53 protein-coding genes and 1 pseudogene (1 of these 54 only partly in view) are annotated in these 55,494 nt (G+C 67.7%); 17 read left to right on the top strand and 37 right to left on the bottom strand.

The genetic code is table 11. The annotated features are described in order from the left end of the window. The 5 genes from AGI3411_RS22995 to AGI3411_RS22975 all read left to right on the top strand — a co-directional run. Positions 1-837: the 3' portion of a TonB family protein gene (locus tag AGI3411_RS22995; protein ID WP_129529649.1), read on the top strand. 63 nt of this gene lie to the left of the window's left edge; the window shows 837 of its 900 coding nt (coding positions 64-900); the start codon falls outside the window, past its left edge; its stop codon occupies positions 835-837. Continuing rightward, on the top strand, positions 834-1,697 hold the full coding sequence (aroE, locus tag AGI3411_RS22990) for a shikimate dehydrogenase (protein WP_129529648.1): 864 nt from the start codon (positions 834-836) through the stop codon (positions 1,695-1,697). Before AGI3411_RS22995 ends, aroE begins: the two co-directional genes overlap by 4 nt. Positions 1,698-1,702: 5 nt before the next feature. Then, a complete protein-coding gene (gene mtgA, locus AGI3411_RS22985) occupies positions 1,703-2,425 on the top strand; it encodes a monofunctional biosynthetic peptidoglycan transglycosylase (protein WP_129529647.1) in 723 nt (240 codons plus the stop codon). Between the two features lie 67 nt (positions 2,426-2,492). Beyond that, positions 2,493-3,671, top strand: coding sequence for an LPS export ABC transporter permease LptG (gene lptG / locus AGI3411_RS22980; protein WP_129529646.1), 1,179 nt, complete (start codon positions 2,493-2,495; stop codon positions 3,669-3,671). After that, positions 3,668-4,501 (top strand): symmetrical bis(5'-nucleosyl)-tetraphosphatase, encoded by an 834-nt coding sequence (locus tag AGI3411_RS22975; protein WP_129529645.1) that lies wholly within the window; start codon positions 3,668-3,670, stop codon positions 4,499-4,501. Before lptG ends, AGI3411_RS22975 begins: the two co-directional genes overlap by 4 nt. A 496-nt stretch (positions 4,502-4,997) precedes the next feature. Here the strand turns inward: AGI3411_RS22975 and AGI3411_RS22970 are convergent, their stop codons facing one another. From AGI3411_RS22970 to AGI3411_RS22945, 6 genes are all read right to left on the bottom strand, one after another. Beyond that, complete coding sequence (locus tag AGI3411_RS22970; protein ID WP_129529644.1) at positions 4,998-5,723, bottom strand: amino acid ABC transporter ATP-binding protein; 726 nt, start codon at positions 5,721-5,723, stop codon at positions 4,998-5,000. Continuing rightward, positions 5,720-6,436, bottom strand: coding sequence for an amino acid ABC transporter permease (locus AGI3411_RS22965; protein ID WP_129529643.1), 717 nt, complete (start codon positions 6,434-6,436; stop codon positions 5,720-5,722). The genes AGI3411_RS22970 and AGI3411_RS22965 overlap by 4 nt, the downstream gene beginning before the upstream one ends. A 2-nt stretch (positions 6,437-6,438) precedes the next feature. Further along, entirely contained in the window at positions 6,439-7,140 is a 702-nt protein-coding gene (locus tag AGI3411_RS22960) for an amino acid ABC transporter permease (RefSeq protein ID WP_129529642.1), read from the bottom strand. 28 nt (positions 7,141-7,168) lie between these two features. Further along, a complete protein-coding gene (locus AGI3411_RS22955) occupies positions 7,169-7,996 on the bottom strand; it encodes an ABC transporter substrate-binding protein (protein ID WP_129529641.1) in 828 nt (275 codons plus the stop codon). 64 nt (positions 7,997-8,060) lie between these two features. Continuing rightward, positions 8,061-9,305: an aminotransferase class I/II-fold pyridoxal phosphate-dependent enzyme gene (locus tag AGI3411_RS22950; protein ID WP_165359247.1), complete on the bottom strand. Its 1,245-nt coding sequence runs from the start codon at positions 9,303-9,305 to the stop codon at positions 8,061-8,063. Continuing rightward, a complete protein-coding gene (locus AGI3411_RS22945; protein WP_129529640.1) occupies positions 9,302-9,976 on the bottom strand; it encodes an RraA family protein in 675 nt (224 codons plus the stop codon). The genes AGI3411_RS22950 and AGI3411_RS22945 overlap by 4 nt, the downstream gene beginning before the upstream one ends. 173 nt (positions 9,977-10,149) lie before the next feature. Between AGI3411_RS22945 and AGI3411_RS22940 the strand changes: the two genes are divergently transcribed. Next, a complete protein-coding gene (locus AGI3411_RS22940) occupies positions 10,150-11,043 on the top strand; it encodes a LysR family transcriptional regulator (protein ID WP_129529639.1) in 894 nt (297 codons plus the stop codon). 216 nt (positions 11,044-11,259) lie between these two features. Here the strand turns inward: AGI3411_RS22940 and AGI3411_RS22935 are convergent, their stop codons facing one another. The 6 genes from AGI3411_RS22935 to AGI3411_RS22910 form a co-directional block, all read right to left on the bottom strand. After that, positions 11,260-12,000 (bottom strand): lysophospholipid acyltransferase family protein, encoded by a 741-nt coding sequence (locus AGI3411_RS22935; RefSeq protein WP_129529638.1) that lies wholly within the window; start codon positions 11,998-12,000, stop codon positions 11,260-11,262. After that, on the bottom strand, positions 11,997-13,286 hold the full coding sequence (locus tag AGI3411_RS22930; RefSeq protein WP_129529637.1) for a dihydroorotase: 1,290 nt from the start codon (positions 13,284-13,286) through the stop codon (positions 11,997-11,999). The genes AGI3411_RS22935 and AGI3411_RS22930 overlap by 4 nt, the downstream gene beginning before the upstream one ends. Continuing rightward, positions 13,283-14,200, bottom strand: coding sequence for an aspartate carbamoyltransferase (locus tag AGI3411_RS22925; RefSeq protein ID WP_129529636.1), 918 nt, complete (start codon positions 14,198-14,200; stop codon positions 13,283-13,285). The genes AGI3411_RS22930 and AGI3411_RS22925 overlap by 4 nt, the downstream gene beginning before the upstream one ends. A 21-nt stretch (positions 14,201-14,221) precedes the next feature. After that, positions 14,222-14,623, bottom strand: a complete 402-nt coding sequence (ruvX, locus tag AGI3411_RS22920) for a Holliday junction resolvase RuvX (protein WP_129529635.1) — start codon at positions 14,621-14,623, stop codon at positions 14,222-14,224. After that, the gene (locus AGI3411_RS22915; protein ID WP_129529634.1) at positions 14,616-15,203 is read right to left on the bottom strand and encodes a YqgE/AlgH family protein; all 588 of its coding nucleotides are present in this window, start codon (positions 15,201-15,203) and stop codon (positions 14,616-14,618) included. Before AGI3411_RS22915 ends, ruvX begins: the two co-directional genes overlap by 8 nt. A gap of 151 nt (positions 15,204-15,354) precedes the next feature. Beyond that, positions 15,355-15,519: a rubredoxin gene (locus AGI3411_RS22910; RefSeq protein WP_003814980.1), complete on the bottom strand. Its 165-nt coding sequence runs from the start codon at positions 15,517-15,519 to the stop codon at positions 15,355-15,357. A gap of 155 nt (positions 15,520-15,674) precedes the next feature. On the opposite strand from AGI3411_RS22910, the gene AGI3411_RS22905 reads away from it, so the two are divergent. The 3 genes from AGI3411_RS22905 to hemL are packed head-to-tail and all read left to right on the top strand — an operon-like array spanning position 15,675 to position 18,429. Continuing rightward, positions 15,675-16,484: a hydroxymethylpyrimidine/phosphomethylpyrimidine kinase gene (locus tag AGI3411_RS22905; RefSeq protein WP_129529633.1), complete on the top strand. Its 810-nt coding sequence runs from the start codon at positions 15,675-15,677 to the stop codon at positions 16,482-16,484. Beyond that, entirely contained in the window at positions 16,481-17,146 is a 666-nt protein-coding gene (gene thiE, locus AGI3411_RS22900) for a thiamine phosphate synthase (RefSeq protein ID WP_129529632.1), read from the top strand. Before AGI3411_RS22905 ends, thiE begins: the two co-directional genes overlap by 4 nt. Before the next feature lie 5 nt (positions 17,147-17,151). After that, complete coding sequence (hemL, locus tag AGI3411_RS22895) at positions 17,152-18,429, top strand: glutamate-1-semialdehyde 2,1-aminomutase (RefSeq protein WP_129529631.1); 1,278 nt, start codon at positions 17,152-17,154, stop codon at positions 18,427-18,429. Between the two features lie 36 nt (positions 18,430-18,465). Here the strand turns inward: hemL and AGI3411_RS22890 are convergent, their stop codons facing one another. Next, positions 18,466-19,218 (bottom strand): lytic transglycosylase domain-containing protein, encoded by a 753-nt coding sequence (locus tag AGI3411_RS22890; protein WP_129529630.1) that lies wholly within the window; start codon positions 19,216-19,218, stop codon positions 18,466-18,468. A 265-nt stretch (positions 19,219-19,483) separates the two neighbouring features. Here AGI3411_RS22890 and AGI3411_RS22885 point away from each other — a divergent pair, with 265 nt between their 5' ends. Further along, positions 19,484-21,220: a DUF342 domain-containing protein gene (locus AGI3411_RS22885; protein WP_129529629.1), complete on the top strand. Its 1,737-nt coding sequence runs from the start codon at positions 19,484-19,486 to the stop codon at positions 21,218-21,220. Between the two features lie 25 nt (positions 21,221-21,245). Here the strand turns inward: AGI3411_RS22885 and AGI3411_RS22880 are convergent, their stop codons facing one another. The 6 genes from AGI3411_RS22880 to AGI3411_RS22855 are packed head-to-tail and all read right to left on the bottom strand — an operon-like array spanning position 21,246 to position 27,007. After that, positions 21,246-22,052: an SDR family oxidoreductase gene (locus tag AGI3411_RS22880; RefSeq protein WP_129529628.1), complete on the bottom strand. Its 807-nt coding sequence runs from the start codon at positions 22,050-22,052 to the stop codon at positions 21,246-21,248. 9 nt (positions 22,053-22,061) lie between these two features. Next, positions 22,062-22,679, bottom strand: coding sequence for a cysteine hydrolase family protein (locus AGI3411_RS22875; RefSeq protein ID WP_129529627.1), 618 nt, complete (start codon positions 22,677-22,679; stop codon positions 22,062-22,064). Continuing rightward, a complete protein-coding gene (locus AGI3411_RS22870) occupies positions 22,676-23,209 on the bottom strand; it encodes an aromatic-ring-hydroxylating dioxygenase subunit beta (protein ID WP_129529626.1) in 534 nt (177 codons plus the stop codon). The genes AGI3411_RS22875 and AGI3411_RS22870 overlap by 4 nt, the downstream gene beginning before the upstream one ends. Then, positions 23,200-24,546 carry an aromatic ring-hydroxylating dioxygenase subunit alpha gene (locus AGI3411_RS22865; RefSeq protein WP_129529625.1) on the bottom strand — a complete coding sequence of 449 codons (1,347 nt, stop codon included), beginning with the start codon at positions 24,544-24,546 and terminating at the stop codon, positions 23,200-23,202. Before AGI3411_RS22865 ends, AGI3411_RS22870 begins: the two co-directional genes overlap by 10 nt. Positions 24,547-24,555: 9 nt before the next feature. Then, entirely contained in the window at positions 24,556-25,800 is a 1,245-nt protein-coding gene (locus AGI3411_RS22860) for a dienelactone hydrolase family protein (protein ID WP_129529624.1), read from the bottom strand. A gap of 28 nt (positions 25,801-25,828) precedes the next feature. After that, entirely contained in the window at positions 25,829-27,007 is a 1,179-nt protein-coding gene (locus tag AGI3411_RS22855) for an ABC transporter substrate-binding protein (RefSeq protein ID WP_129529623.1), read from the bottom strand. Positions 27,008-27,295: 288 nt separating this feature from the next. Here AGI3411_RS22855 and AGI3411_RS22850 point away from each other — a divergent pair, with 288 nt between their 5' ends. Further along, positions 27,296-28,282: an AraC family transcriptional regulator gene (locus AGI3411_RS22850; RefSeq protein ID WP_129529622.1), complete on the top strand. Its 987-nt coding sequence runs from the start codon at positions 27,296-27,298 to the stop codon at positions 28,280-28,282. 532 nt (positions 28,283-28,814) lie between these two features. Here the strand turns inward: AGI3411_RS22850 and AGI3411_RS22845 are convergent. The 17 genes from AGI3411_RS22845 to AGI3411_RS22765 form a co-directional block, all read right to left on the bottom strand. Beyond that, positions 28,815-29,219, bottom strand: a complete 405-nt coding sequence (locus AGI3411_RS22845; RefSeq protein WP_129529621.1) for a RidA family protein — start codon at positions 29,217-29,219, stop codon at positions 28,815-28,817. Positions 29,220-29,269: 50 nt separating this feature from the next. Then, on the bottom strand, positions 29,270-29,695 hold the full coding sequence (locus AGI3411_RS22840) for an acyl-CoA thioesterase (protein WP_129529620.1): 426 nt from the start codon (positions 29,693-29,695) through the stop codon (positions 29,270-29,272). 20 nt (positions 29,696-29,715) lie between these two features. Then, positions 29,716-31,356, bottom strand: a complete 1,641-nt coding sequence (locus AGI3411_RS22835) for an AMP-binding protein (protein ID WP_129529619.1) — start codon at positions 31,354-31,356, stop codon at positions 29,716-29,718. 62 nt (positions 31,357-31,418) lie between these two features. Then, positions 31,419-32,588 carry an acyl-CoA dehydrogenase family protein gene (locus tag AGI3411_RS22830; protein WP_129529618.1) on the bottom strand — a complete coding sequence of 390 codons (1,170 nt, stop codon included), beginning with the start codon at positions 32,586-32,588 and terminating at the stop codon, positions 31,419-31,421. Positions 32,589-32,725: 137 nt separating this feature from the next. Beyond that, entirely contained in the window at positions 32,726-33,583 is an 858-nt protein-coding gene (locus AGI3411_RS22825) for an enoyl-CoA hydratase family protein (protein WP_129529617.1), read from the bottom strand. A gap of 44 nt (positions 33,584-33,627) precedes the next feature. Beyond that, positions 33,628-34,419 carry an SDR family NAD(P)-dependent oxidoreductase gene (locus AGI3411_RS22820; RefSeq protein WP_129529616.1) on the bottom strand — a complete coding sequence of 264 codons (792 nt, stop codon included), beginning with the start codon at positions 34,417-34,419 and terminating at the stop codon, positions 33,628-33,630. Beyond that, complete coding sequence (locus AGI3411_RS22815; RefSeq protein ID WP_129529615.1) at positions 34,416-36,767, bottom strand: bifunctional salicylyl-CoA 5-hydroxylase/oxidoreductase; 2,352 nt, start codon at positions 36,765-36,767, stop codon at positions 34,416-34,418. The genes AGI3411_RS22820 and AGI3411_RS22815 overlap by 4 nt, the downstream gene beginning before the upstream one ends. 835 nt (positions 36,768-37,602) lie before the next feature. Beyond that, on the bottom strand, positions 37,603-40,179 hold the full coding sequence (locus AGI3411_RS22810) for a sensor domain-containing protein (RefSeq protein ID WP_244240433.1): 2,577 nt from the start codon (positions 40,177-40,179) through the stop codon (positions 37,603-37,605). Positions 40,180-40,218: 39 nt separating this feature from the next. Beyond that, positions 40,219-41,016 (bottom strand): biofilm regulation diguanylate cyclase SiaD, encoded by a 798-nt coding sequence (siaD, locus tag AGI3411_RS22805; RefSeq protein WP_129529613.1) that lies wholly within the window; start codon positions 41,014-41,016, stop codon positions 40,219-40,221. After that, positions 41,013-41,390 carry a biofilm regulation phosphoprotein SiaC gene (gene siaC, locus AGI3411_RS22800; RefSeq protein WP_129529612.1) on the bottom strand — a complete coding sequence of 126 codons (378 nt, stop codon included), beginning with the start codon at positions 41,388-41,390 and terminating at the stop codon, positions 41,013-41,015. Before siaC ends, siaD begins: the two co-directional genes overlap by 4 nt. A 37-nt stretch (positions 41,391-41,427) precedes the next feature. Continuing rightward, positions 41,428-41,967: a biofilm regulation protein kinase SiaB gene (gene siaB / locus AGI3411_RS22795; RefSeq protein ID WP_129529611.1), complete on the bottom strand. Its 540-nt coding sequence runs from the start codon at positions 41,965-41,967 to the stop codon at positions 41,428-41,430. Between the two features lie 22 nt (positions 41,968-41,989). Beyond that, the gene (gene siaA, locus AGI3411_RS22790) at positions 41,990-43,978 is read right to left on the bottom strand and encodes a biofilm regulation protein phosphatase SiaA (RefSeq protein ID WP_208748162.1); all 1,989 of its coding nucleotides are present in this window, start codon (positions 43,976-43,978) and stop codon (positions 41,990-41,992) included. Positions 43,979-44,289: 311 nt separating this feature from the next. Continuing rightward, on the bottom strand, positions 44,290-44,994 hold the full coding sequence (locus AGI3411_RS22785; RefSeq protein ID WP_129529609.1) for an ABC transporter ATP-binding protein: 705 nt from the start codon (positions 44,992-44,994) through the stop codon (positions 44,290-44,292). Further along, positions 44,994-45,761, bottom strand: a complete 768-nt coding sequence (locus tag AGI3411_RS22780; RefSeq protein ID WP_129529608.1) for an ABC transporter ATP-binding protein — start codon at positions 45,759-45,761, stop codon at positions 44,994-44,996. The genes AGI3411_RS22785 and AGI3411_RS22780 overlap by 1 nt, the downstream gene beginning before the upstream one ends. After that, positions 45,758-46,720: a branched-chain amino acid ABC transporter permease gene (locus tag AGI3411_RS22775; protein ID WP_129529607.1), complete on the bottom strand. Its 963-nt coding sequence runs from the start codon at positions 46,718-46,720 to the stop codon at positions 45,758-45,760. The genes AGI3411_RS22780 and AGI3411_RS22775 overlap by 4 nt, the downstream gene beginning before the upstream one ends. 123 nt (positions 46,721-46,843) lie before the next feature. Further along, positions 46,844-47,764 carry a branched-chain amino acid ABC transporter permease gene (locus AGI3411_RS22770; protein ID WP_129529606.1) on the bottom strand — a complete coding sequence of 307 codons (921 nt, stop codon included), beginning with the start codon at positions 47,762-47,764 and terminating at the stop codon, positions 46,844-46,846. A 205-nt stretch (positions 47,765-47,969) separates the two neighbouring features. After that, the gene (locus AGI3411_RS22765; RefSeq protein ID WP_129529605.1) at positions 47,970-49,133 is read right to left on the bottom strand and encodes an ABC transporter substrate-binding protein; all 1,164 of its coding nucleotides are present in this window, start codon (positions 49,131-49,133) and stop codon (positions 47,970-47,972) included. A 226-nt stretch (positions 49,134-49,359) separates the two neighbouring features. On the opposite strand from AGI3411_RS22765, the gene AGI3411_RS22760 reads away from it, so the two are divergent. The 6 genes from AGI3411_RS22760 (at position 49,360) to AGI3411_RS22735 (ending at position 55,032) form a co-directional block, all read left to right on the top strand. Beyond that, entirely contained in the window at positions 49,360-50,247 is an 888-nt protein-coding gene (locus tag AGI3411_RS22760; RefSeq protein ID WP_129529604.1) for an alpha/beta hydrolase, read from the top strand. 6 nt (positions 50,248-50,253) lie between these two features. Beyond that, a complete protein-coding gene (locus AGI3411_RS22755) occupies positions 50,254-50,745 on the top strand; it encodes a MarR family winged helix-turn-helix transcriptional regulator (protein ID WP_129529603.1) in 492 nt (163 codons plus the stop codon). A gap of 66 nt (positions 50,746-50,811) precedes the next feature. Continuing rightward, the gene (locus AGI3411_RS22750; protein WP_129529602.1) at positions 50,812-51,846 is read left to right on the top strand and encodes a hypothetical protein; all 1,035 of its coding nucleotides are present in this window, start codon (positions 50,812-50,814) and stop codon (positions 51,844-51,846) included. 109 nt (positions 51,847-51,955) lie between these two features. After that, positions 51,956-53,182: a bifunctional glutamate N-acetyltransferase/amino-acid acetyltransferase ArgJ gene (gene argJ, locus AGI3411_RS22745; protein ID WP_129529601.1), complete on the top strand. Its 1,227-nt coding sequence runs from the start codon at positions 51,956-51,958 to the stop codon at positions 53,180-53,182. A gap of 28 nt (positions 53,183-53,210) precedes the next feature. Beyond that, positions 53,211-54,077 (top strand): ATP-binding protein, encoded by an 867-nt coding sequence (locus tag AGI3411_RS22740; protein WP_043544713.1) that lies wholly within the window; start codon positions 53,211-53,213, stop codon positions 54,075-54,077. Further along, positions 54,070-55,032, top strand: a complete 963-nt coding sequence (locus tag AGI3411_RS22735; protein WP_129529600.1) for a Nudix family hydrolase — start codon at positions 54,070-54,072, stop codon at positions 55,030-55,032. The genes AGI3411_RS22740 and AGI3411_RS22735 overlap by 8 nt, the downstream gene beginning before the upstream one ends. Before the next feature lie 282 nt (positions 55,033-55,314). On the opposite strand, the pseudogene AGI3411_RS22730 reads toward AGI3411_RS22735, so the two are convergent. Continuing rightward, positions 55,315-55,494, bottom strand: a pseudogene (locus AGI3411_RS22730) (ABC transporter ATP-binding protein); the annotation flags it as partial.

Here is a 55,494-nt window from a genome sequence, read left to right as displayed (position 1 = left end):
GCCCAGCACTACCTGCGCATCGGCATCGCGATTTCGCTGTTGGTGCACGCCGGCGCCCTGGCGTGGCGCTTCGGCGCGCCCACGCCCGGCCGCGCGCCGGCCACCAGCCTGGAGATCGTGCTGCTTAATGCGCGCAGCGAAACGCCGCCGGACAATCCGCGCGCGCAGGCGCAGAATCAGATGAGCGGCGGCGGCAACGCCGAGCAGGGCCGCTCCACCACCCCGCTGCCCCGCACCGGCGAATCGGCCGAAACCATCGTGCTGGAGGCCATGCGCCGCCGCCAGGTGCAGCTCGAGGCCGAGCAGACCCGCTTGATGACCCAGCTGCGCTCGGCAGACAAGGCCGGCGCGGAACGGCAGGCCGTCAATCCCTGGCCGGACGGCGCCGACCTCGGCCGGGACGCCGAGGACCAGGCCAGCGTCATCCAGAGCGCCCAGATAGCCGCCCTCGCGGCCCGGGTACAGCAGTACAGCGCCGAGCCCCGCAAGCAATTCGTGGCCCCGTCCGCCGAAGCCTCGCGCTACGCCGCCTACCTGGACGCCTGGCGCACCCGCATCGAAACCGTCGGTACCCAGCACTACCCGGACGAAGCGCGCGGCCGTATCTACGGCTCGCTGCGCATCACGGTGTCCGTGCGCGCGGATGGCAGCATCGCCAACGTCGAAATCGACCAGCCCTCGCCGCATGCCGTGCTGAACCAGGCCGCGCGCCGCATCGTGCAGCTGGCCGCGCCCTTCCCGCCCTTTCCGCCCGACATCGCGCGCGATACCGACGTGCTGGTCATCACCCGCACCTGGCATTTCGTCAACGACACCCTGGAAACCCAAGCCCCATGACCGAGGCGTCCCCTCTTGCCCGATATGCCGTCATCGGCAACCCCATTGCGCATAGCCGCTCGCCTCAAATCCACGCCATGTTCTCCCGGCAGACCGGCAAGCCGCTGCGCTATGACCGGCTGCTCGCGCCGGTGGACGGCTTCGCCGAGGCCGTGGCGGCGTTCGCGGCCGACGGCGGGGTGGGCCTGAACGTCACGGTGCCCTTCAAGCTGGATGCCTACGCCCTGGCGGGCGGCCGCCTGTCCACCCGCGCGCGGCTGGCCGGCGCGGTCAACACCCTATCGTGGCGCGGCGGCGCCTGGCACGGCTGCAACACCGACGGCGTGGGCCTGGTCTCCGACCTGCTGCGCCTGGGCGTGCGCCTGGGCGGCGCGTCCGTGCTCCTCGTGGGCGCGGGCGGCGCGGCGCGCGGCGTGCTGCAGCCGCTGGCCGAGGCCGGCTGCGCCCGCATCCACATCGTCAACCGCACCGCCGCCCGCGCGCAGGCGCTGGCCGAAGCCTGGCACCAGAGCGGCGTGTCGCCGCAGACCCAGGTCACGGCCGGGGGCCTGGCGGACGCCGGCACGCCCGGCGGGTGGAACCTGGTCATCAACGCCACCGCCAGCGGGCTGCAGGACGCCGCGCCCGACCTGCCTCCGGGTCTGTACGCGCCCGGCGCGGCCGGCTACGACATGATGTACGGCGCCCGCCCCACCGCCTTCATGAAACAGGCGGACGCCGACGGCGCCTCGGTCACGGCCGACGGCCTCGGCATGCTGGTGGGCCAGGCGGCCGAGAGCTTCTTCATCTGGCACGGCTTGCGGCCCGACCCCGCGCCCGTCCTCGCGGCATTGCGCGAAGACCTCGCGGCCGGCCACTGAGCGGCATGGCGACGCGCAAGGGCCGCTCCTGGTTCCGGATCATCACCGGCGCACTGATGGCGCTGGTGTGTGCGGTCCTGCTCTATCAATTCTGGCTGTTCGCCCAGGTCGTCTGGTACAACTACCGGGATCCGGGCAGCAGCGCCATCATGCGCGAGGAGTTGTCCCGCCTGCGCGAGGGCAACCCCGCCCTGGAACTGAAGTACGAATGGATCCCCTACGACAAGATCAACCGCACGCTCAAGCGCGCGGTGGTGGCATCCGAGGACTCCAATTTCACCGAACACGACGGCGTCGAATGGGACGCCATCCGCAAGGCCTGGGAATACAACCAGAAACAGCACGAGGCGGGCCGCAGCAAGATGCGCGGCGGCTCCACCATTACCCAGCAGCTCGCCAAGAACCTGTTCCTGTCCAGCTCCCGCAGCTACATCCGCAAGGGGCAGGAACTCGTCCTGACGTACATGATCGAACACGTCATGAGCAAGGAACGGATCCTGGAACTGTATCTGAACGTGGCGGAATGGGGCGTGGGCGTGTTCGGCGCAGAGGCCGCCGCTCAGCACTATTTCAATACCTCCGCCGCCAGCCTGGGCGCCAGCCAATCGGCCCGGCTGGCGGCAATGCTGCCCAATCCGCGCTTCTATGACGGCCACCGCAAATCCCGCTACCTGAACTCCCGGGTCGGCGTCCTGACGCGCCGGATGCAGATGGTCGACATCCCCTGATACGGGGGCCGGACCTGAACGGCAGGATTTGTTAAGCTTTCACGTTTACGCGCACCCTCTTTCCTACATGCGTACCGCACGTCGCTACCTGGCCCGCGAGATTTATCGCTCTTGCGCAGTGGTCCTTATGGCCCTGCTAGGCCTTTTCACGTTCTTCGCGCTGGTCGACGACCTGGACAACGTGGGTGACAAGTTCTCCATGATGGCCCTGCTCTACATGCAGGCGCTGGCGATCCCCACCCGTCTGTACGACCTCCTGCCCATCGGCCTGCTGATCGGCGCCATCCTGGCGCTGGCCGGGCTCGCTCAGCGCAACGAGCTGGTCATCCTGCGCGTGTCCGGCGTCAGCGGCATGAAGCTGCTGCGCATGCTCTGGATCGTGACGATCCCGCTGATGATCGGCGCGGGGCTCCTGTCCGAATACGTCACGCCCTGGGCCGAAATGAAGTCCGGCGAAGCCAATCTGCTGTTCCGCGGCAAGGCCGGCGGCGACCGCCTCAATAGCGGATATTGGTTCAAGGAACCCACCGCCAACGGCGGCACCCGCATCATCAATATCGGCGAGCTCAAGGGCGACGGCCAGGTCAATGCCGTGACCCTCTATGAATTCAAGAAGGACCTGACGCTGTCGGTCCTGTCGACCGCCCCCACCGGCCTGTTCACGCACGGAGACCTGGTGCTGAAGGACGTTTCCGAGACGCGGCTGGACGACAACGCGGCCGAGGCGCTGGCCGACGCGCGCCCCCCGAAGAGCCCGCCCGCCACGGTGGTGAAAGTGCCCGAGCGCACGGTAGACACCACGCTCAGCGCCGAACGCCTGCTCGCCCGCGTGCTGACGCCGGAACGCATGTCGATCGTCACGCTGCTGGACTATGTGGATTATTTGCGCAACAACCAGCTGCAATATGGTCGACAGGTCGTCGCCTTGTGGCGCAAACTGGCATATCCGTTCACCTTGCTGGTCATGATCACCATCGCCGCTCCCATCGGCCTGATGCAGACCCGCCGCGGCGGCGTGGGAGCCAAGGTATTCCTGGGCATCCTGCTCGGCGTGGGCTTCTTCATGCTCAACCAGCTGGCCCTGAACGTAGGCATGCTGGGCAAGTGGCCGCCCTGGCTGACCGCGCTGGGGCCGAATTTGGGCGCCGTGATCCTGGCGCTGGGCGCCATGAGCTACATGGAATACCGCCACACTATCACCCGGATCATCCAACAACGTTGGCCTTGGAGTAAAAGTCCCGCATGAACGGCAGTATCTGGATGATCGGCGACGTGCAGGGTTGCTGCTCGCCGCTGGATCGTTTGCTGTCCCACCCCGACCTAGTCGGCGACCCCAAATCGCGCCTCTGGTTCGCCGGGGACCTGGTCAACCGCGGCCCCCAGTCGCTGGAGACCCTGCGCCGCATCATCGACCTGGGCGACCGCGCCACGTCGGTGCTGGGCAACCATGACCTGCACCTGCTGGCCACGGCCGCGGGCGTGCGCAAGCCGTCCAAGTCGGACACGCTCGAAGAGATCCTGCGGGCGCCGGATGCGGCCGAGCTGATCAACTGGCTGCGGTTCCGCCCCCTGGCGCATTTCGAGCAGGATCACCTGCTGGTCCACGCCGGCACGCTGGCCAAATGGGACGTCGCCAAGACGCTGGCCCTGGCCGGCGAGGTCCAGGACGCCCTGCGCGGCCCGAACTGGCAGAAAGCGCTGCAGAAGATGTACGGCAACGAGCCGGCCACCTGGAAGGAAGACCACAAGGGCGGCAAACGGATGCGGGTCATCATCAACGCGCTGACGCGCATCCGCCTGTGCACGCCCAATGGCCACATGGAGTTCGCCACCAAGGTAACGCCGGGCGCCTGGCCCTCGGGGCTGGTGCCCTGGTTCGACGTCCCGAATCGCGCTACGCGGAACATCACGACGGTTTTCGGCCATTGGTCGACCTTGGGACTGCTGCAGCGGCCGGACGTTATCTGCCTGGATACCGGTTGCGTGTGGGGGGGATCGCTGACGGCGCTGCGGCTGCAGGATCGGAAGCTGGTGCAGGTGAAGTGTTCGCAGTTTCAGGATCCGTTGGCTGAATAGCTTTTTGGGGACGCGGGGCTGCTTTTTTTGCTTCATGGGCGTGTTGTGTCTTCGTCGGCCGCCCGAGCGGCCGAAAACGTCATACGCGGTGGTGGGCGTCGGGACGGTGCGCGCTTTCGCGTATGCGGAGGCAGGTTCGCTATGGTGCGGGGCTTTCTGAGCGCCTCCCCTTCCACAGGTGTCTGACACCCTTGAGAGAAAACCGTCAGGTTGCACAGGTACGTCATAGGGTGTCTGACACCAATCGTGGCAACAGCCGTTTCCCCCGGTGTCAGACACCCGGCTGCAGCACTTCAATCCGTACCGGCATCTCGTAAGGGTGTCAGACACTGAGGCCCCCGTCAGCAGCGAAACGTCCCCCGGTGTCAGACACCCGGCTGCAGCACTTCAATCCGTGCCGGCATCTCGTAAGGGTGTCAGACACTGATGCCCCCGTCAGCAGCGAAACGTCTCCCGGTGTCTGACGCTGAGGCCCGACCAACGGAACGCCGCCCCCCTAGTGCCGAATCTCAGCCAGGAATTTCTGCGCCCGCGCCGTCTCCGGCCGGGTAAAGAATGCCTCCGGCGTCCCGGTCTCGACGATCCGCCCGGCATCCATGAACCAGACCCTATCCGCGACCTCGCGCGCAAATCCCATTTCGTGCGTCACGCAGACCATGGTCATGCCGTCCTTGGCCAGGCCCTTCATTACTTGCAGCACCTCGCCCACCATTTCCGGGTCCAGCGCGCTGGTGGGCTCATCGAACAGCATCACGGGGGGATTCATCGCCAGCGCCCGGGCGATGGCGACTCGCTGCTGCTGGCCGCCGGACAGCTGGGCGGGATAGGCGTCGGCTTTGTGGGACAGGCCGACGCGTTCCAGCAGTTGCAGGGCGCGCTCGCGCGCCTCGGGGCGGCGGGCGCGTTTGAGTTGCAGCGGGGCCAGCATCAGGTTTTCCATCACCGACAGGTGCGGAAACAGGTTGAACTGCTGGAACACGAAGCCGATATGGCTGCGCAGCGTATCCAGGTGCACCTTGGGCCCGTAGATGTCCTGGCCGTCGACCTCGATCACGCCCTTCTGGATGGGTTCCAGCCGGTTGACGGTGCGGATCAGGGTGGACTTCCCCGACCCTGACGGCCCGCACACCACGACCACTTCGCCCTGCGTCACCTGCGCCGTCACATCGGACAGCGCCTGGTATTGGCCATACCACTTCTGCACTTCGGAAAATCGGATCATGTCGGCACCGCGCGAGGAGCAGGCATGAGCCCGGCGCGGCGCCTGCCGATACGGCGTTCGGTCAGGTGCACCAGCGAGCTCAGCCCGAAATTCAGGATGAAATAGGTCAGCGCCAGCAACCCGAAGACCTCGAAAGGCTTGGTCAGCAGCACGCTGTTGATCTGGTTGGCCGCGTAGGTCAGTTCCTGCACGCTGATGACGTAGGCCAGCGACGTCTCCTTTACCGTGGACACGAACTGGCTCAGCATGCTGGGCAGCATGTTGTAGAGCGCCTGCGGCAGGATCACGCGCCGCATGGTCTGCATGTACGACAGGCCCAGCGCGCGGCTGGCTTCCTGCTGCCCGGGCGGCAGCGCCTGGATGCCGGCGCGGATGATCTCCGCCAGATAAGCGCTTTCGTAGCAGACCAGCGCCACCACCATCGTCGTGGTGCCCGCCACCGGCCGGCCGATGATGAGCGGCACGAAGAAGTACGCCCAGAAGATGAACATCAGCAGCGGCAGGCCGCGCACCAGATAGACCACGGCCGACGCCGGCCAGTAGAAGATCCGGTAGGGGCTGATCCGTCCCAGCGCCAGCAGCACGCCGCAGGGCAGCGCCAGCGCCAGGCTGACCGCGGCCAGCCCGAGCGTGGCCGCCAGGCCGCCGACCGGACCGTGCGGATACTGCCCGATAAGCAGCAACAGCCAGTTGTCCTTGAGTATGTCCCACATGATCAGCGCGCTCCCAGCGGACGGTAGCGCCGTTGCAGGAGAGCGCCGCCCCCCATGATCAGGAACGACAGCACCAGGTAAATGACGGTCACGACGGCATAGGCCTCGAACGTGCGGAACGTGTAGTTCTCGATCTCGCGGCCGGCGGCGGTGAGTTCGGTCACGCCGATGGCCATGGCCAGGCTGGTGTTCTTCAACAGCAGCAGGGTCTGGTTGAGCAAGGGCGGAATCGCGATGCGGAAAGCCTGCGGCAGCACGACCTTGCGCATCGTGGCCAGGAAACCCAGGCCAAGCGCGCGCGACGCCTCGATCTGCCCGGCGGGGATGCCCCGCACGGCGCTGCGCAGGTCCTCGCAGACATAGGCGGACATCACCAGCCCGATCGCGATGCAGGACAGGATGAACTCGCTGCCGTGGCTGTTGAGCCAGTCGGTGGCAGCTTGCGGCAGCAGTGCCGGCACACCGAAATACCAGAAGAGAATGTGCACCAGCATGGGCACGTTGCGGTGAAAGGCGACATAGGTCGCGATCACCCCGTTGGCCACGGGCGAGCCCGTCAGGCGGATCACCGCCAGCAGGCTGCCCACGAAAAACGCCAGGATCCAGGCGAATCCAGCCAGCGCCAGGGTAGTGATGAATCCCCTGAGCAGCCAGGCCGGATACTCGCCCTGGAAGATGGCGCCGAAGTCGAAGACGTAATGCATCGAATCAGGCTCCAGCGCGCGCCGCGCGTCAACCCTTGATGGCTTCGATGCTGAAGTCGCGCTTCATGTTGAACTGCGTGCCGGCGCCGAACCACTTATCGAAGGTCTTGGCGGCCTGGCCCGAGGCTTCCATCCCGTCGAGCACCTTGTTTACCTGGTCCAGCATTGCGCGGTCGCCCTTGCGCACGCCCATGCCCCAGGGTTCGACGAACAGCGCCGGCTCCAGGATCTTGACCGGCACCGCGCTGCCCGCGGCCTGCTGCTTGAGTTTGACCAGCATGAGTTCCGAAGCCACGAAGCCGCTGACCTTGCCCTGCTGCAGCGCCAGGAACGCGCCGCTGGGATCCTTGAACGTCACGGGCTCGACGTTGGGGATATTCTTGCGCGCGCCCTGCTCGGAAGACGAACCGCGAACAGCGCTGACGCGCTTGCCGGCCAGGTCGGCGGGCGCCTTCAGGTCTTTTTCCGAATCGCGCGCCAGCACTTTCTGCAGGCTCACGAAATGTTGGTGCGAATAGTCGATCTGCTGCGCGCGCTCGGGGCTCCAGCCCAGGTTGGCGGCCACCACGTCCACGCGGCCGGCGATCAATTCGGGGATGCGGGCCTCCACGGCGATGAGCTTGAGCTCCAGGGGCACGCCCAGGCTGTCGGCCACGGCCTGGCACATATCGACCTCGTAGCCGACGATGCCGCGGGTCTTCGGATCCTGGAAGCTGAACGGCTCGGCGGTGCCCATGGTGCCGCAGATGAACTTGCCGCGCGCCTTGATGTCGGCCAGCGTGTCGGCCTGGGCGGTGGGCGCCAGCGTAGCGGCCAGGCCGACGGCGGCGACGAAGGAAGCGATCGTTGTCTTCATGCTATTTCCCTTGAAATGTAGGTATGGGTACTGCCGGTCCGGGCGGCCCCTGGGCCGCCCGCAGTCAACTCAGTGCGCCGCACGCCTCGCGGATGCGCCGGCAGCCTTCCTCGATGTTCTCCATCGACGTGGCGAAGCTCAGCCGCAGATAGGGCGACAGGCCGTAGGCTGCGCCGTCGAGCACCGCAACGCCCGCGGTGTCCAGCAGGAACATCACGACGTCCAGGTCGGTCTGCAGCACGCGCCCGTCGGCCGTGCGCCTGCCCAGCAGCCCCTCCACCGAGGGGTAGACGTAGAACGCGCCCTGGGGCTGCGGGCAGCGGATGCCGGGCACCGCGTTCAGCAGCGCCACGATGCGGTCGCGGCGCGCATGGAATACCTCGGCGGCTTCGCGCACGCAGCCCTGGTCGGCGGTGAGCGCCGTGCGCGCGGCCGACTGGCTGATCGCGCTGACGCAGCTGGTGCTCTGGGAGATCAGCGTGGCCATGGCCTTGATCAGCGCCTTCGGCCCGCCCGCGTAGCCCAGGCGCCAGCCGGTCATGGCGTAGGCCTTGGACACGCCGTTGATCGTGAGGCAGCGGCCGGCCAGGGCCGGCACGGCCGCCGCGGGCGACAGGTGCGGCACGTCGCCATAGGCCAGGTGTTCGTAGATCTCGTCGGTCATCAGCCAGACCTGCGGATGCCGCGCCAGCACCTCGCCCAGCGCCCGCAGCTCGGCGGCGTCATACATCGCGCCGGTGGGGTTGCTGGGCGTATTCAGAAGCAGCCACTTGGTGCGGGGCGTGATCGCCCGCGCCAGCGCCTCGGGCGTGAGCTTGAACCCGTCGGATTCCGGGCACGCCACCACCACGGGAGTACCGTCATTCACCAGCACCATGTCCGGGTACGACACCCAGTACGGCGCCGGGATGATGACCTCGTCGCCGGCCTGCACCGTGGCGGCCAGCGCGGTGAAGATCAGCTGCTTGGCGCCCACGCCGACGATCAGCTCATCCAGCGCGTAGTCCAGCCCGTTCTCGCGCTGGAACTTGGCGCGCACGGCTTCCAGCAGGGGCCTGGAGCCCGCGGACGCGGTGTAGCGGATATCGCCGCTATTGAGCGCATCAATGCCGGCCTGCACGATGTGCGCGGGCGTGGGCAGGTCAGGTTCGCCCACGGTGAAGTCGACGATGTCCCTGCCCTGGGCGCGCAGCTGGTCGACGCGACTCTTGGCCGCCATGCTGGGCGAGGGCTTGATGGCGCGCGCCCGTTGCGCCAGGAATCCGCCGTCGGCCGCGCTCACCGGGCTGCCTTCGTGCTGCAGGCTCATGCCAGCCCCTTCGCCGCGAAGGCGGCCTGCATCCAGCTCTGCGCCTTCGCGCCGCCGGCAATCTCCGCCATGATGCGTTCTTCCTTGGCCGCGTGCGCTTGCGCCGCGGCGATCAGGGCCTCGGCCTCGGACGGCGCGAAGCTGACCAGGCCATCCTCGTCGCCCACCACGATGTCGCCCGGGTTGATGACCTGGCCGCCGATGGACACGGGCACGTTGACCTCGCCGGGGCCGTCCTTGTAGGGGCCGCGGTGGATGTGGCCGCGCGCGTAGCAGGGAAAGCTGTCCGCCTCGAAGGCGGCCACGTCGCGGATCGCGCCGTCCACCACCACGCCCGCGCAGCCGTGCACCTGGAGGTAGCGCTTCATGATTTCGCCCAGCACGGCGTTGGACAGGTCCCCGCCCGCGTCCACGACCAGCACGTGGCCGGGCTGCACTTGCATCATGGCCTTGTAGATGAGCAGATTGTCGCCCGGGCGGGTCTTGACGGTCAGGGCTGTGCCGACCAGCTTGCCCGAGCCGTGGTAGCGGCGCAGGCCCGCGATGCCTTCGCGGCGCGCGAGGTTGTCGCTGAGGTGCGGCGTCACGATGCCCGCCAGCGCCTGGAGGAGCGCGGCAGACGCGACGGGGGGAGCGGGCAATATCCGGGCGCCGGTATGAATAGAGGCCATGGCGATCTGCAAAATCCTGAGTCGGTGATTGAATGAGGCAGGCGCCATGGTGCGAGCTTTTGCGATTCGGTAAAAGGGATTAAATTTCCACGAACTTCATCGATTTATGGAATATAGGGGTTAGCCCTTAATGGAAATTTCGGAATGAAAGCCACCATCTTGAGCCGTCTCGCATGCTGACCTTCAAGCAGATCGAAGCCCTGTACTGGACTGTCAGGCTGGGCACGTTTTCCGCGTCGGCGCAGAAGCTGCACACCACGCAATCCGCGATCACCAAGCGCATCCAGGAACTGGAGGCGGACTTCGATATCGCATTGTTCGACCGGTCCGGCCACCGCGCCGAACTGACCGCGCGCGGCCACGAGGTCTACGCGCTGGCCGAGGACATGCTGGGCCACCGCGACCGGCTGCTGGTCCGGCTGAAAGGCCAGCACACGCTGACCGGCACGTTCCGGTTCGGCATTACGGAGATCACCGCCATGACGTGGCTGCCGGCGCTGATCCGGCTGCTGCGGGCGCACTACCCCCGCATCACGCTGGAACCGCACATCGACCTGGGCGCGGACCTGCTCAAGCGCCTGCAGGCCGGCCAGCTGGACATGGCGTTCCTGCACGGGGAGTTCGCGGAGCCGAACCTGCAGGTGGTGCCGCTGCAGCGCCTGGAGTTCGCCTGGATGGGCAGCCCCGACATGATCGACTCCAGCCGCGTCTATGCGCCGGCGGACATCGCGGCATTGCCCCTGCTGCGGCAAAGCCGGGAATCGGGCCTGAATATGATCTACGACGGCTGGCTGCGGCCGCACACGCCGGTCAGCAATATCTTCACTATCAACAGCCTGATCGCGATGGCCGGGCTGACCGCCGCCGGTTTCGGCGTCAGCTGCCTGCCGCGCGACTACTTCGCGGACATGGTGAGCGCCAGGCAGCTGGTCATCGCCCGCACGACGCTTGCGCCGCCGCAGTCGGTGTATTGCGCGATGTTCCGCCGGGATGCGGATGTGGCGTTTTGCGAAAGCGTTGCGGAGCTGGCGGAGAGTTGCTGCGAGTTTTCTGGTGGTGGAAGGTGAGTTTTCTGCTGAGGATGAGCAGTGCCTGACACCAAGCCGTAGCCAATACATGTGTCTGACGCCCGGAAAGGCCTGCGCCAGGCCGTTCCAGCATTTCCTCGGGTGTCAGACACTGCCTGGACCAGTGTCTGACACCCGTACGAGACGCATGCCATTGCGCCTCGGTGCCTCGCGGGTGTCTGACACAACCGAAAGCCCAGAGCAGCCCCTCTCGGCCTACAGCGCGCCCAGAATCGCGTCGCGGGCCTGGTGGGAGAGTTCCAGGCGGGTGGGCAGGCTGCCGTCCGGGTGGCGGGCGGGCAGCGGGGGCAGGAAAACCACTTCCACGGCCAGGCCCGTCACGCCCAGCACCCGCCACAGGTTGGCGACCAGGGATTCCTCGCCCACGAAGGCGGCATAGCCGCTGCGTTTGCCGTGCTGGAGAAAGCGCAAGGCCACCGGCTGGATTTCGACGGCGGCGGCCCGGGCCGGTTCGAACAGGCTGGCGTGGAAAGGAAGCAGTTCGAAGCCTTCGCTGGTCGTGCCTTCGGGAAACAGGCCCACGGCGTCGCCCTGCTTGAAGCGGGCCTGCATGGCTTCGCCCATCGCGTGCACGGCATGGCGTTGGCCGCGTTCGATGAACAGCGTGCCTGCGCCGGCCACCAGCCAGCCGATGACGGGCCAGCTGCGGATTTCGCTCTTGGCGACGAACGAGGTGGCGCGCGCCGAATTCAGCACGAAGATGTCGATCCAGGACACGTGGTTGGCCACCAGCAGCACCGGCCCCGTCAGGCGCGGTTCGCCCTTCAGGACCACGCGCAGCCCACAGAACGCCATCAGGCAGCGGGACCAGCGGCGGTTCAGCCAGGCGCGCTTGCCGTTCCCGAGCAGCGGATACACCAGGCCCACGCACAGCAGGCCGAAGAGGATCCAGGGCAACACGAGGAACAGCCTAAGGACAAAGCGCAGCAGCTTCAAACCGGAGTCTCCCAGGCCAGGCTGCCACCCACGACGGTGGCGCGTACACGGCCGGGCAGCATCATACCCGCGAACGGGGTGTGGCCGCTGCGGCTTTGCAGCGCGCCAGGCGTCACCAGCCACTCGGCGTCCAGGTCGGCCAGGCACAGGTCCGCCGGCATACCCACGCCCAGTTGACCGGCGGGCGCCGCCAGCGGCGCGATCCGGGCCAGCACGGCGGCCGGGCCGCTGGTGACGCGGGCCAGCGCCTCGCCCAGGGGCCGGCGGCTGTCGCGCGCCCATTTCAACGCCAGGGACAGCAACAGCTCCAGCCCCGTCGCCCCCGGTTCGGTCAGCGGGAACGGCGCGGCCTTGTCGCGCCCGTCGACCGGCGAGTGATCCGAACACAGGGCGTCGACCACGCCGTCGGCAAGCGCCGCCTGGATGGCATCGCGATCGCGCTGGCCGCGCAGCGGCGGGCACAGGTGGAAATTCGTATCGAAAAAGCCGATATCGACATCGGTCAGGTGCAGGCTGTTGGCGGACACGTCGGCCGTCACCGGCAAGCCTTCATGCCGCGCCGCCCGCAGCAGCGCCAGCCCCGCCGCCGTGGACAGACGCGCCAGGTGAAGCCGGGCGCCGGTGGCGCGCTGCAATTCGAAGAGGGTCTGCAGGGCCACCGTCTCCGCCTGCGGCGGCAGCCCCTCCAGGCCCAGGCGTTCGGCATAGGCGCCGCTGGCGGCCGCCGCGCCGCGGGCCAGCCATGGGTCCTGCGGCCGCAGCCACAGAGTGTGGCCCTGGCCACTGGCGTAGCGCATCGCCCCCCAGAGCACCCGCGTATCGGCGATGCCGCTATCCCCTTGCGCATAGGCCAGGCAGCCCGCGCGGGCCAGCAGATCCATTTCCGCCAGCGTTTCGCCCGCCAGGCCCACGGTCATCGCGCCCAGCGGGCGCACGCGGCACTGCCCCGGCTCCGCATGGCGCATCAGCGCCTCCGCCTTGCCCGGCTCGTCCAGCGGCGCGCCGGGATCCGGCGGCAGCACCAGGCTGGTTACGCCGCCGGCCAGGGCCGCGCGCAGTTCGGCGGGCGCGAAGGCGGCCGCGCCGGGCTGCGACACCCGCGCCGACAGATCGACCAGGCCCGGCAGCACCGCCAGCCCCGCCGCATCCAGTTGGCGGTCGGCCTGGAAGCCGTCGGGCGGGCGCCCCACCCCGGCCACGCGGCCATCGGCAATATAAAGATCCAGCAGCCCGTCCACGCCGTTCGCGGGATCGATGAGCCGGCCATTGGCGATATGCAGTCTCATGGCGCGTCTCCGGCCAGCGCCGCCAGGGCGGCCTGGCGCAAATGCCGTTCGAGCTCGGCCAGGCGCGCCTGCACGGGCGCCAGGCTGGCCGCGACGTCGCCGTCGACCTCGATGCCGGGTTCCAGCCCGCCCGCGGGCAGCAGCAGCGCGTCAGGCCGGGCGCCGGCCAGCGCGCCCGGCGTCAGGCCGTAGGCATATGCGTACTCGCGGGCCGAAGGCAGCAGCGCGCCGCTGATCCGCTCCACGTCCAGGGGCAGGACGATGATGACGTCGGCGTCCTGCAGCCCCTCGCCCAGCGAGGCGCAGGCGCGCACGCCCAATTGCGCCAGGCCGTCTGGCAGCAAGGTGCGCGGCGCCGCCGCGCCCACTTCCGGAACGCCCAGCGTGGTCATGACGTGGATCACGGCGCGCGCCAGGCGCGAATGCCGGACATCGCCCACCAGCGTCACCGCCAAGTTCGTCAGGTCCTGCTTCGCCTCCAGCATCGCCTGCACCAACGCCAGCGCCGGCAGGGGATCGGCATGGCTGCCGTCGCCCGCGTTGACAACGCGCAGGCCCGCCGCCGCGTGGGCCGCCGCGCAATGCGCCGCGCCGCTTGCCGCGTGGCGCAGCACCAGCACGCCCGGCCCCAGGCCGGCAACGGTTGCGGCCAGCGCGCCGCCGGCCGACGCATCCACTGGCACGGACGGCAGCGACAGGCTCGCCGCAGCGGCGGCAAACGCGTCCCGATCCTGCGCGGCGTCGTCCGGCAGGCAAAGGAAGACCGGCAGACCCGAGGCGGGACCGGACGGCGCGGTGCCCGCGCCCATGCCGCGCGCCGCGTCCAGCAGCCGCTCGACATGGCGCCGGGGCAGGCCTTCCGTGGTCAGCAGATGCAGCATTTCGCCGCGGCGATCGAGTTGCGGATTGAGCATAGGCAAGCCGGGCGGCAAGCGTCAGGCCGCCGGCAGGGTATCCAGATATCGTTGCAGGATAACAGCCGCCGCCATTGCGTCATCGGCGGCGTGCGTCCCCAGCAGGCGTTGCGCCTCCATGCTGGAGCCGCGCTCGTCCACCAGTTCGACGGCGACGCCGAACCGGCCGTGCAATTGATTGGCGAAGCGGCGGCAGCGCGCCGTGGCTGGCTGCTCGCCGCCGTCGGCGTCCAGCGCAAGCCCCACCACGACGCGGCGGGGCTGCCATTCCTGCAGCAGCGCCGCGATGCGGCCGAAGCGCGCCTCTCGGATCTCGCTGAAGATGATTTCCAGCGGACGCGCCTGGCGCGTCAGCGTATTGCCGATGGCGATGCCGATCTTCTTCTCGCCGAAATCGAAGGCAAGCAGCGTTTCCTCAGGCATGGCCCGCGTCGCCCGCCAGCATCACCGGATCGATGCCCAGCAGCTTCAGGGCGGCGGGGTAGCGTTCTTCGGGCGGCACATCGAAGATGATGCTGTCGTCGGCGCCCACGCTCAGCCAGGCGTTCTGGGCCATCTCGCTTTCGAGCTGGCCCGCGCCCCAGCCCGCATAGCCGAGCGTGACCAGCATGCGGGCCGGTCCGTTGCCTTCGGCGACGGCCTGCAGCACGTCGCGCGAGGTGGTCAGCGCCATGCCGCCCAGCTTGATGCTGGAGCTGTAGTCGCCGGCGGGCGCGTGCAGCACGAAACCGCGGTCGGTCTGCACCGGGCCGCCGAAGAAAACCAGGGTGTCCTTCACGGGGCCGATCTCGAGCGTCAGGTCGATGCGCTCGAACAGGGTGCCCAGCGTCAGGTCGGTGGGCCGGTTGATGACCAGGCCCAGCGCGCCGCGCTCGGTGTGTTCGCAGACGTAGATGACCGAGCCCGCCAGGCTGCCTTCCACCATGCCCGGCATGGCGATCAGGAACTGGTTGGCGAAATTGGCCGCCTGCGTCGTGGATTCGTCGTGTTGTTTTTCCGTCATGGCAACCCCTTCGTGGGTAGTCTGAGAGAACCGTGGGACAGGCCGCGCGGACGCGGCCCACCATGCCTAGCGGCTGGCCGTCCTACGGTTGCGAGGGATGGGGCTACATCCCATCTTACGAGCCTTGGCGGAATATGTCGGCGGTGCCGCTTCAGATTTCCATCAGTTCGAAGTCCTCTTTGCGCGCGCCGCATTCGGGACAGACCCAATTCGGCGGCACGTCTTCCCAGCGCGTGCCGGGCGCAATACCCTCGTCGGGCAGGCCGGCCTCTTCATCGTAGACCCAGCCGCAAATCAAACACATCCAAGTACGCATAGTTCTCTCTTACATCAAATCCTGGTCCTTGCCCCGGCGGCAGGGCAAAGGTGAGGGGCTTCCATTAGAATGGGGACAATCTTACCGAAACCCAATAGGGGTTCCCCTGATTCGCAGCAAATGAGTCCGGGTACCCTTACTCAAGCGCTGTCCAAGTGGCCCCCGTTACTCCCCCTCTCGTTTTGGTCTTCGGTCCGCTCGATCCCTCGGGCTCCGACGGCTTGCCGGCAGACGCCGTTACCTGCGCCCGCCTGGGCTGCCATGGCCTGGCGGCCGTCACCGCACTGACCGTGCGCGATACCGCCGGCATCGAAGAAGTCCATCCCGTCTCGCCCGACCTCCTGGACGACCAGGCGCGCTGCCTGCTCGAAGACATGTCGGTTCAGGCCATCAAGGTGGGCGGACTATACACCGCGGAAACGGCCAGCGTCGCCGCGCAGATCGCCGCCGACTACAGCCAGGTGCCGCTGGTCCTGCACCTGGGCCAGCGCGCCCAGCCGCCGGCCAATGCCGCCGACGAGGACGAGGCCGACGACCTGCTGGCCGCCACCCTGGAATTGGTGCTGCCCCAGACCGACCTGCTGGTCATCGAACACCTGCGCCTGGCGCAATGGCACGCCGACGGCGACATAGATATCGGGGACGCACCGTCGCCCATGCACGCCCTGGTGGCGGCGGGCGCGGAATGGGTGCTCGTCCTGGGCAGTCCCCAGCGCCCCGGCCACTACGCCAACATGCTGCTGGGCCCCAATGGCCAGACCAGCGTGCTGCCGTGGCAAGCGCCCCCGGACCGCAACGGCGATGCGGGCGGCGTAGCCGCCACCGCCATTACCGCCATGCTGGCCCGCGGCCTGGAGATGCCGGAAGCCGTGCGCCAGGGCCTGGCGCACGCCGACGCCGCGGTCGCCGCCAGCTTCCTGCCGGGCATGGGCCGGCGCATCCCCAACCGGATTCACCCGCAATGAAAGCGCTGCGTTTTCCCGCCGGCCTGTACGGCGTCACCCCCGAATGGGACGACACCGAACGCCTGCTGCAGGCCGTGCGCAAGGCCGCCGAAGGCGGCATGCGTTCGCTGCAGCTGCGCCGCAAGAACGTGCCCGACGCGGTGCGCGCCGAACAGGCGCGCGCGCTGGCGCCGCTGTGCCGCGAACTGGGCGTGGTGTTCCTGATCAATGACGATTGGCGCCTCGCGCTCGACGTGGGCGCCGACGGCGCGCATGTCGGCCGCGACGACGACAGCCTGGCGCGCATCCGCGCCGAAGCCGGGCCCGACCTGATCCTGGGCGGCTCCAGCTACGACGACCTCGCCCGCGCGCAAGCGTTGCTCGACGCCGGCGCGGACTACATCGCCTTCGGCGCCATGTTCGCCTCGACGGTCAAGCCGGACACCGTGCGCGCCCCGCTCTCGGTCCTGGCCGAGGCCCGCCGCCTGACGGACGCCTGCGACGCCCCGCGCCCCGCGGTCGTCGCCATCGGCGGCATCACGCCCGGCAACGCACCCCTGGTGGCGCAGGCCGGCGCCGACGCCATCGCCGTCATCACCGGACTCTTCGAAGCGCCCAGCATCCGCGCCGCCGCGGCGGCCTGCGCAGCGCCCTATTCCGCCAACCCCAACCGCAAGCCTTGAACGCCATGTCCAGTAACGCCCAGCTTTTCGAACGCGCCTGCCGCAGCATCCCCGGCGGCGTCAACTCGCCCGTGCGCGCCTTCCGCTCCGTGGGCGGCACGCCGCGCTTCATCAAGCGCGCGCAAGGTCCGTACGTGTGGGACGCGGAAGACAAGCAATACATCGACTACGTGGGTTCGTGGGGCCCTGCCATCCTGGGCCACTCGCACCCCGACGTCGTGCGCGCGGTGCAGGAAGCCGCCGTCAACGGCCTGTCGTTCGGCGCGCCCACGGAAGCGGAAATCGAACTGGCCGAGGTCTTGATCTCGCGCCTGCCCTCGCTGGAACAAGTGCGCCTGGTCAGCTCGGGCACGGAAGCCACCATGACGGCCATCCGCCTGGCGCGCGGCGCCACCGGCCGCGCCAAGATCGTGAAATTCGAAGGCTGCTATCACGGCCACTCGGACAGCCTGCTGGTCAAGGCCGGCTCGGGCCTGCTGACCTTCGGCAACCCCAGCTCGGCCGGGGTGCCGCCGGAGTTCGTATCGCACACGCTGACCCTGGAATACAACAACCTGGACGCGGTGCGCGAGGCCTTTGCCCAGCATGGCGCCGACATCGCCTGCATCATCGTCGAACCGGTCGCCGGCAACATGAACCTGATCAAGCCGGCGCCGGGCTTCCTGGAAGGGCTGCGCGAGGTCTGCACGCAGCACGGCGCGCTGCTGATTTTCGACGAAGTGATGACCGGCTTCCGCGTGGGCCCGCAAGGCGTGCAGGGCCTGACGGGCGTCAAGCCCGACCTCACCACGCTGGCCAAGGTGATCGGCGGCGGCATGCCGGTCGGCGCCTTCGGCGGCAGCGCCGACATCATGAAACACATCGCCCCGCTGGGCGGCGTCTACCAGGCCGGCACGCTGTCGGGCAACCCGGTGGCCGTGGCCGCGGGCCTGGCCACGCTGCGCCTGATCGCGGCGCCCGGTTTCTACGAACGGCTGTCGGCCCAGACCGCCAAGCTGGCCCAGGGCCTGCAGGAACGCGCGCGCGCCGCCGGGCTGGCCTTCTCCGCCGATTCGGTGGGCGGCATGTTCGGCATCTATTTCAGCGACAAAGTGCCCACCTCGTTCGCCGAGGTGTCCGCTTGCGACACGGCCGCGTTCAACCGCTACTTCCACGCCATGCTGGAGCACGGCGTGCACTTCGCGCCCTCGGCATTCGAGGCCGGCTTCGTCTCGGCCACGCACGACGACGCCGTGATCCAGTCCACGCTGGACATCGCGGAAAAGGTCTTCGCGTCGATGTAACCGGCGCCCGGGGAGCCGGCTCGCGGCCGCTCCCCTTCAAGGGGTTTTGTAACGCTCGTACAGCGCGGTGACGTCCCTGACGTAGGCCTGGGTTTCCGCGTAGGGCGGTACGTCGTCGTACTTGCGCACGGCGCCTTCGCCGGCGTTGTAGGCCGCCAGCGCCAGATCCAGCCGGCCGGGATACTGGTCGATCAGCCTACGCAGGTGGCGCGACCCGGCCTTCACGTTCGTGGCCGGATCCACCAACGCGGTTTCGACGTCGTCCACGGCCAGCAATGGGGCCGCCGTGGCCGGCATCAGCTGCATCAGTCCCAGCGCGCCCTTGGGCGAGCGCGCATCGCTGCGGAATCCCGATTCGATCGCAATGACCGCGGTCAGCAAAGCCTGGTCCACCCCCGAATCCTGGGCGGCCCGCGCGATCAGCCCGTCGTGCGCGGTGGGCGTCTTGGACTCTCCCCATTGCAGGGCCCGCGACGTCGGCCCAAGCCCCGCCAGGCGCGCGCCGTCGCCGGACTTGGGGTCGCAGGCCATGCAGACCTTCACGCCGCCGCTGCGCCATGCGGCGCGGGCCTGCGCCCGCTTGTAGTACTTGGCATGGCCCGTGGGCACCTTCATTGCCCTCCAGACGCCGAACGGATCCTTGTAACGGTAGATATCAGCCGCCTGGGCTGGGCTGGTGGGCGCCAGCGCCAGAGCGCCCGCCACGATGGCTACCGCCGCCGCCACGCCCCCGACGCGCGCCAGACGGGCGCGCAGGGCCGGAAAAATGGTTTGGGCTGGGCAGTGCATGGGGCGGTGCTCCGGCGGCGTCCGGGAACGCGTTGGCGAATGCTTATGCTGCTGCGCCGGCGCCGATTTGTCGCTAGTGCCAACGTCCTAGTCCCGCGCCGGCGCGCCGGGGCGCTGAAAAAAGGGGACAGAATTAGGGCTTGCGGCCGGCCTTACACACTACTTTCCAATAGCCCAAGAAGCTTGCGTTAGAATATGTCTTAATATTTCGCATCATTACCAAATGAATTAACTTGGCCGCCAGCGCCAAGCGGGAGAGGCTGAGATGGACGCAACAAACATGCTCCGGCTATCGCTGGACGCCACAACCCAGGTCCTGACGGCAAGCTACACGCCGCCGCCTCGCCCCACCCCGGCTGACGGGGCGGCGGATGCCCTTCTTCCGGGCGGCCCGGCGGCCGACGATGACGGCGGCGACATCGCGCCCGCCGACCCGGCCACCGAAGCCCGCCCTTTCCACCCCGACCTGCCCACCTGGGACACGCTGTCCGCCGCCGCTGTCGCGCAGGGCTGGACCGCCGAGGCGCTGGACAGCCAGGCGGTCCTGGCCTTTATCGAGCAATGCCGCAATGCCCAGGAAACCGTCGCGGGCCCGATCGGCATGGTCGTCGATGGCAGCTTCGAAGTGGAACTGGACCCCGCGCGCATGTCGGTGCTGCTGACCCTGCATCCCCCCAAGGGCGGCAAGCCCGTCGCGTTGGAAGCCGTGCGCCAGACGCTGGCGGACCAAGGCATCGTCCACGGCGTGCTGGAACGCCAACTGGCCGAGGCCGTCGAACGGGCCGCCCGGGAAACCGTGCTGATCGCCCAGGGCACGCCGCCCACCCGCGGCACCCCCACCCGCTTCGAAAGCCTGCTGGACCGCCTGAGACCCCGTGGCGAAGACATCGACGAACTGGCCCAGGTGGACTACCGCGACCTGGGCAACCTGTTGCTGGTATCGCCCGGCACGCCGCTGATGCGGCGCTCGCCCCCGTTGCCTGGCGTGGATGGCATCGACGTGCTGGGCGAGCCCGTCCTCCCCGATGAAATGCCCGACACGCCCTTCGCCAAGGACCTGACTGGCGTGGAAATCGATCCGGACGATCCGCTGCTGCTGCGCGCCGCCATCGCCGGCACGCCAACCCTGGTCAGCTACGGCGTGCAAGTAAACCCCATGGTCGAAGTGGACGCCGTCAACCTGTCCACCGGCAACATCAATTTCGAAGGGTCGCTGCAAGTGCGCGGCGACATCAGCGCCACCATGGAAGTCCGCGTGACCGGCGACGTGGTCGTCAACGGCACAATGGAGGCGGCGCTGGTGGAGGCCGGCGGCAGCGTCACGGTCAAGGGCGGCGTCATCGGCACGGCCGAGGCCCTGCAGGATGCCGCCGCCGCCGCGCGCACCGCCCGCATCGTCTGTGGCGGGGCGCTGCGCGCCAAGTTCATCGCCAACGCGATCGTCAGCGCCGGCAAGGACGTGGAGGTAGAGCGCGAAATCCGCCAGAGCAATATCGCCGCCGGCGGCAGCATCAACGTCGGCCCGCCCAATACCCAGCAAAGCGCCATCGCGGGCGGGCAGACCCGTGCCCTGCAAGGCGTGCGCGCGGGCACCATCGGCGCCGCGTCCGGCATCCCGACGCTGGTGCAGGCCGGCCTGGACCCGCACGCCGATATCAAGCGCTCGGCGCTGACGCGCAAGCGCCAGCAGATGAACGAAGAAAAGGCCAAGCTGGAAAAGCTGCTGACCTTCCTGCACGCCAATCCGCAGCGCGCTCCGGGCGACGTGGCGGAACGCGCGCGCAACACCCACGCCAAACTCGGCCACGAGCTGCTGGAGCTGGACGCGGAGGAAGCCCAGTTGGCGCGCGAACTGCAGCCCCTGCAAACCGCCACCATCGCCGCCGCCAAGCGCTTCTGCAGCGGCGTAACGATTCAGCTGGGCAACAAGATGCAGGAATTCCTGGAAGACCAGATCGGCGGCAAGGCCGGGCTGGAAGAAGGGCAGATCGTCATCCGCTGACACCGCCCCCGGGGGTACGCTGGCGCTAGGGAGCCAGCTCCTTGAACCAGGCCCGTGGCGAAATGCCGCGATCGGGCCCCAGGATCGAAAAGCCGCCGTCCACCGGGATATCCACACCCGTCATCCAGGACGCCGCGTCGGAGCAGGCGAAACACACGGCAGCGGCGATCTCCTCGCCCGATCCGACCCGGCCCAGCGGATGGAAATGCGCGCCCACGGCGTCGGCCGCCTCGCGCGATCCGCCCGACAACTGCTCCACCGACGGCGACCACGTCCAGGCGGGCGACACCGCCAGCACCCGCACGCCCGCCGGCGCCAATTCCACGGCGAAGTTCTTGGTGATCTGCAGCAGCGCTGCCTTGGACGCCGGATACAACGCCCGCCCGGCAGCGCCGAACTTGCCGCCCGTGCTGCCCATATTCACCACCACGCCGCCGCGCGGCAGCAGCGGCGCCGCCAGCTGCGTGAAGATGGCCGCCGACACCAGGTTCGTGTCCAGCGTCTGGTGCCATTCCTCGCGGGACGAGGCCAGCCCCCGGTCCGCGTACTGGCAGGCGTTGTTGACCAGGATGTCCAGCCGCCCGAAGCGCGCCAGGGCCGCGTCGATGCAACGCCGTATCTGGCTGTCCTGGCCGATGTCGGTCTCGCAATACAGCGCCCGGCCTTGCAGGTCCTGTTCCAGCGCCCGTCCGGCCTCGGCGTTGCGCCCGACCAGCACCACCTTCGCGCCAGCCGCGGCCAGCCCGCGCGCAATGTCCGCGCCCAGCCCCTGGGTGCTGCCGGTCACAATGGCGGTCTTGCCCGCCAGGCCGGGAAATCCTGTGAAATCCATGAATCTTCCTTAGTTGTCGGGCGCCCCCGCCCAGCGCAGCGCCTCCGCCACCGGGCCGGTCCGCGCGATCAGGCGCATGCTGGCCAGCGAGGCTTCGTGCACCGCCGGGTCGGCCGAGGCGCAGGCGTCTTGCGCGACCATCACGTCGAAGCCGATGTCGGCCGCGTGGCGCACCGTGCCCTCGACCACCGAATGCGTGGCGACCCCGGCCACCACCAGCCGGCGCGCGCCCAGCACCCGCAGCGTCTCTTCCAGCGGCGTGCCGTAGAAGGCGCTGATGCGGGTGTGCTTCACCACGAACTCGCGCGCGCTGCCGGCCAATGGCTGCAACCCTTCATAGAAGGCGCTGCCCCACTGCCCTTCCGCCACCGCGCCGATCGCGGCCACGTTGCGGAAAATGGCGCAATTGGCCAGCAGATCGGCGTAGTCCGGCCGAAAGGCGATGCGCACGTGCACGATGGGCAGCCCGCTGGCCCGCGCGCCGTTCAGCAATGCGGCGGCGTTGTCCAGGAGGCGCTGGCGCGCGGTCCCATCGCCATTGAGCCCGACGCGGATCTTTCCGTCGGGATGCAGCACGTCGTTCTGGTAGTGCAGCGCCAGCACCGCCACGTCAGGCGCCGCCGTCACACGAACCCCTCGAACACGTCATGCACGTCGTCGCAATTGACCAGGTCCACCCGCTTCATGCGGATGCGCCAGCCGTCGCCCTCGGCAGCCAGCTTGTGGGTATAGCGGCCGGCCAGCTGGCGAGGCTCGCGCTTGCGCCATTCGGTCATCTGGAAGACGGAATGCACGACCAGGTTGCCGCCCGCGTCCACGCCCTCCACCTGCACGCTGCCCACCAGCCGCGCGCTGCGGGTGGGCGGCTGCTGCGACCAGTTGCGGGGGTGTTCCAGCCGCCGGATGCGCACGTCGCGCAGCATGCGGTCCTCCCAGAACAGCGAGATGTGGTCGTAGGGGCTTTGCTGGCCGGGCGTGCGCGGCATCCAGTACATGCCGTCCTGCGTCCACAGCGCCTGCCAGTCGGCATGGCGGCGTTCGTCCAGCAGGCGGGCCTCGCGATACAGGAATTGCGCGATGCGGTGGTAGGCATCGGCCGGCACGTCGGCGGGCGACAGGGCATCTGTCGCCACGTCGAAATCAAGGTCTAGCAGCATGCTTGGTCTCCCGTGCCGGCCGCGCCCGTCGGGGCGGCGCCGGCTTCCATATAGGTCTTCCAGGCGTGGAACTGGTTGCGCATCGGCAGTTCGCTGGTGCCGTTCTGCGACACCATCCCGTCGGCGTCGCTGCGGTCGGTGCCGTGGTAACGGTGCATGCTGACCCAATCGCCGCCGCGCGTAGCGTTGCCTTCCTGGCAGCGGTTATAGAGCTCGATGTCGTCCGGCATGACGTTGGACGAAGGCGAATTGATGACGTTGGCATACAGCATGGCGCGCTTGAACACGCCGTCCGGCGCGCCCTTGCAGCGGAACGTCTGGATCTCGATCATCGTCCGGTCCACCGCGATGGGGCGAATCACGCGGAACTGCTGGAACACGGTGTGGGGCGAGCCGCTGCCATAGATGACGGTGTTGTGCCGGTTCATGCCCAGGATCTCGCGGGCTCGCGTTTCGCCGTAGGCGGCTGTCAGCGTTTCGAAGTGCGCGCGCGACACCGGATCGCGCTCGGCCGCGCCTGGATTGAAGATGCCTTCCATGTAACCGTGGCCGTTGGCATAGGCGCGCAGTTCCAGCTTTTCCCAGAACTCATAGGGTTCGCCGTTGCCGTCCATGATGTGGAGCTCCAGCGGCATCTCGCCGATCTCCTTGGCCTCGTCGCGGGCCGCGGCGTATGAGGATTCGTGCGTGACGCGGGCGTGCATGGTGTCGTGCAGGTTCTCGTAGAACACCTTCCAGTTCGACCGCTGCATGACGCGGAAAATGCCGCCGGCCACTTCCACCTCGCCCACCGGCGAACGGTCGCAGAGATTGTCGATGGACGAACGCACGCCACCCAGGAACGCTTCCAGCTCCTGGCCCTGCGCCGACTGGCTGGCGAACACGAAACCGCGGTAGCTCTCCACGCGCGGTAGCCGCCGCATCGAGAACGACGGGTCGGCCGGATCGTAGGCGGTGCCCTCCAGGCCCTGCTTGAGCGGCACGCCGAGGTGGCTGCCGTCCAGCTTGAACGTCCAGGCATGGTAGGGGCAGCGGAAGAACTTTCCGGCGCAGCCGTCGCCATCGGCCACCACCTTCGCGCCCTTGTGGGGGCAGCGGTTATACAGCACATGCACGCGGCCGTCGGACGCCCGCACCATCAGCACGTCCTGGTCTCCCAGGCGGGTGGTGTGGTAGTCGCCCGTTTTCGGCACCTGGCTTTCATGCCCCACGTAGACCCACGCCCGGCCGTAGATGCGCTGCATCTCCAGGTCGAAAATCGCCGGATCGGTATAGACGGCGCGGTGCACGCTGTCGCCGCGCACCATGGCCGCCAATTGCGCTTCGGTGTATGCCATGGCTGCCTCCTATTTGCCTTCGCTGTCTTTCCAGCGCGCCATCAGGGTGTTGGACGGCAGCGTTTCGTCCAGCAGCTTTGCCGCCGTCTCGCGGCCTGCCGCCGGCAGGCCCTTGGGATCCAGCAGGCCCACCTGGACCAGCACGCTGGCCTGATCCCAATAGATGTGCTCGTGATAGAGCTTGTCGCCGCGGAACTTGACGATGGCCACCAGCGGAATTTCCACGTACTTGCCGGTAGGGGGCACCCCGGGCAGCATCCAATCGATTTCGGTGGTGTGCGTGAAGCAGAACAGCAGCTCGTCCACGATCTGCGTGGCGCCCACCGTGCGCGACAGCGGCACCAGCCGGGTGTCCGGCGGGTTGCTATTGACGAAATGGTGCTGGTAGAAGCGGCTCAGTTCCTTGTGGCCCACGCCCCCGGTCATGGTGGGGATATGGTTCACGTAGGGCTCCGCCACCATGGTAGCCATCGTGGCCGCCACGTCGCGCGTGCCGAACTCGTACTCGCAGTGCTTGTCCCACAGGTAGGAGTAGTCGAACTCCGGCCCGATGGCGCGCTGCAGCGCCGCCATGCTGCGCTGGTGCGCCATCATCGCGGACGGCTTGTCGTAGTGGTCGCCGCCCGTGCGCGCGAACGCGTGATCCATGCCCGGATAGACGTAAAGCTCCACGCCGGGCTTGCCGCCCAGCGCCTCCAGGATGCGCTGGCGCGCCGCCGGCGGACAGAAGCCGTCCTGCTCGGCAATGTGCAGCACCAGCCTGCCGCGCAGCCCGGCGGCTTCGTCCAGGCTGTCTTCGATGCCCACGCCGTAGTAGCCCACGGCCACGTCCACCTCGGTGCGGCAGGCGGCCAGGTAGGCCAGCTTGCCGCCCAGGCAATAGCCCAGCACGCCCACGCCGCCGCAGTGCTCGGGCAGCTCGCGCAGCGCGGCAATGGCCGACGCGATGTCGCGCAGGCCCAGCTCCACATCGAAGCCCTTGTAGAGCTCGAAGGCGCGCGGCATGTCGGCCGGACCGTCCGTCAGCTGGATGCCCGGCTGCTGGCGCCAGAACAGGTCGGGCACCAGCACCACGTAGCCCTCTTCGGCCAGCAATTGCGCGGCGCGGCGCATGAAGCCGTTTACGCCGAAGATCTCCTGGCACAGCACCAGGCCCGGGCCGTGCCCGGACGCCGGAACGGCCAGATAGGCGCCGAAGGATTTTCCATCATGCGAGGCGACCGTCACGTCGCGCGTCGTAATGCTCGGGGTCATGCGTCTCTCCTTGTTGCGGGCGCCCGCCCTACTTCATCCGGCAGGAAGCGGCGAACGGATCCTGGTACTGCGTCAGCACCGTGCCCGACAGCTTGTTGGACAGCTTTCCCCCCGCGCCCGCCTCGACGATGCGCAGGTAGTAGTTCTGCACCGGATATTGATTGCTGTTGAATTTGAAGTCGCCCCGCACGGACTTGAAATCCGCGCGCCGCAAAGCCGGGCGCAGGGCATCGGCGTCCAGCTTGCCGCCGGTCTGGCGCACCGCGCTGTCCAGCAGCATGGCCGCGTCATAGCCCTGGGATGCGTACAGCGTGGGGCTGCGCTTGTAGGCCTTCGTGAAATCCTCGACGAACTTGCGGTTGGCCGGATTGTCCAGGTCGGCGGCCCACTGGGACGTGTTGCGCAGGCCCTCGATGGGCGCGCCAACGGCGGCGATCGTGTCTTCATCGCCCGAGAAACCGGGCGCCAGCAGCGCGATTTCCTTGCTCAGGCCCGCGCCGTTGAATTGCTTGATGAAGTTCACGCCCATGCCGCCCGGCAGGAAGAAGAACACCGCGTCGGGCTTGCTGGCGCGCAGGCGCGTGATCTCGACGCCGTAGTCCAGCTGGCCCAGCTGGGTGTAGATCTCCTCGGACAATCCGCCCTTGTACAGGCGCTTGAAGCCGTTGAGCGATTCGCGGCCGCCGGGGTAGTCGGGCGCGATCAGCGCCACCCGCTTGTAGCCCTGGTCGGCGGCGTACTTGCCCATTGCGGCCGGGATGTCCTCGTTCTGCCAGGCGACCGCGAAGAAATTGGGGTTACAGCCCGCGCCGGCGTAGTTTTCCGGGCCGGTGTTGGTGCTCAGGTAGATGGTGCCCGATTGCAGGATGGCGGGCATCACGGGCAGCAGCACATTCGAGAACACAATGCCGGTCATGACGTCCACCTGATCCCGCTTGAGCAGGCGTTCCACCGCCTGACGGCCGGTGTCGGCCTTCTGCTGGTCGTCCGCCACCACCACCTCCGCCGGCAGCCCGCCGAGCTTGCCGCCGGTATGTTGCAGCGCAAGATTGAAGCCGTCGCGGATCTCGTTGCCCAGCGCCGCTCCGGGCCCGGACAGCGTGGTCAGCAGGCCCACTTTGATCTTGTCGGCTGCCGGCGCATTCGCCGCGGCAGCCATGCACGCCAGCGCTGCCAGCGCGCGTCGGCACCATAGATTTCGATTCATGAGCCACCCCGTTTTCCCCGCCGGCCCCGCCGGCGGAAAGCTGACAGAACCCGTCTGCCCTCGGTTAACGCATGCTGCTGTACAACGTTCCGACGCTGCGCCTTCGGCTTGCCGCCCCCCCAAGGGGGCCGCTTTTGCCTTCGCGGCCAAACACTAGATTAGGCCGGCAGCGGGGCCGGCTCTATCCAATTACTGTCAGTCTTATCCGGGATTCACTTAATTCCAAGCGCTTGACGTTTAAATTACCCTGGCCTGAGATACGGGAGGGTTCCCGTCCCGGAGACATGCATGCATGGCTGGTCACGACTCACGCTGGCGCCCCTGTTGAAGCGGCGCGTCTTCAGCTCCACTCAGCAGGACGAAACACGGACGCTCGTGTCGGAAGCCCTGAAGGAGCACCGCCTGACCTGGAAGGGCGGCCGGGTGGACGCTGAACTGAACCGGGCCCGCTTCGGATCCCTCACGGTCTGTACCCTGCGCTACGGCGCCGAAGTCCACATCGAACCCGACCGGCTGCAGGACTTCATGCTGGTGCAGGTGCCGCTGCGGGGCCGCGCCTGTATCGAATGCGGCAGCGACCGGGTCGACGCCGACCCCGACTGCGCCGCCGTCATCGCCCCCAACCGCCCGCTACGGCTGCACTGGGAGGCCGGCTGCGAGCAGCTGCTGCTCAAGATTCCGCGCGGCAAGCTCGAAGCCATTGGGTTGCGCGCCTTCGGCGAGGCCGCCACCGGCCCGCTCGACTTCAGCCCCGCGCTGCGCCTGGACACGCCCATTGGCGCCGCCTGGTGCAGTATGGTCGCAAGCCTGATCCATCTGCTGCCCACGCTGGACGACGGCGCGCCCCGTCCGCCCGCGGCCTGGCTGGAACACTTGGAAGACACCCTGATGCTGCATCTGCTCTACAACCAGCCGAACAGCTGGCAGGCGCGCGCAGGCCTGGCCCCGGCGCTCCCGCGCCGCCTGACGCTGGCCGAGTCCTACATGCGCGAGCACCTGTCCGCCCCCCTGACCCTGATCGACATCGCCCGCCACGCCGGCGCCAGCGCCAGCGCGCTGACGCGCCTGTTCCAGGAACACCGCGACACCACGCCCATGAACGCGCTGCGGGCGTTGCGGCTGGACACGGCAAGGCAGAAGCTGAAGTCGAACGCCGGCGCCAGCGTGACCGAGGTCGCGCTGGGTGTGGGATTCGGGCATTTGGGACGGTTTTCGGAGTATTACCGCGAACGCTTCGGGGAATTGCCGCGCGAGACGCGGCGCGTGACGGGGTGACGGTGAGCAGGTGTCTGACACCAATCGGGGCGGCAACGTCGTCCCGCGGGGGGTGTCTGACACCCGGCAACACCTCTGCAAGCCGTGACGTCATCTCGTACGGGTGTCAGACACCTGACCATATGGACACCTGACTTATTTACCCCCTTGCCACCGGCGCGCAGCGTCAGCACCAACCGCAAGACGCCGCGTAAGCCCCACACGGCCGCCCGCGCGGCCGGCATGAGGCGGGCATCGAAAGATCCTCCACCACCACCCCGCCCGCAGCCAGAACCCTAAGCACACCCACCGCCCCAGCGGCCGTCAGATTGCAACTGAAAAAGCCCGGCGCGACGAGGGCCTGGGGCGCGCGGGGAGTCGATAAGCCCGAGGGAATCTGAAGGAACCGCCAACGGCGGTGACGAAGATGACGACGGGGAAGTCCGGAGCGAAGGCTCCGGACCGCAATCGTTGACCCGCGCGCCCCAGGCCCCCGTCGCGTCGGGCGTCTCAAGAACTCAAACAACAGGCAAAAAAATAGCCTACGCAATCACTAAGCCGGCACCACCGCCGTAACTTCGATCTCCACCTTCGCCCGGTCCTCGACCAGATCGGCCACCTCCACCGCCGTCATCGCCGGGAAATGCCGTCCGATCAACTCCCGGTAGTGCTTACCGATGTCGGGATAGGCCGCCACGTACTCGTCCTTGTCGGTCACGTACCAGGTCATCCGGACGATATGCTCCGGCTTGGCGCCGCCTTCCGCCAGAATCGCCACGATATTCGCCAGCGTCTGGCGCACCTGGTCGGCCAGGTCGTCCGTCTCGAACTGCTGCTGGCCATTCCACCCCACCTGCCCGCCCACGAAAACGAGCTTGCTGCCCACCTGCATCTCGGTGAGCACGCCATTCGAATAGCCCCGGGGCGCCATCCAATCCGGCGGTTGCAGAATCTTCATAACGTCATCCTATTTTCAAGAAAAACAAACTACAGGGTGGTTCCCGCCGCTCAGGCCGCGGGAACCAGATAAGCCTGCATGCGTTCCCGCAGATCCGCAGGCAGCGGCATGGACTTCATCGTCCGCAAATCCACCGTCACGATGGTCAGCGTCGCCGACAGGCGCAGCTGGCCGTCCGGCCCTTCGAACTTCACCAGCACCTTGAACGAGGCGCCGCCGATGCGCTGCACTTCCAGCACCTGGCGCAGGCGTTCGTGCCAGCGGCTGGGCGCGGTGAAATCGCACTGCACCGACGCCGTCGGCGTGCCGATCCGCCTCTCTACGTGCAATGCATGGAACGGCAGCCCCATGCCCTTGTCGAACCACTCCTCGACGAAGTCGTTGATCATCTCGAAGTAGCGGGGATAGAAGACGATGCCCGCCGGATCGCAATGACGGAAGCGGACTTCGACCTGGCTGATGAAGGGAGCTGCCATGAGGATTCCTTGTTGCCTGTTCACGCCATCTTGCGCAGCGCGAAGCGCTGCAGCTTGCCGGTCTCCGTGCGCGGCAGCGCATCCACGAACTCGATGGCGCGGGGGTACTTGTAGGGCGCGATGCTGGCCTTGACGAACTGCTGCAGGGCAGCGGTCAGCTCGCTGCCGGCCTCGTAGCCCGGCTTGAGCACCACGAAAGCCTTCACGACCTGGCCGCGCTCGTCGTCGGGCGCGCCGACCACGCCGCACTCGGCCACGGCCTCATGGCGCAGCAGGGCGTCCTCGACTTCCGGGCCGGCGATGTTGTAGCCCGCGGAAACGATCATGTCGTCGTTGCGCGCCTGATAGAACAGATAGCCGTCATCGTCCTGCAGAAAGGTGTCGCCGGGCAGGTTCCAGCCGTCCTGCACGAAGCGGCGCTGGCGTTCGTCCGCCAGATAGCGGCAGCCCGTGGGGCCCTTGATGGCCAGGCGGCCCACCGTGCCGTTGGGCACCGGCTTCATTTCGTCGTCCACGATCTGCGCCACATACCCCGGCACGACGCGGCCGATCGCGCCGCGGCGCACGGACTCGGGCGGGCTGGACACGAACACGTGGATCATTTCCGTGCCGCCGATGCCGTCGATCATCTCGATGCCGGTGGCTTCCTTCCAGAGCTGGCGCGTGGCGTCGGGCAGGGCCTCGCCGGCGGAAACGCTCTTCTTCAGCGAAGCAATATCGAACTTGCCGACCAGCGCCGCCATCTGCCGGTAGAAGGTCGGCGCCGTGAAGACGATGGTGGCGCGGAATTCCTGGATCAGTTCCAGCAGGCTTTCCGGCGACAGCTTTTCCGCCAGCACCGTGCTGGCGCCCACTCGCAGCGGGAAGCACAGCAGGCCGCCCAGGCCGAAGGTGAAGGCCAGCGGCGGCGTGCCGCAGAAGATGTCGTCCGCGGTCGGCTTGATGACGTGCTTGGGAAACAGGTCGCACATCGCCAGCACGTCGCGGTGAAAGTGCATGCAGCCCTTGGGCGCGCCCGTGGTGCCGCTGGTGAAGGCGATCAGGCAGACATCGTCGGCGGACGTGTCGCAGGCGTCGAAGGCGTCCGGCTTGGCCGCGGTCAGCGCGTCCAGCGCGTCGGGCGCGGCGTCGTTGAAGTACATGACTTTCGACAGCGCGGGACAATGATGCTCGTGCCCGGCCTGCGCGCAGAAATCCGCCTCGTCCCTCAGGCGGACGTCGCACAGCACCGCCTGCACTTGCGCCTTCTCGATGATCTGCTTGAGCTCTTTGGCCCGCAGCAGCGGCATCGTGGGCACGGTGACCAGGCCCGCTTTGACCGCGGCCAGCCAGGACGCGGCCATCATGGGATTGTTCGGCCCGCGCAGCAGCAGGCGGTTGCCGGGCACGAGGCCCATGTCTTCGGTCAGCACGCGGGCGATGCGGTTGCTCAATGCGGCCAGCTCGCGATAGGTCATCACGGCCGGCTTGCCCTCCTGGCGCCAGCGCAGCGCAATGCGGTCGCCGTAGCCGCGCCCGACCATGGCGTCCACCAACTCGACGGCGCAATTGAAACGCTTGGGATAGGCCACGTCGGGACCATCGAGCAGGAACTCTGGCCATTGTTCGCCCGGGGGCAGATTGTCCCGGGCGAAAGTGTCGATGTGGGCGGATGCTTCCATGAAATTCCCCTTGGCTAATGCGGTGTTGTTGCTTGCCTGGACGCCGGAGCGCGGCGGCTCTCTTACGCCTTCAGCAGTTCACGGGCGATGATCAACTTCTGCACTTCGGTGGCACCTTCGTAGATACGCAGCGCTCTGATTTCCCTGTAAAGCTTCTCCACCGGCATCCCCGACACCACGCCCGCGCCGCCGAACATCTGCAGCGCGCGGTCGATCACGGCCTGTGCCGATTCCGTGGCCGTCATCTTGGCCATTGCCGCTTCACGCGTGGTGCGTTGCTTCTGCACGTCGCGCATCCACGCGGCGCGATACGTCAGCAGCGCCGAGGCATCGATGGCGGTCGCCATGTCGCCCAGCGCGGCTTGCGTCAGTTGCAGGTCGGCCAGGGTCTGGCCGAACATGCGGCGAGACTTGGCGCGCGCCAGGGCCTCGTCCAGCGCCCGGCGCGCAAAACCCAGCGCGGCAGCCGCCACGGAGGCGCGGAAGATGTCCAGCGTCATCATGGCCAGCTTGAAGCCCTGGCCCGCGTCGCCCAGCCGGTGCGATGCCGGGATGCGGCAGTCGTCGAACGTGATGGTGGCAAGCGGATGCGGGGCGATCAGGTCGATACGCTCGCTGATCTCGAATCCGGGCGTGCCGGCATCGACCACGAAGGCGCTGATGCCGCGCGCGCCGGGCGCTTCGCCGGTACGGGCGAAGACGCAATAGAAGTCCGCGATGCCGCCGTTGGAGATCCAGGTCTTGGCGCCGTTCAGCACATAGTGGTCGCCATCGAGCCTGGCCTCGCACACCAGCGCGGCGACGTCCGACCCCGCGTCGGGCTCGGACAGCGCGAAGGCGGCGATGGCCTCGCCCCGCGCCACGCGCGGCAGGTAGCGCTGGCGGACCTCGTCCGATCCCATGAGCGAGATCGCGCCGCTGCCCAGCCCCTGCATGGCGAACGCGAAGTCCGCCAGCCCTTCATGGCGGGCGAAGGTTTCGCGCAGGATGCAGACAGCGCGCGAATCCACCTCGGGCAGCGCGCCGCCCCAGGCTCCGCCTGGCCCGCCGGCCACCGCGTAGCGCAGCCAGCCGGCCTGGCCCATGGCCTTCACCAGTTTCTTGCACGCCGCGTCGGCGTCATGGTGGTCGACGTCGCCCAGCGATTGCTCGCACCAAGCGTTGACCTCGCGCGCAAGCTTGCGGTGCGCGTCGTCGAAAAAGGGCCAATCCAGCCAGCTCATGTCACTCATCTAGATTCCTCATCGCATCCAACCATTTCGATCCCGGGTTCCTGCACCCTATCGGGGCCGCGCGGATCCGGCTCCGCCGGTCCGCCGCCGGCACCCCCTTGAAGGGGAAGCGCCGCAGGCGCTTCGGGAGTGGGCCATCAGTCCCCCTGGAACACCGGCTTTTGCTTTGCCACGAAGGCCTCGTAGGCGCGATGGAAATCCCGCGTCTGCATGCAGATCGCCTGGGCTTCGGCTTCGGCCTCGATAGCTTCGTCCACGCCCATGTTCCATTCCTGGTGCAGCAGCTTCTTGGTAACGCCATGGGCGAACGTCGGGCCCGCGGCCAGTTGCGCGGCCAGCGTCTGCGCGGCATCGGCCAGCGCGCCGGACTCGTGCAAGGCATTGAAGAAGCCCCAGCTGGCGCCCTCTTCCGCCGTCATGGCGCGGCCCGTGTACAGCAGCTCGGACGCGCGGCCCTGGCCGATCATGCGCGGCAGCAGCGTGCAGGCGCCCATGTCGGCGCCGGCCAGGCCTACCCGCGTGAACAGGAAGGCCGTGCGCGCCGCGGGCGTGCCCAGGCGCATGTCGGACGCCAGCGCGACCATCGCACCCGCGCCAGCGCAAACGCCGTCGACCGCCGCCACAATGGGCTGCGGGCAGGCGCGCATGGCCTTGACCAGGTCGCCCGTCATGCGCGTGAAGTCCAGCAGTTCGGGCATGGACATCTTGGTCAGGGGGCCGATGATTTCGTGGACGTCGCCGCCCGAGCAGAAGTTGCCGCCCGCGCCCGTCACCACGACGACCTTGATGTCGGTGGCGTACACCAGCGACCGGAACAGGTCCCGCAGCTCGGCATAGGAGTCGAACGTCAGCGGGTTCTTGCGCTCGGGACGGTTCAGGGTGACCGTGCCGACCTTGCCGTCGGCCGACACCTGCCACAGGAACGTCTTCGCCTGGTAAGCGGCGAACGGGCGCTTGTGGTGCTTCATGGTGTGTTCTTCGGGCTGGGTGCTCATGGTGTCTCCATTCGTGGATCTTCGGGATGGGTGGGGCGCCGGCCTCAGCCGGTCATCACTTCGCCGCCGTCGACGGCAATGGCCTGGCCGTTGACGGAGGCCGAGGCCGGCAGGGCCAGCCAGGCAACCGTTTCAGCCACTTCCTCGGGCTGCACCAGGCGGCCCTGCGGGTTGCGTTCGGCCAGCTTGGCGCGGGCGGCTTCCGGGGTCATGCCGGTCTTGTCGACGATGTTCGAGACCGCCCCGCGCACGATGTCGGTTTCGGTGTAACCGGGGCAGACGGCATTGACCGTGACGCCCTTCTGTGCGGTTTCCAGCGCCAGCGAGCGGGTCAGTCCCACCACGCCGTGCTTAGCCGCGCAATAAGCGCTGACGTAGCCATAGCCGATCAGGCCGGCGGTGCTGGCTACGTTGATAACCCGCCCCCATTTTTCTTTCAGCATGCCCGGCAAGGCGGCCTGGATGCAGTGGAACGTGCCGGTCAGGTTGACGGCGATCATGGACTGCCACAAGGCGAAATCCGTGCGGTCGAAGCGTTCGCTGACCGCCTGGCCGGCGTTGTTCACGAGCACCAGCACCGGCCCGAATTCCGCTTCGGCCTGGGCGAAGGCCGTCCGCACCGACGCCTCGTCCGCGATGTCGGCGCTGACGGCCTGCACCTGCCCGAGGCTGGCCAGGCTGTCAGCCGCCGCGTCCAGCGCCGCGCCGTCGCGGCCCAGGAGCGTGACGCGGGCGCCGCGCTGCAGCAGCGCCCGGGCGCAGGCCAGCCCGATGCCGCGGGCGCCGCCCGTCACCAGGGCATGGCGCCCGGCCAAGGGGTGCAGAGTTGCATTCATTTGATGTCCAGTTGCGCCATGGCGGCGGCGCGTTCGAAATTGGTTTCCAGCTGGCGCTTGCCGGCGAAGTACTGATTCGGCCACGTTACGTCACGGTAGCCCACCCGCGCCGCTTCGCGTAGCGTCCAGGAGGCGTCGGCCAAATGGGGACGCGCCAGGGCGCAGAGATCCGCGCGGCCCGAGGCGATGATGCCGTTGGCGTGGTCGGCCTCGAAAATAGCGCCCACCGCAATCGTGGGAATGCCGGCCTCGTTGCGCACGCGGTCCGCGAAGGGGGTCTGGAACATGCGGCCGTAGACGGGCTTTTCTTCCTTGCTGACCTGGCCGGACGAGCAGTCGATCATGTCGGCGCCGGCAGCCTTGAAGTGGCGCGCGATTTCCACCGCGTCGTCGGCCGTGATCCCGCCTTCCACCCAGTCGCTGGCGGAGATCCGCACCGACATGGGTTTGTTTTCGGGCCAGACGGCACGCACGGCGTGGAACACTTCCAGCGGGAAGCGCAGGCGGTTTTCCAGGCTGCCGCCGTATTCGTCCTCGCGGCGGTTGGTCAGCGGCGAGATGAAGCTGGACAGCAGGTAGCCGTGGGCGCAGTGCAGCTCCAGCCAGTCGAAGCCGGCCTGCTCGGCGCGGCGCGCGGCGGCGACGAAGTTGTCGCGCACGTCGTCCATGTCGGCGCGCGTCATGGCGCGCGGCGTCTGCGACACCCCTCCGATGTACGGCAGCGCGGACGCGGACATCAGCGGCCAGTTGCCCTCGGCCAGCGGATGGTCGATCTTCTGCCAGCCCAGCTGCGTGGAGCCCTTGCGGCCGGCGTGGCCCAGCTGCATGCCGATGCGGGCGTCGCTGTTGCCATGCACGAAATCGACGATGCGGGTGAAGGCCTTGCGCTGCTCGTCGTTCCAGAGGCCGGGGCAGCCCGGGGTGATGCGGCCGTCCGGCGACACGCAGGTCATTTCCACCATGACCAGGCCGGCGCCGCCCATGGCGCGGGCGCCCAGGTGGACGAGGTGGAAGTCGCCCGGGACGCCGTCGGTGCAGGAGTACATGGCCATCGGCGAAACCAGGATGCGGTTCTTGAGCCGCACGCCGCGCACCGTGAAGGGCGTCAGCATGGGCAGGGCCGGACGCTCGCCCGGCGCCGTGGCGGCGCCCGCGTGTTCCGCGATCCAGCGCTCGAAGCCTTCCAGCCAGGCCGGGTCGCGCAGGCGCAGGTTCTCGTGCGAGATGCGCTGCGAGCGGGTCAGCAGCGAATAGGCGAACTGCTCGGGCTCCAGATCGGCGTAGCGCGCGACGTTTTCGAACCATTCGGTGGAGTTGCGGGCGGCGTTCTGGATCTTCAGCACTTCCACGCTGCGCACTTCCTCGTAGTGCTTCAGGCCGGCTTCGACGCTGCCTTCGGCGCCGCTCAGGCAGCGCGCCAGCTCGATCGCATCCTCCAGCGCCAGCTTGGTGCCGGAGCCGATCGAGAAGTGGGCGGTGTGGGCGGCGTCGCCCATCAGCACGACGGGCACGCGGCGCTGGCCACGGGCGGTTTCCAGCGAGTTCCAGTGCACCCAGGTGTTGCAGATGACGCGCGGAAAACGGATCCAGATGGCCGAGCCGCGCAGGTGCGACGCGTTGCTGACCAGCGGATTGCCGTCCAGCCACGGCGCGAACAGCTTTTCGCAATAGGCGATGCCCTCTTCCTGGCTCATCTGCTCGATGCCGGCGGCCTGCCAGGTTTCCTCGGGCGTTTCCACGATGAACGTGGACATGCCGTTTTCATAGCGGTAGGCGTGGGCCTGAAACCAGCCGTGCTCGGTCTGCACGAAGGCGAACGTGAAGGCGTCGAACACCTTCTTGGTGCCCAACCAGACGAAGCGGCAGCGGCGCTGGTCGATATCGGGGTGGAACGTATCCGCGTAGCGGGTGCGGATCTGGCTGTTGATGCCGTCCGAGGCAATGACCAGGTCGGCGTCGTAGTCGCGGGCGATGGCCTGGTCGTCCTGCACGAAGTTCTCGAACACCAGCTTGACGCCCACGTCCTCGCAGCGCGCCTGCAGGATGTTCAGCAGCTTCTTGCGGCCGATGCCGATGAAGCCGTGGCCGCTGCTGCGCATGCTGCGGCCCTTGAAGTGGATGTCGATGTCGTCCCAGTGGTTGAAGGCGTCGCCAATGGTCTGGGCGGAGACGGGGTCGGCTTCGCGCAGGTTCTGCATGGTGGCGTCGGAGAACACCACGCCCCAGCCGAAGGTGTCGTACGGGCGGTTGCGCTCGATCACGGTGACTTCGTTCTCGGGGTTCTGCAGCTTCATGAGCAGACCGAAATACAGACCGGCGGGACCGCCGCCAATGCAGGCTATTTTCATTGCCGTATACGCTCCGTGGTACGCGACAACCGCTCTGTATTCCTGGAGCTGGGGCCGCAGAGATTTAAACCTTGATAGTTTAGGCTTGAAATATATACCTGACCGGGGTGGGTTGCAAATGGGGAAAGTATCTAGATCGGTGGGGGTTTAAATGGGGACGAGCTTTGTTGGGCGGAGGTCATTGTTGAGTTCTTGTGCCGCCCGCCGTTTTCGGCCGCCCGGGCGGCCGAAAACGGCATACGCGGTGGTGGGCGTCGGGACGGTGCGCGCTTTCGCGCATGCGGAGGATGGTGTGCTGAAGGCCGCCCAGAGTTTGGGGGATGAGCGGTGATGGGTGGCGCGCGCAGGGCAGCCGCTTGCGTAGGCAGACCCGTACGCGCGCCACCCATCCGGCGGCGGGGTTCAAGTGACGAGACGGACCGTCATCTCACACAGGTATCAGACACCAGCATCCCGCCACAATCGCGCGCAGCGCTCCCATCACGACGCAAGACGCCGCGTAAGCCTCGGGCCAGCCGCCCGCGCGGCCGGCCCGAGGCGGGCCCCGCAAGATCCTCCATCACCCCACCACCCGGGGCGAGAACCCTAAGCACCTGATCCTCCCCAGCGACCGCCAGGTTTCAACCACCAGAGCCCGTCGCGTTGGGGGCCTGGGGTGCGCGGGGCGTCGATAAGCCCAAGGGAATCCGTAGGGAAGGCCGAAGGCCTGGACGAGGATGACGCAGGGGAAGTCCGGAGCGAAGGCTCCGGACCGCAATCGTGGCCCCGCGCACCCCAGGCCCCCAACGCGGCGGGCGTCTCAAGAACTCAAACAACAGCCCCCAAGCACAAGCCCCTAAGGCCTCCCCCGCATCCACGCTTCCAGGTCATCCGCCGGCAACGGCGGAGAAAACAAAAACCCCTGCCCCGCCGCGCAACCCTGTTCGATCAGGAACCGCCGCTGCTCTTCGTTTTCCACGCCCTCGGCCACCACCGGCAAGCTCAGGCTTTCGCCGATGCGAATGACGGCGCTGGTCAGCGCGCGGGCGGCATCGTCGCTTTCCAGGCCCTGGACGAAGCTGCGGTCCAGCTTCAATTCATCCACGATCAGGCGCCGCAAGTGCCCAAGGCTGGAATACCCTGTGCCGAAATCGTCCATCGACAGGCGCACGCCCAACCGGTGCAGCTCGGCGATCGTCCGCAGCGTGCCGGCGGTGGCGTCGAGCACCACGCCTTCGGTGATCTCCAGCATCAGGTCCGCCGGCGCCAGGCCGAACTCGGCCAGGATCGCCTCTATCATCCGCGGCAGGTTCAGATTGTGGAAATTCGTCGCCGACAGGTTGACGGATACCGACGGCACCCGCAGCCCCTTGCCGCGCCAGATCGCCAATTGCGAACACGCTTCGCGCAGGGCCCAGTCGCCCAGGCCGCCGATCAGCCCGCATTCCTCGGCCAGGGGCACGAAGCGCGCGGGGGAAATATCGCCCAGGGTCGGATGGCGCCAGCGCGCCAGCGCCTCCACCCCGTACAGGGTGCCGTTCTTCAGGCCGACCTGCGGCTGGTAATGCAGACGCAGCGCCTTTGCCTCCAGCGCGTCGCGCAGCGCGGCCTCCAGGGCCAGTCTTTCCTGCGCCTGCCGGTTCATCTCGGCGCTGAAGAAGGAAATGCGGTTGCGCCCCGCCGTCTTGGCCTGGTACATCGCCATGTCGGCGTGGCGCAACAGCGTGTCCATGTCGCGCCCGTTCTCGGGGAACACACTGATGCCGATGCTGACGGACGGATTCAGCGTGATGCCGCCCACCGAGAACGGCTGGGCCAGCGCCACCAGAACGTGCTCGGCCGCCGCGGTCAGGCGGCCATGCTCGAAGTCCGGCATCAGCATCACGAATTCGTCGCCCGACAGCCGGCCCACGATGTCGGCGGCCCGCGCCAGCCGGCGCAGGCGCTGTGCCACGTCGCGCAACAAGGCGTCGCCGATGGGATGGCCGAGCGTGTCGTTGACCTGCTTGAAGCGGTCCAGGTCCAGGAACAGCACCGCCACGCGCTTGCGTTCCGGTTCGGCGCGCGCGATGGCCTGTTCGGCCTGCGCCAGCAGCAGGTTGCGGTTGGGCAGGCCCGTCAGCTCGTCATAGAACGCAAGCTGGCGGATGCGGGCGCGGGCCTCTTCGCGTTCCAGCGCCAGGGCGCACAGGTAGACGCAGACGTCCACCAGCCGGTGGTGGAAATCGTCGGGCAGGCGGCGCTCGCGGAAATAGAACGCGAAAGTCCCGATCACGCGGCCGTCGCTCGACTTGATGGGCGAGGACCAACAAGCCTTGATGTCCTCCGGCAGCGGCATGTCGCGGTAGCCGTCCCACAGCGGGTCGGTGGCGATGTCCGGCACGATCACGGGGCGGCCGAGGAAGGCGGAGGTGCCGCAGGCGCCCGCTTGCGGGCCGATGGGTGCGCCGTCCAGCGCCTCGGCGTAGGCGGCGGGCAGGCTCGGCGCAGCCAGCGGCCGCAGCAGCCCCGCGTCGTCCACGCGCAGCACGCTGGCCGTCACTTCGGGCGCCAGGCGCTCCACCTCGCGGCACACCATGTTCATGACCTCGACCACCGAGGCCTCGTTGACCATGGCCTGCAGCACGCGGCGCTGCAGCACCTCGTGCACCTTGGTGGGGGTGATGTCGGTCAGCACGTCCACGATGTTGACCAGCGTGCCGCGGTCGTCGAATACGGAGTTCGCCATCACGGACACCCATAGCGGCCGCCCCGCCCGGTCGTAGACCAGCACGTCCTTGTGATACCCCTCGCGGCAGGCGATGCGGCGGTCCAGTTCCTCCCGGGTGCCGCCATCCGGCCTGCCGCCGGACAGCAACTCGCCCAGTTCCTGGTCCACCGCGTCACTGCGGGAGAATCCCAGCATGCGCTTGAAACCGTCGTTCACGTAGACGATGCGGCCGTCGCGGCCCGACACGGCCACGGCGTTGCCGGTCTCGTTGATGCCCAACAGCAGGAGACGGATCTCTTCCTGGCGTTCGGCGTCCGCGATCGAGCGCCGGGAAATGACAGAAATGCGCGCGACCTCGCCCGCCTCGTCGCGTATCGGCAGGTAAGTCGCTTCAATCCACAGGAAACCGCCGCCCGTTCTGCGGTAGCGGCAGGTGCCCGAGAAGTGCCGGCCGCCCAGCAGCCGGGCCCAGATCTGCTCACCGCCGACGATGCCCTTGCCCTCGTCCAGGCTGTCGCACAGCATGTCGTGGCGCAGGGCCGGCGCCTCGTCGCGGGAATACCCCACCGCGTCCAGGAAATTGTCATTGGCGCGCACCAGGGCGCCAGCGACGTCGAAGTCGAACAGGAGCAGCGCCCGATCCATCGACGTCAGGTAATTGCCCGCGCTCCAAGCGGCGCCTTGCGGCCCCGCGGCGAAAGCGCCTGGATAAGAATCAAGCATATGGGGCTCCATGCCGGATAACAGCTGATCCGGTTTCATTCAACGCTTGGGAAAACCCAGGGCGACACGGTCACGGCCGTCTTGCTTGGCGAGATACAGCGCCTGGTCCGCGCGGCTGAGCGTTTCCGAAAAAGTCTCTCCCAATTGGTGATACGCCATGCCGATGCTGATCGTCATTCTCAACACGCCCTCGCCCGCGGCGACCGTCAGCGCGCGCACGGCGCCGACCAGACGGTCCATGACGCGCTGAGCCGCCTCTGACTGCGTGCTGGGCAGCAGCACCAGGAATTCCTCGCCGCCCCAGCGGCCGCACAGGTCGTACTCGCGCAGATTCTTGCCCAGCACGCCGGCCAGCTCGACCAGCGCGCGGTCGCCTGTTTCGTGGCCGTAGCGGTCGTTGACCGACTTGAAGTGGTCCACGTCCAGCATGGCCACGACGAAGCTCTCGCCGCCCCGGGACGCGCGCTGGACCTCCTGCTTGATCATTTCCATCAGCGCGCGCCGATTCAGCAGCCCGGTCAGCGGATCGCGGTTGGAGGTTTCCAGCAGCGCGACGTTCAGATCGCGCATCATGCTCTGATAATGGTCCGAGATCCGCGCAATGCGGGTCAGCCGGCGCAACTGCCGGTCGAACCGGTCGCACAGTCCCAGCTCGCGCTCGTGCGCCATGGTCTGGTAGGCGTCCGACAGCTGGGTCACGCGTTCGATCCGCGCCATCTGCTCCGCGGTGTGCCGCCACAGCGCTTCCAGCGCCTCGCGCAGCGGATGGCCTTCATAGGCCGGGTCCGCCAGCAGCGCGGCGATGCGTTTGTCCAGCTGGGCGGCGTCCAGTTTCATTGGCGGCCGACGACCGAAAAGGGAAAGGTGCAGTCTTCCTTGAATTCCTCGGCCAGCTCTCCCACCCGCTCATTGCGCATGTCGTAGTACCAGGTCACGCTGACCTCGCGGCCCTTGCCGTGCGCCGCCTCCAGCACATCGAAAATATCCATGACGGACTTGATGCTGCTGGTGTTCAGGTAGAGAAGTTCCAGCTCCAGCTTCAGCGGGGCCGCGCTGCCCAGCAGATAGGCTTCGACCCACTCGATGACCGGGCCGAACAGTTCGAAGGAATTCTCGGGATAGGAGTCTCCGCGCATCGCCAGCACGCCGGCGGCAGCATCGGCGTCGATGGCGGGCGTGGACTGGGTCCCGGGAATATTCAGGTCTTTCATCAATTGCTCCGAAAATATTGCTTGGGTGCGCATGCCTTCAAATCACGACGCTCAGGCTGAAGAACGCCTGCCCCGCGCCCGCGGCGGGGGTCAGGCTGGCATCCAGCGGAGCGCCGGCGCGGCGCGCGATGTCGATCAGCCCCAGGCCCGCGCCCGAGGCAACGCCCTGGGTGCGCGGCTTGTGCAGCTGCTGCTTGTATTCGGCCTTCAGGGAGGGCTTGTCCAGCGCCGCCAGTTCCTGGATGCGCGCAACCAGGAGCTGGCCGTCTTCGGCCTTGACCAGGTTGCCCGCGGACACCACGTAGCGGCTATCGTCGCGGCGGCCGATCACCACGGTGGCCGATGCGTCCACGTCGCCGTTCAGCGCCGCGTACTGGCGGATGTTCTGGATCATCTCGATGTAGACCGAGAACACATCCATGGCTTCCGCCGGCCGCGCATGTTCGGCATTCAGGTAGTTCTTGAGCGCATTGCCGATTTCCTCGATCAGGCTGCGGGAAATGGGGCCGTTGAAACACAGCAAGGTGCGGTTCTGGTTGAATCGTTCACCCAATGCGTAGAGATCGGAGGCATTCATGGAGGTTACGCCCTGATAACGTTTATTCGAAACGAAATGACAGCAAGGTGATGTCGTCACGCTGTGGCCGTCCGCCCTGGTACTCCGCCAGGGCCTGGGTAAAGGCGGCCGCCTGCTCGGTTAACGGCTGGCGCGCATGCCTCTTGAGCATTCCGGCGAAACGCGTGTTGCCGAAACCGAAGCCATGCTCGCCGCCTGCCTGGTCCAGGAACCCGTCCGTGGCCAGGTAATAAGTCCAGCCGGGTTCCAGATCCAACGCGATGTTCTCGTATGTTTCTGTGCGCTTGTCGCCCAGCGCCCGCCTGCCGCCGGGCACCTCGCGCAGGACGTCGCCGTTGCTTGCGTACAGGCTGATCTTGGCGCCCGCGTACAGCAGCCGGCCGGCTTGGCGGTCAATATATACCAGGCCCGCATCCGTGTTGGTAGCAAGCGCCCGCGGCAATTGCGCGTCCGCAAGCATGGCCCGGATCGCGCTGTCGGTGCGGCCCAGGATGGCGGCCGGATCGGCCGGCCCGACCTCGGTGATCGCCAGGTCGATGGCGGCGCGGGCCAGCATGGTCATCAGGGCCCCCGGCACGCCGTGGCCGGCGCAGTCCATGATGCCCAGCAGGCAGTTGGCGCCGTCGGAGCGGAACACGTAGAAATCGCCGCCCACCACATCGCGCGGCTTCCACAGCACGAAATGATGCGCTCCCAGCGACTGGGTCAGCTGGCGGTCCGGCAGGATGGCGCGCTGGATCAGGCTGGCGTAGTCGATGGAATCGTCGATCTTCTTGTGGGCGGCGGCCATGGCGCGGTTGGCGTCCTCGAGCTCGGACGTGCGCTCGCGCACCTTGGTTTCCAATTCAGCCGTATGCTGGCGCACCTTGTCGGCCATGACCCCGAAGGCGCGGCTGAGATCGCCGATCTCGTCCTGGCCGCCCGGCGGCAAGCGCACGTCGTAGCTGCCGTCGGCGATCGCCCGCGCCGACTGCTGCAGGCGGCGCAAGGGACGCAGCATCAGCCGTTCGATGGCGTAGCCGAAGCACAGGATCATCGCCGCGAACAGCACCACCAGGCCGATCGCCGCCGGCCAGAGCCAATCCGTGTCCAGCACGCGCGCGGCGCCCAGGTCCACCACGGTCAGCACGTGCCAGTGCAGTTCGGGCATGTAGGCCACGGACACCAATTGGCGGATGCCGTCCATCGTCACCCAGGCGGACTGCACCGACTGCGGGTCGGCCTGGGCCGCCTTCATGGCGGCGGCCAGCCCGTCCCGGCCCTGCCCGCCGTCCAGCAGGTTGAACACCATGCCGCGGCCATCGCCCGCGCCGCCCGCGCCCGAGTTGTAGGCGATGAGCGAGGCGTCCATGTGCGCCTGGATGGCACCTTCGGTGTCGACGATGATGGGCGTGACGCCCGGCTGACCGCTGTTGACGAAGTCGTGCAGGAAGCCGCCCACGTCCAGCGCCGAGCCGGTCAGGCCCAGGACCCGGTCGCCGTCGCGCACCTGGACGTTGATCCAGACCTTCGTGGTCTTCAGCTTCAGGTCCGGATTGACGTTGATGTTGTACTTGGCGGGAGACTTCAGCGTCAGGTAGAACCAGCCGTCGTCGGCGGCCGTCCTGCTGAGCGTGTAGCGCGGCGTCTCGGACAGGGGCTGGTCATCGTTGAAGTAGTAATTGCCCGACGCGGCGCTAGCGATGAAGTAGGCCTGGCCCAGCAGATCCCGGCGGTAGCCGTCGGCTTCGCGGAAGAACAGCTCGCGCGCGGCGGGATCGCTTTCGTGGCGCAGCCAGCGGCGCGTCACCTCGCTGTCGGCCAGCCGCAGGGACAGGGCCAGTTCGCGCGATACCGGCGCCAGGATGCGCTGACGGTTCAATTGCGTGAAATTGTCGGCAAATGCCCGCCCGAAGTGCTCCCGGACGCCGTCCAGCACCTGCCATCCGATCAAGGCCGCGGGCGCCAGGGCGACCAAGCATGCCAACAACAGCGCCATCAACGATTTTCTGCGCAAACCCCATTTCGCCATGCGAAGTCTTCCTGACAACTTGAATAAGACGCAACATGCGTAAAACGGGGACACGCACGCGGACCGCGGCCGTGGAACCGGCCCCTCGCCGCGCTGTCGCCCCGCCTCTCCGGCCATGAGCCTGCTGCGGGCGTACCCACGCGGCACGTCCGGCGCACAAGTGTAGATAACAGTGGATCCAATTGAAACAGGCGAAAACGAGTGTAAGCACTCGATCCGCCATAAGTTTCACCGTTGCAATGTAAATGCCGGTTTATTGCGATTTATATCAACACGACTGGCGCGCGCCGGGCCGGATTGCGGCTTTCCCGCTACACGCCCAGGTAACGCTCCCAGAGGCCGCGATCGGCGTCCAGGGCTTGGGAATCGCCCGTCCACACCACCTTGCCGCGTTCCAGGATCACGTGGCGGTCGGCCAGGCTCAACAGCCGCTCGACATATTTGTCGATGACCAGGATGGTCTGCCCCGCCTGGCGCAGCCGCGCCAGGCAGTTCCAGATTTCCTCGCGGATCTTGGGCGCCAGGCCTTCGGTGGCCTCGTCCAGGATCAGGAGCCGCGGATTGGTGACCAGGGCTCGGCCGATGGCAAGCATCTGCTGCTCGCCGCCCGAGAGCTGGTTGCCCATGTTGCGCGCGCGCTCGTGCAGGCGGGGGAAGAGTTCGAATACCCGTTCCGGCGTCCAGGGCTCGCCGATGTCCGGGTTGCGCGCCGCCACGAAGGCCGTCAGGTGCTCGCGCACCGTCAGGTTGGGGAAGCACTGCCGCCCCTCCGGCACGATAGCCATGCCGACCCGCGCGATGCGGTCCGGGCTCCAGCCGCTGATGTCCTGCCCCGCGAAATGGATCTTGCCGCCGCGCAGGGGCAGCTGGCCGAACAGGGTGCGCAGGAGCGTGGTCTTGCCCATGCCGTTGCGGCCGAGAAGGGTCACGACCTGGCCCGCGCCGATCTCCAGGTCCACGCCGAACAGCACCTGGCTGGCGCCGTAGCCGCTCTTGGCCGATTCGATGGTCAGCATCACGCGGTCTCCTCGTCGCCCAGGTAGGCTTGGCGCACCTCGGGGTTGGCGCGGATCTCGTCCGGCGTGCCCGTCGCGATGACGCGGCCATACACCAGCACCGACAAGCGGTCGGCCAGGCGGAACACCGCCTGCATATCGTGTTCCACCAGCAGCATGGCGGCGCGTCCCCGCATGGATTCGATCAGTTCGGTCAGGCGGACGGTTTCGTCCGGCCCCATGCCCGCCATAGGTTCGTCCAGCAGCAGCACCCTGGGCCGCGCAGCCAGCGCGAGCGCGAATTCCACTTTGCGCTGTTCGCCGTGCGGCAGCGTGCCGGCCGGCCGTTCCAGCAGGCTGGCGTCGATAGCGCATTCCCGCGCCAGCTCGCGCGCCTGCTCGTACAGCGCGGACTCCGCCGCGCGCGGCTTCCAGAAACGGAAACTGCTGCCCGCGTGCGCCTGCACCGCAAGCACCAGGTTGTCCAGCACATTGGACTGCTTGAAGATATTGGTGATCTGGTAGGACCGCGACAAGCCGGCGGACACGCGCTGGTGCGCGGTCATGCCCGTCACGTCGCGGCCGCCCACGGTCAGCGTGCCCGAATCCGACGACAGTGTGCCGGACAGCAGATGGATCAGCGTGGACTTGCCCGCCCCGTTGGGGCCGATCAGGGCATGGATCTCGCCCGGGTCCAGCGACAGCGACACATTGTCGGTGGCGACCAGCGCGCCGAAACGGCGCACCAGCCCCGAAGCCTGCAGGGCCGGGGTTACGGAAGCGTTCATGATCCCACCTTGCCGGATTGCGGCGCGGCGCGGCCGCAGAATATCGGGCCGAACAGCCCGACCAGGCCGCGCGGCGCGCCGAACACCACGCACAGCAGCAGTACGCCCAGGGGCAGGTGCCAGTACTCGGTCCACAGGCGCAGCACTTCCTCCAGCGTCAGCATCACGACGGCGCCCGCCACTCCGCCATAGCGCAGGCCGATGCCGCCCACCAGCACCATGATCAGCAGGTTGGCCGACTGGGTCCAGTGCATCAGGCTGGGCGAGATGAAGAGGTTGTGGTTGGCCAGCAGCGCGCCGGCCAGCCCGGCCACGGCGCCGCTCAGCGTGAAGGCCGTGAGCTTGATGCGGTAGACCGGATAGCCCATGGACTCCATGCGCGACTCGTTCTCGCGGATGCCCTGCAGGGCCGTGCCGAAGCGCGAGGCCACCACGCGCCCGAACACCCACATGATCAGCGCGAACAGGGCCAGTACCAGGTAATAAAAGCTCGTGTCATGGGCCAGGTCGATGCCGGGCAGGCTGGAGTAGCCCGGCAGGTTCAGCCCGTCTTCCCCGCCGTACTGGCGCAGCGAAATGAAGATGTAGAACAGCATCTGCGCGAACGCCAGCGTGATCATGATGAAGTACACGCCGCGGGTGCGCAACGAGATCGCCCCGGTAATACACGCCAGCACCGCGGCCAGCAGCATGGCGGCCGGCCAGACGATCAGCGCCGAGGTGACGCCCGACATGGCCAGGATGCCCACGGCGTAGGCGCCCGCGCCGAAGAACGCCGCGTGCCCCAGCGCCACCATGCCGCCGTAGCCCAGGATCAGGTTCAGGCTAGTCGCGGCCAGCGCGTAGATCAGCACGCGCCGCACGAAGGAAATATAGAAGTCCAGGCCCAGGGCGGGCGCCACCAGGGGGAACACTGCCAGCGCGGCCAGCAGGGCCACGGTCCAGATTGCGGATCTCATGGTCAGGACCTGTCGACACTGGCGTTGCGGATGCTTGCCGTGGTTGCGCCACGGCTGCGCTTCGCGCCTTGATAGGCGCTCGTTTGGGTACTCATGCGTGGCTCCTTTTAGTGTCCACAGGCCCTAGCCCCGCGCCGGAAAGAGGCCGGACGGCCGGAACACCAGCACCGCCGCCATCAACACATAAATGGCAATGGCGGCCAGCGTCGGTCCGACGCTGGAGGCCACGGCCGGCGAAAAGACCTGGCGCAGCAGCATCGGCAGGAAGGCCCGCCCCGCCGTGTCCACCATGCCCACCAGCAGCGCGCCGACGAAGGCGCCGCGGATCGAACCGATGCCGCCGATGACGATGCACACCAGCACCAGGATCAGGATTTCCTCGCCCATGCCCACCTGCACCGAAGTCAGCGGGCCCAGCAGGGCGCCGGCCGCCGCGGCCAGCATGGCGCCCAGTGCGAACACGCCCAGGAACAGCATCGGCACGCGTACGCCCATCAGGGTGGCCATCTGGCGGTTGGAGGCGCCGGCCCGCACCAGGACGCCCGCGCGGGTGCGGGTCACGAACCAGTACAGCCCCGCCGCCGCGGCCACGCCGAACACGATGATCATGAGGCGGTAGGCGGGATAGAGCAGGTCGGGCAACAGGCGCACCGGCCCGGACAGGGCGGCCGGCATATTCAGCATGACCGGGGCCGGACCCCAGATCATCTTGACCAGGTCGTTGGCGATGAGAATGACAGCGTAGGTGCCCAGCACCTGGGCCAGGTGGTCGCGCAGCGCCAGGCGGCGGATCAGCACGAGTTCCAGGATCACGCCGACCAGCCCGGTGGCGACGGCCGCCACCAGGACGGCGGCGGTGAAAGAACCCGTGCGCTGCATGGTTTCGGCGGCCACATAGGCGCCGGCCATGTAAAGCGAGCCGTGAGCCAGATTCATGATGTCCATGATGCCGAACACCAGGGTCAGCCCGGCCGCGATCAGAAACAACATTAACCCAAACTGCAGACCGTTCAGCAATTGCTCGACGATCAGCGTAAACGTCATGAAGACTTCTCCCTGCCGCGAATTGCCGATGGCCTAGTTCACGGCCTAATCATTAAAGCCATCTGATTGCGCATCGCGTCCGGGCACCAGGCACGGCGCATGCAGCGGTGTCACCCGATCCGGATGCCGCGGATCCGGCTCCGCCGGTCCGCAGGCATGCCCCCTTGAGGGGGAAGCGCGCAGCGCTTCGGGGGTGGGCTTCCCCCTACAACTTGCAGTCGCCGACGTAGACGTCCTGGTACTTGTCGAACACCTTGCCCACCAATTTGTTGGTGACGCGGCCGCTGCCGTCCTTTTCGACGACGCGCAGGTAGTAGGCCTGGATCGGATAGTGGTTCTTGCCGTAGGTGAAGCTGCCGCGCACCGAGGGGTAGTCGGCCTTTTCCAGCGCCTTGATGACGGCGGCGCGGTCCGATGCCTTGCCGCCGGCCTGCTTGACGGCGGCGTCCATGGCCATGATCACGTCATAGGACTGGGCGGCGTAGACCGAGGGATAGCGGCCGTTGTATTCCTTGCGGAAAGCCTCGACGAAGGCCTTGTTCTGCGGCACGTCCAGGTCATGCGCCCACTGCGCCGTGTTGTACATGCCCAGCATCGGGTCGCCCACGGCCTGGATCACGTCCTCGTCGGCCGAGAAGCCCGGGCCGATCAGCTTGACGCTCTGCGACAAGCCGGTGGACACGAACTGCTTGACGAAGTTGATGCCCATGCCGCCCGGCAGGAAGATGTAGACGGCATCGGGCTTGGCCGCGCGGATCTGCGCCAGTTCGGCGGCGTAGTCGATCTGGCCGAGCTTGGTGTAGACCTCGTCGCCCGGGGGGATCTTGTAGCCGCGCTTGAAGCCGGCCAGCGCGTCCTTGCCCGCCGGGTAGTCGGGGGCCATGATGAACATCTTCTTGAAGCCGCGGTCCGCCGCGACCTTGCCGGCCGCTTCATGGAAGGCGTCGTTCTGGTAGGACGTGCCGAACCAGTAGGCGTTGCACTGCGCGCCGGCGAACTGGCTGGGGCCGGGGTTGTTCGACAGGTAGGGGACCTTGGCGGCGAACAGCGCGGGGCCGACGGCCAGCGCCACGTTCGAGCCGATCGGGCCGGTGAAGAAATCGATCTTGTCGCGCTGGATGTAGCGCGTAACGAGCTGGCGGGCCTGGTCGGGGTTGCCGCCCATGTCGGTCTGCACGAATTCGGCGGGCTGCCCGCCCAGCTTGCTGCCCAGTTGTTTGATGGCCAGGTTGAAGCCATCGCGGGCTTCGGCGCCCAGCGCCGCGAAGGGGCCGGAAATGTCGTTGGCGATGCCGACCTTGATGGTATCGGCGCTGGCCAATGCCGGAACCAGGGCGGCGGCGGCCAGAAGGGAAGTGATCAAACGCATGGTGGTGTGCTCCGTGCGCGAGCCGCGCAGAGGGTGTTCTTCTTGAAGGTGCGATTCGAAGGACTTCTTGTGCCCGGCCTGCCGGCGCGTCGCGCCGCCGTCCTGAGCCACCCCGATCCCCGTTGTGCAGCATAGGGAAAGCTGGCGTGGTTCATAGTTTAGGTTTAAAGTATCCCCCAAAACAAGTCTAGGGTTTTTACCAACGGGTTTCCCAATAGCGACCGCCATGGCCACCCTTTACCGCAATTATGACCGCGCCGGACTGGACGTCCAGTACAACGCTCGCGCGACAGTACCCGACATCCAGCCGATACTCAAGAAGTACGCCGACGGCAGCGCCGAGGCGCGGCGCACGCTGGACTGCGCGCTGGACGTGCCCTTCGGCGATCACGCCGACGAAGTGCTGGATATCTTCCCGGCCGCCGGCGGCGCGCGCAACGCGCCGGTGTTCGTGTTCATCCACGGCGGCTACTGGCGCCTGCTGTCCAAGAATGACTCCAGCTGCATGGCGCCCGCCTTCACGCAGGCCGGCGCGATGGTCGTGGCGGTGAACTACTCCCTCGCTCCCGCCGTCACGCTGGACCGCATCGTGGACCAGACCCGGCGCGCCCTGGCCTGGATCCACCACCATATCGCCGAGTACGGCGGCGATCCGGCGCGCATCCATGTCTGCGGCAGCTCCGCCGGCGGACACCTGGTCGGCGCACTGCTTGCCAGCGGCTGGCATGCCGGCTACGAAGTTCCACCCGACGTGATCCGCGGCGCGGCCCCGCTGTCGGGCCTGTTCGACCTGCGCCCGCTGGTGCACACCCACGTGAACGAGTGGATGCGCATGAGCGAGGCCGACGCCATCCGCAACAGCCCCGCCCTGCAGTTGCCGCAAGCGGGCTGCCCGCTGGTGGTCAGTTACGGCGAAACCGAAACCGCCGAGTTCAAGCGCCAGAGCGACGACTACCTCGCCGCCTGGCTCGAACGCGGCTTTGCCGGGCACTACGTGCCGATGCCCGGCACGAATCATTACGACATTGTGTTAAGCCTCAACGATCCCGACAGCCCGCTGACCCGCGCCATCTTCGAGCAGATGGGTCTGGCGCCCGCCCCTCATTCCCGGTAACCCGCCATGATCAACGCCCCCGACCTGGAATCCCGTGCCGCGCCGGACGACCACCACGCGCTGCGCCTGTGGTTGCGCATGCTGACTTGCGCCAATCTCGTCGAAAGCGAGATCCGCAGCCGCCTGCGCAACGAATTCGATACCACGCTGCCCCGCTTCGACCTGATGGCGCAATTGCAGCGCGCGCCCAAGGGCATGAAGATGGGCGAGCTGTCGCGCCACATGATGGTCACGAACGGCAACATCACAGGCATCACGGACCAGCTCGAAAAGGAAGGACTGGTCGTGCGCACCAAGGTCGAATCCGACCGCCGCAGTTCGCTCATCAAGCTCACGCCGCTGGGCAGGAAGAGCTTCGCCCGCATGGCGCGCGCCCACGAAACCTGGGTCAAGTCCATGTTCGGCGACCTGCCCGAAGCCACCCGCAATGCGCTCTTCCAGGCCCTGGGCGAACTCAAGCTGCAGGTCGTGGCCACCCGGGCGTCGGCCAAGGCCTAGGACCTGCAGGCGCCAGGACGCCGGCGGCGCTGAAAACGCCCGGCGGTTTGGCGCATAATTGCCGCCATGATTCCGGTTTCCTTACCTGGCGGTAATTTCTACGTGCTGATGGCGGCTTCGCTGGCCTGCCTCTCTACGCTGCTGACCTGGCTTGCCGTCCTGGCCACCAGCCGCAGCGCCCGGCACTGGCTGGGCGACCATCGCCGCATCGGCACCACCCTGATGGCGTTCCTCGCCATCGTCGGGGCCATTTTCCCGTACCAGCAGTTCAGCCAATGGTTCTCGGCCCAGCGCGACGCGCAGGCCGATGCCGAACGCAAGGCCGTCCTGACCCAGCCCACGCTGCTGGCCGGCGTGGAGATGCCCGCCGGCACTGAACTCCGCCTGGCCGCGCCGGACGACCTGGGTTCGTTCGACCGCGCCGTCTTCCCCGAGACGCATCCGGCCCCCATCCAGGGCATTACGGCATCGCGCCTGTTCCGCTACCCCGGCAACGGCAAGCAGGCCGAAACCCTGTCGGTAGAGATCGAGCGCGACCAGGCGCTGGATGGCTGGCTGTGCGCGCATGGCCACCGGATCGAATTCGTGATGCGTGACGGCCACCCCCGCTTCGCCAGCTGCCACCTGGCCATCGGCAACACCCTGGACCAGCAACCCGTGCCCGCGGGCGCCTGGCTGAAGGTCATCGCCGGTGCCGCCGCGCCGGGCGCGGCCGGGGAAGCGCCGCGCTGGTTGTTGCGCACCGAAGGCAGCGACGCCCTGGACGTGGCCCGCCTGCCGCTGCTGAAAGTGGACATGCAGCTGGACGGCCAGCGCCGCATGCTGGCCTTTGAGGGCCTGCTGGCGCGCGAAACGGTCCTGGGCGACATGACCTATCCCCCCGGCACCCGGGTGCTGGCCGCCAATCCCGCCCTGCCGGGCGCCCAGGCGGGCGACCTGCTGTTCTCCCCGTCTCGTGGCCGTTCGGCGCGCCGCGCCGGCGGCGACGACGTGCCCGCCGGAAAATCGGTGCTGCAAGCCCCCGACGGCACCGTGCGCAGTGTGCTCGGCAACCGCGAGGCCGGCGTGCTGGACGTGGCGGCCATGCGGATCGGGCCGTGAACGCCCCGTGACGTCCCCTGCCCCGAACCGGTGGGATAATACGAAGCTTTCCCCCGCGCGCCGCCTCGCCTGGCGGCGATTCCGTCCTGCTCATTCATGAGACGAAGTCATGGCCGTTAACCTGCAGATCCCCTCCGAGTCCGAAATTTTCCCTGTTGCCGGCGTTGAAATCGGCGTCGCCGAGGCCGGCATCCGCAAAGCGAACCGACGCGACCTGACGGTGTTCCGCCTGGCCGAAGGTACCAGCGTCGCCGGCGTGTTCACGCGCAACCGCTTCTGCGCCGCCCCCGTGCAGGTCTGCCAGGCCCACCTGGCCGCCGGCGGCCCGATCAGCGCGCTGGTCATCAACACGGGCAACGCCAACGCCGGCACCGGCGAGGAAGGCCTGAAGAAGGCGCAGGACACCTGTGCCGCGCTGGGCCAGCTGCTGGGCGTGCCCGCGGCCCAGATTCTGCCGTTCTCCACTGGCGTCATCCTGGAGCCGCTGCCCCTGGACCGCCTGGTCGCCGGCCTGCCGCGCGCCATCGCCGACCTCGCCGCCGACCGCTGGTCCAGCGCCGCCCACGGCATCATGACCACCGACACGCTGCCGAAGATCTCCTCGGCCCAGGTGCAGATCGACGGCAAGACCGTTACCTTCACCGGCATCAGCAAAGGCGCGGGCATGATCCGCCCCAACATGGCCACCATGCTGAGCTTCCTGGCCACCGACGCCGGCATCGCCCAGCCCCTGCTCGCCAAGCTGGCCGTCGAGATCGCCGACGCCTCGTTCAACCGCATCACCGTGGACGGCGATACCTCCACCAATGACTCCTTCATCATCGCCGCCACCGGCAAATCCGGCGTCAATGTCAATAGCGAGTCCGACGCCGCCTACGCCGCGATCCGCGAGGCCCTGACGGCCGCCGCGCTGGAGCTGGCGACCAAGATCGTGCGCGACGCCGAAGGCGCGACCAAGTTCATGACGATCCGCGTCGAAGAGGCCGGCAACACCGAGGAAGCCCTCAAGGTGGCGTACGCCGTGGCGCACTCGCCGCTGGTCAAGACCGCGTTCTTCGCGTCGGACCCCAACCTGGGCCGCATCCTGGCCGCGGTGGGCTACGCCGGCATCGACGACCTGGACGTGTCCAACATCCGCCTGTGGCTCGATGACGTGCTGGTAGCCAAGGACGGCGGCCGCAACCCCGCCTACCAGGAAGCCGACGGCCAGCGCGTGATGAAGCAGGCCGAAATCCTGGTGCGTATCGCGCTGGGCCGCGGCCAGGTGAGCGACACGGTCTACACCTGCGACTTCTCCCACGAATACGTGTCGATCAACGCCGACTACCGTTCCTGACCCGCCCCCCAAACTCTGGACTTGAGACGTGACCGCAACCGAGTTCTCCACCCTCATCCAGCGCGCCGAGCGCGTGCTGGCTCAGCTGGAAGCCTGGCTTCCTCCCGCTCCGCCCGAGATCGACTGGAGCGCCCACGCCTTCCGCTGGCGCAAGCGCGGCTCGCGCGGCTGGTTGGATGCCGTGCGCCACGTGGCGCGCATCGACCTGGAAGACCTTCAGCACATCGAGCGCCAGAAGGCCATCATCGACCGCAACACGCAGCAGTTCATCGACAAGAAGCCCGCCAATAACGTGCTCATGACCGGCGCCCGCGGCACCGGCAAGAGCTCGCTGGTCAAGGCCATGCTTGCGGCCTACGGCGACCGGGGCCTGCGCCTGATCGAAGTGGACAAGTCCGACCTGGGCGATCTGGCCGATATCGTCGAGCTGGTGGCCTCGCGGCCCGAACGCTTCATCGTGTTCTGCGACGACCTGTCCTTCGAGGAAGGCGAAGCCGGCTACAAGGCGCTGAAGTCCGTGCTGGACGGCTCGGTGTCCGCCTCGGGCGACAACGTGCTGATCTACGCCACGTCCAACCGGCGCCACCTGATGCCGGAATACATGAGCGAGAACCTGGCGGCCAAGCACCAGCCCGACGGCGAGATCCACCCCGGCGAGACAGTCGAGGAAAAAATTTCGCTGTCCGAGCGCTTCGGCCTGTGGCTGTCGTTCTACCCTTTCAAACAGGACGACTACCTGGACATCGTCTATCACTGGCTGCGCGAGCTGGGCTGCCCGGAAGCGCAGATCGAGCCCTCGCGCACCGAGGCCCTGCAGTGGACGATCGAGCGCGGCTCGCGCTCGGGCCGCGTGGCCTACCAATTCGCGCGCGACTGGGCGGCCCGGCATGTCTGAAAAGATCGTCGACGTCGCGGCCGGCCTGATCCTGCGCCCGGACGGCATGCTGCTGCTGGGCCAGCGCCCGGAAGGCAAACCCTGGGCGGGCTGGTGGGAACTGCCGGGCGGCAAGCTCGAACCCGGCGAAACCGTGCTGGAAGCGCTGGCGCGCGAACTGCAGGAAGAAATCGGCATCCGCGTCACGCAGTCCCGCCCCTGGGTCACCTACGTGCACGCTTACCCCCACACCACGGTGCGCCTGGCGTTCTGCCACGTCACCGGTTGGGAAGGCGAGCCGCGCGGCCTGGAAAACCAGCGCCTGGAATGGGTATCGCCCGCCAACGCGGCATCGGTAGGCGACCTGCTGCCCGCCACGCTGCCTCCGCTGCGCTGGCTGCAGCTGCCCACCGCCTACGGCATCAGCGGCATCGGCTCGCGCGCCGGCGTGCCGGCCTTCCTGGCCCGGCTGGACGCGGCGCTGGCGCGCGGCCTGAAGCTGGTGCAGCTGCGCGAACCGCAATGGCCGGACGGCGTGGGCGCCAGCTCTTTGCATGAGGTGCTGCACAGCGTGCTCAAGCGCTGCCGCGCCGCCGGCGCCCGCGTTCTGATCAACAGCGCCCACCCCGCGGCATGGTGGAAAGAAGCCGACGGCGTGCATCTGCGCAGCGCCGACGCGGCCCGCCTGACCGCCCGCCCGGCCCTGCCGGCTGGCGCGCTCGTGGGCGTATCGGCCCACGACAACGCAGAAGTCGTGCATGCGCGGGAACTCGGCGCGGACTTCGCCGTGCTGGGCCCGGTTCTGGAAACGGAATCGCACCCGGGCGCCCCGACGCTGGGCTGGGAAGGCTTCGTCGCCGGCAATCGCGATGCGGGCATTCCGGTGTACGCGTTGGGGGGACAATCAAGCAGCACGCTGTCCACCGCCCTGCGGCATGGCGCGCATGGCATCGCGGGGATACGCGGACTGCTCTGAAGGCAGCCGCAGATTCAGGCACGGCAACCTCTGCTGTGTCAGACACGGCAATCTTCGCAGTGTCTGACACCCGACGGCAAGGCGTTTCAGGCTTGAAGCCATGCGCCATGGGTGTCTGACACCCTTCGTGGCGGCAATGTCTTTCCTCGTGGGTGTCAGACACCCGGAAGCACCGCTTCAAGCCGAGCCGTCATCTCGTACGGGTGTCAGACACTGTGACCTCCGCAGTGTCTGACACCGTGACCGCCGCGGCAGGCGGGACGACACCGCCACGACCGCAACTCAGTCGATCCTGTAATCCATCCAGGAAGCCACCATCTCCCGCAACCCGCCGCCGTCCTCGAAGGACTCTCGGCCGCCCTCGGCCTTGTTGCGCCCCAGCTCTAGGATATACATATAGTCCGACACCTCTGCGCAGCGGCGCACGTTCTGGTCCACCAGCACCACCGTCATCCCCTCGTC

The sequence above is a fragment of the Achromobacter agilis genome, assembly GCF_900496965.1.
Lineage (GTDB): Bacteria > Pseudomonadota > Gammaproteobacteria > Burkholderiales > Burkholderiaceae_B > Achromobacter > Achromobacter agilis.
Note: the sequence above shows the minus strand (reverse complement) of the source record. Positions and strands in the feature narration are given on the sequence as shown.

Excerpts from the sequence above, each read along its gene's own strand:
- aroE (WP_129529648.1), top strand. The coding sequence starts at position 834 with ATGACCGAGGCGTCCCCTCTTGCCCGATATGCCGTCATCGGCAACCCC.
- mtgA (WP_129529647.1), top strand. The coding sequence starts at position 1,703 with ATGGCGACGCGCAAGGGCCGCTCCTGGTTCCGGATCATCACCGGCGCA.
- lptG (WP_129529646.1), top strand. The coding sequence starts at position 2,493 with ATGCGTACCGCACGTCGCTACCTGGCCCGCGAGATTTATCGCTCTTGC.
- AGI3411_RS22975 (WP_129529645.1), top strand. The coding sequence starts at position 3,668 with ATGAACGGCAGTATCTGGATGATCGGCGACGTGCAGGGTTGCTGCTCG.
- AGI3411_RS22970 (WP_129529644.1), bottom strand. The coding sequence starts at position 5,723 with ATGATCCGATTTTCCGAAGTGCAGAAGTGGTATGGCCAATACCAGGCG.
- AGI3411_RS22965 (WP_129529643.1), bottom strand. The coding sequence starts at position 6,436 with ATGTGGGACATACTCAAGGACAACTGGCTGTTGCTGCTTATCGGGCAG.
- AGI3411_RS22960 (WP_129529642.1), bottom strand. The coding sequence starts at position 7,140 with ATGCATTACGTCTTCGACTTCGGCGCCATCTTCCAGGGCGAGTATCCG.
- AGI3411_RS22955 (WP_129529641.1), bottom strand. The coding sequence starts at position 7,996 with ATGAAGACAACGATCGCTTCCTTCGTCGCCGCCGTCGGCCTGGCCGCT.
- AGI3411_RS22950 (WP_165359247.1), bottom strand. The coding sequence starts at position 9,305 with ATGAGCCTGCAGCACGAAGGCAGCCCGGTGAGCGCGGCCGACGGCGGA.
- AGI3411_RS22945 (WP_129529640.1), bottom strand. The coding sequence starts at position 9,976 with ATGGCCTCTATTCATACCGGCGCCCGGATATTGCCCGCTCCCCCCGTC.
- AGI3411_RS22940 (WP_129529639.1), top strand. The coding sequence starts at position 10,150 with ATGCTGACCTTCAAGCAGATCGAAGCCCTGTACTGGACTGTCAGGCTG.
- AGI3411_RS22930 (WP_129529637.1), bottom strand. The coding sequence starts at position 13,286 with ATGAGACTGCATATCGCCAATGGCCGGCTCATCGATCCCGCGAACGGC.
- AGI3411_RS22925 (WP_129529636.1), bottom strand. The coding sequence starts at position 14,200 with ATGCTCAATCCGCAACTCGATCGCCGCGGCGAAATGCTGCATCTGCTG.
- ruvX (WP_129529635.1), bottom strand. The coding sequence starts at position 14,623 with ATGCCTGAGGAAACGCTGCTTGCCTTCGATTTCGGCGAGAAGAAGATC.
- AGI3411_RS22915 (WP_129529634.1), bottom strand. The coding sequence starts at position 15,203 with ATGACGGAAAAACAACACGACGAATCCACGACGCAGGCGGCCAATTTC.
- AGI3411_RS22910 (WP_003814980.1), bottom strand. The coding sequence starts at position 15,519 with ATGCGTACTTGGATGTGTTTGATTTGCGGCTGGGTCTACGATGAAGAG.
- thiE (WP_129529632.1), top strand. The coding sequence starts at position 16,481 with ATGAAAGCGCTGCGTTTTCCCGCCGGCCTGTACGGCGTCACCCCCGAA.
- hemL (WP_129529631.1), top strand. The coding sequence starts at position 17,152 with ATGTCCAGTAACGCCCAGCTTTTCGAACGCGCCTGCCGCAGCATCCCC.
- AGI3411_RS22890 (WP_129529630.1), bottom strand. The coding sequence starts at position 19,218 with ATGCACTGCCCAGCCCAAACCATTTTTCCGGCCCTGCGCGCCCGTCTG.
- AGI3411_RS22885 (WP_129529629.1), top strand. The coding sequence starts at position 19,484 with ATGGACGCAACAAACATGCTCCGGCTATCGCTGGACGCCACAACCCAG.
- AGI3411_RS22880 (WP_129529628.1), bottom strand. The coding sequence starts at position 22,052 with ATGGATTTCACAGGATTTCCCGGCCTGGCGGGCAAGACCGCCATTGTG.
- AGI3411_RS22870 (WP_129529626.1), bottom strand. The coding sequence starts at position 23,209 with ATGCTGCTAGACCTTGATTTCGACGTGGCGACAGATGCCCTGTCGCCC.
- AGI3411_RS22865 (WP_129529625.1), bottom strand. The coding sequence starts at position 24,546 with ATGGCATACACCGAAGCGCAATTGGCGGCCATGGTGCGCGGCGACAGC.
- AGI3411_RS22860 (WP_129529624.1), bottom strand. The coding sequence starts at position 25,800 with ATGACCCCGAGCATTACGACGCGCGACGTGACGGTCGCCTCGCATGAT.
- AGI3411_RS22855 (WP_129529623.1), bottom strand. The coding sequence starts at position 27,007 with ATGAATCGAAATCTATGGTGCCGACGCGCGCTGGCAGCGCTGGCGTGC.
- AGI3411_RS22850 (WP_129529622.1), top strand. The coding sequence starts at position 27,296 with ATGCATGGCTGGTCACGACTCACGCTGGCGCCCCTGTTGAAGCGGCGC.
- AGI3411_RS22845 (WP_129529621.1), bottom strand. The coding sequence starts at position 29,219 with ATGAAGATTCTGCAACCGCCGGATTGGATGGCGCCCCGGGGCTATTCG.
- AGI3411_RS22840 (WP_129529620.1), bottom strand. The coding sequence starts at position 29,695 with ATGGCAGCTCCCTTCATCAGCCAGGTCGAAGTCCGCTTCCGTCATTGC.
- AGI3411_RS22835 (WP_129529619.1), bottom strand. The coding sequence starts at position 31,356 with ATGGAAGCATCCGCCCACATCGACACTTTCGCCCGGGACAATCTGCCC.
- AGI3411_RS22830 (WP_129529618.1), bottom strand. The coding sequence starts at position 32,588 with ATGAGTGACATGAGCTGGCTGGATTGGCCCTTTTTCGACGACGCGCAC.
- AGI3411_RS22825 (WP_129529617.1), bottom strand. The coding sequence starts at position 33,583 with ATGAGCACCCAGCCCGAAGAACACACCATGAAGCACCACAAGCGCCCG.
- AGI3411_RS22820 (WP_129529616.1), bottom strand. The coding sequence starts at position 34,419 with ATGAATGCAACTCTGCACCCCTTGGCCGGGCGCCATGCCCTGGTGACG.
- AGI3411_RS22815 (WP_129529615.1), bottom strand. The coding sequence starts at position 36,767 with ATGAAAATAGCCTGCATTGGCGGCGGTCCCGCCGGTCTGTATTTCGGT.
- AGI3411_RS22810 (WP_244240433.1), bottom strand. The coding sequence starts at position 40,179 with ATGCTTGATTCTTATCCAGGCGCTTTCGCCGCGGGGCCGCAAGGCGCC.
- siaD (WP_129529613.1), bottom strand. The coding sequence starts at position 41,016 with ATGAAACTGGACGCCGCCCAGCTGGACAAACGCATCGCCGCGCTGCTG.
- siaC (WP_129529612.1), bottom strand. The coding sequence starts at position 41,390 with ATGAAAGACCTGAATATTCCCGGGACCCAGTCCACGCCCGCCATCGAC.
- siaB (WP_129529611.1), bottom strand. The coding sequence starts at position 41,967 with ATGAATGCCTCCGATCTCTACGCATTGGGTGAACGATTCAACCAGAAC.
- siaA (WP_208748162.1), bottom strand. The coding sequence starts at position 43,978 with ATGGCGAAATGGGGTTTGCGCAGAAAATCGTTGATGGCGCTGTTGTTG.
- AGI3411_RS22785 (WP_129529609.1), bottom strand. The coding sequence starts at position 44,994 with ATGCTGACCATCGAATCGGCCAAGAGCGGCTACGGCGCCAGCCAGGTG.
- AGI3411_RS22780 (WP_129529608.1), bottom strand. The coding sequence starts at position 45,761 with ATGAACGCTTCCGTAACCCCGGCCCTGCAGGCTTCGGGGCTGGTGCGC.
- AGI3411_RS22775 (WP_129529607.1), bottom strand. The coding sequence starts at position 46,720 with ATGAGATCCGCAATCTGGACCGTGGCCCTGCTGGCCGCGCTGGCAGTG.
- AGI3411_RS22770 (WP_129529606.1), bottom strand. The coding sequence starts at position 47,764 with ATGACGTTTACGCTGATCGTCGAGCAATTGCTGAACGGTCTGCAGTTT.
- AGI3411_RS22765 (WP_129529605.1), bottom strand. The coding sequence starts at position 49,133 with ATGCGTTTGATCACTTCCCTTCTGGCCGCCGCCGCCCTGGTTCCGGCA.
- AGI3411_RS22760 (WP_129529604.1), top strand. The coding sequence starts at position 49,360 with ATGGCCACCCTTTACCGCAATTATGACCGCGCCGGACTGGACGTCCAG.
- AGI3411_RS22755 (WP_129529603.1), top strand. The coding sequence starts at position 50,254 with ATGATCAACGCCCCCGACCTGGAATCCCGTGCCGCGCCGGACGACCAC.
- AGI3411_RS22750 (WP_129529602.1), top strand. The coding sequence starts at position 50,812 with ATGATTCCGGTTTCCTTACCTGGCGGTAATTTCTACGTGCTGATGGCG.
- argJ (WP_129529601.1), top strand. The coding sequence starts at position 51,956 with ATGGCCGTTAACCTGCAGATCCCCTCCGAGTCCGAAATTTTCCCTGTT.
- AGI3411_RS22735 (WP_129529600.1), top strand. The coding sequence starts at position 54,070 with ATGTCTGAAAAGATCGTCGACGTCGCGGCCGGCCTGATCCTGCGCCCG.